Below are 57,671 nucleotides of genomic sequence, written 5' to 3'. Positions count from 1 at the left end.
ATTTCGTTACTCACCCCATCAAGCATTTCGTCAACTGACATGATGCCGTTCAACGGTGCTTTTCGCCATGCGCTATGCAGATGCGTTTCGTCAGAGATATCACCGAACGAGCGACCTTTGCAGTGGTTAATCGCCCAGTCGAGACACTTCAGATCGGTCTTGCTGAAGAAAGAAAGATCAGGCTTACGGTGAGGCGTGTATATTGGGTGCCCATATGCCCCTTCCGCAGGAGAGACAGCAGCAGAAATCAAATCTCGTTCTGGCTCTGGGACATTCTGTTTCAAGGCGTCATAGGCATAGGACGGCACAGGCCCATTTTCCATGGCTATGAAGCAATCGCCAACAATCGGCCGCCCGAATGAACGAAGATGCTCACGTTCAGCAAAGTAAAGAGTTTTTAGGGCATGGAAACGCCCAGCTTCTCCATATCTTGAGATGATATAGAGGAGTGCTTCAACTGCCTTTTCTTTGTCTACCGTAAACTTCATAGTCCTTAACCCTGCCGATTTGAATTTCAACACCGACTTGCGTGTGCGTAACACAACCTCACTGAGTCGTAAAATCACATTTATCCACAGGTAATCCACAAAAGAGGTAACACAATGGCACGACGCATCAACGCGGCGGGGCTTTCGCTCATCCAGCAACAGTAAGGGGCAAGTCCCTCAGTCTTTCGTGCTTTGGCACTCATTCTCAAGCCGTCCTTCGGGGCGGCTTTTTCTATTGGCGAAGGAAATATTATGGATAGAACCGTACCAGCCGGAGCAGCCCTCTTGCTTGACTTCATCGCACAGACGGAAGTTGGAAGCACAGGCCGCGCATCATATGACGTTATCTATGGTCACAATCAGGGGAAGTTGCCGAAGCCGATCACAAGCATGACGCTTGGCGAACTGATCGACGCACAAGCATCATTTGCCAAGCGCTTCAAATCGTCGGCTTCGGGGCGATACCAGTTCATGCGCGCAACGCTGCAAGGATTGGCTCAGGAGCTTGGCTTGCGCGGTACGCAGGTCTTTGACCCGGATTTGCAGGATCGTCTCGGTTATCATCTGCTCATTCGACGCGGGTATAATCAGTTTATCGCTGGAACAATCAGTCGGACAGAGTTCGGCAAGCATCTTGCGCAGGAGTGGGCTTCATTTCCGGTTCTTGCGGCCACCAAGGGCTCTCACCGGCAGTTGATACGCGGGCAGAGCTATTACACCGGCGATCCGCTCAACAAAGCACTGGTCACGCCTGCAAAGATTGAAGCCATTCTTGATCAAGTTAAGGCTTCACGCAGTTCACTGCCCCCACAAGGCGATACACTGTCAGGTGATATTAATTCGCCTCACCAAACAACCAGCTTTTGGGCTGATCTGATCAAAGCCATCGCAGCACTTTTCAATAGGAGCCGGTAATGGGGCCGTTTATTCGTATTATCCTGCGCTATGGCGTGGGTGCAATTATTGGATACGAGGTCGGCAATCAGCTTGCATCTGATCCTGATGTGGTTGTGGTTTCCACCGTTGCCGCAACTGCATTGGTCGGGCTTGTGACTGAGGGCTTTTATGTTCTCGCTAAACGCTTGGGCTGGCGCACATGATCTGGGCCTTAATCCCCAACTGGTTGAAGGTGGCCGTAGCCGCTGCTCTGGCGGCTTTTTTGTGTCTGGCTGCTGGATATGTGACCGGTCATCGTGAAGGTCGATCCAGCACCGAAATCAAAATCGAAAGACAGAACAATGAAGCGACTGAGAAAGCCCTTGGTGCTGTGCTCACTTATGATCAGTGCGTTGACGCTGGCGGCGTGTGGACATTCCGCACCGGCAAATGTTCAAGGCGTCCGTAGCGTACTTGGTTCTGATCTGATGGGCGCGCGCGGTGCAACTGATGCGGATCAGCGGAAGATTGACCGCACAATCGTGCGAGGCTGTGCCGGTGGTGTCTGGTCGAAAGACGAATGCGCAAAGCATGATGAGAAATAAGAGGGGCAGCGGGAAGTGAGTTCACAAATGCCCGATACAGAAGCGGACTTGAGAGCGCGCATGAACGCGATTGAGCATATCTTGACCGGGATTGTGCCTCGCATCACCACGCTTGAGCAGTGGCAGCGTCAGTCAGAGATTGCAGGCGCTCGTACCGATGAGAAATGGAAGAATGTGGACAGGAGATTTGATGACCTCGATAAGAAGATCGAGAAGGTAAGTGGCATCTTGTCGAAGATCATGTGGCTAGTTATCAGCGGATTGATAATGGCATTCGTAGCTTTTTTGATTGGGGGCGGATTAAAGTCTTTATAGAAAAACTGAGTATTGTGGAGATTAATCGGATTAATATGCGCGGCCCCGCCATTACGGAGCCCAAATTTCATGACATCTTATTTGGGCTTACCTAGATAATTGCACTAGGAGGGAAAAATACGCTTACCATGAAAATAAAAAATCCGACAAGGATTGAGATTACGATAAAGCTTACAACGCTATATTTATCTACAAGCCATGCTATTTGAGAAATTATACCTAAAATAGCACATGCCATGCCGATAACGGCGACCCAAAAGGGAAGTGGAAATCCAGCTAGAGTTGAAAACGCAAAAAATAAGCCCGCAATGCTAAAGATGCTCGAAGTTCTTTGTAACCATATTTCAGGTATGGGTTTATTCCAATTTATCTGATTTTTCTCATTCATATCTAAGCCCGCCCTATAATTGAACAAATGAATTATTCAGTAATATTATAAATTAAGATTAAACTATTGGTATTTGAGCGATTAGAAAACCATGGGTTGGTCGCTCGAGTTTAAAAATCTTCATATCTTAGTCCATCACCGTTCCACTTGCCTTGAAATGAATGATTGAAATAGATTTCTGTAGAACCGCTGCCCCGTAGCCTCGCATACTATTCGTCCGTGCCGCGCTCTCCGATGTGAATAGCTATTTAGCTTCAACAAGCGTCTCGATCAGGTGCTTGCGGTGTTGGCGCAGGATAAGAGGTGATTATTCGTTCGGGTCAGTTCCCTAAGGAATTGATTGGCTTTAGCGCCTTTGCCGTTCCTCTTTCTTTTTCCTCCGAACTTCTTCCCGAAGCGCCTTGAAATTAAGAGGCGCATATTGCTCAAACTTCTGACGCTTCGATGTTCGGACTGATACCGTCGCCTCGCGCGGGACCTCTGTGATCTTACGACCATCACTGAACGCTTGAATGTCTGTCGCATCATATCGGCGTATCATGCGGAGCCCGCGACCAACGTTAACAAAGGGGATTTCCCCGTCGCTCGTCAAATGAAGAAGGTGGCGCACCGATATCGATAGAACTTCAGCTGCTTGTTCTGGTGTGAGAAGTGGCGTCACTTACATATCCTTCGCCATTCGGCGTAGGTTCGCGAGCGTTGCCCGTTTCAGTGAATCAAGTCGCTCGACGTGCTTCTCGGCCTCAGGCGTTGGCAAGGCATCCACCATTGCTTCTGCCTCAAAGGCTTCCACTGCACTCTGCTTTATACGATACAATTTGCCTCCCAATCGAAAGGCATTCAACTGACCTGTTTTGATCAGATTTCGCACATGCTTCTCAGAGCATTCCCAACGCTTGGCTAGTGTGGCTGGCGTGAACAGGGGTTCCATGCTTTATCCTCGCGGTTACCATTTGGAAAAGCCGTGGATATTATAAACCGTTGTTTTCAAACGATCCACCCTTAGTAAGCGATAAGTTTTTGTCATGCCAAAACGAAATTATCTCGCGATTATCTGCGTTATGAGACGTGACATGGCAGTGAAGGTTACGTGACGTCACGTGAAGTGCAACGATTTGTAACGCATACGAAACGTTTCAGTATCTGAAAAGCGTCTTATTCAGACAGTTTAAGACGCTGCCTATGAACGAATTCTCCACGCGGTTCATGCCAAGGCGTGGAATATGACGAGCCTTTTTCAAAAGTAGTCCTTTCCCTTGTCCACATACGGTAGTTCGTCTGATACATCGTTCAGAAGCTCTAGCGGGATCAAACGGATATAGGCATTGCCGATTTTAATCTCAGCAATACACCCAGCCTTTTTAGCCCCTTCGCAAATCGCTGTTACCTGTCGGGCTGTTATATCAAGACGCTTTGTCATCTATCGACCTAATGCAAATTTGCACGAAGTTTTCAGAGGCGCGGCTCATGGTCAAGATATCGTCACGGGCCGTACGACAGATATGACAAGAAAATAGTCTTTCTCTGCCCGCCCTTCACTTTCAGAAATAACCTCCCAATTTTCCGGATCAGTTACATCGCCTTCTAAGGACCCATTGTCGTGGCCGTCGTAGAGGGTCCAAAACCTTGCGAGCATTCTTTTCCGGGTGCTGTCCGAATAAATTGTGGCCCAATACCTATTATCAGACATGCACTTTGTCCTGTTATAAATCCCCATGCCTTAAGGCAAGCTCGCAGAGGTCCAGCGGGTGGTCAATGGGCAAAGAAAAGCCCCGGAAGCGGGGGCTTGACCGGGGCTGCGCTCGAAAGTTTTTTGGAAGCCGACGAACGTCTCATCATCATCCCACAAAATCAGGAAATGACAATGCTAAATTCAGGCAACTAGGCAAGGCGTCGGTCAAGGACTGAGACATTCTGCGCTAAAATAAACGAAAGTTATATTGCGGTTTAGGCCTATAAAGAACTTTACTGCTGTGAGAGGGCAACGATGCCGTATACGAGCGCAGTTTATCGCAGCATATTAAGCCCGGACGAGTTATCGCTTGTTCAGGAAGCTTATTCTCGTTGTTGTGAATTACTGGGCAACAAGCCAAGCACACCTGAGAGCGAAGCTTTGCTATCGCAGTTTGTTCTACGAGCATTCACCAATTGCGATCAGGATCCAGAACTCGCAGCTCAAAGAGCATTTGAGGTCGTCACCATGTTAGAGTGATTTCAATGCGCCGGTTGGAGCAGGGGATGCTAGGCCAAGATTTGGGCTAAAGGTATTGGCGCAGTCTCAATGACCTGTTCTACAGCGGAGAACGTCCCCCAGTGGGGGTTGTGCGATTACACCGCATTAATGGATAGTCGGATCGTCTTCGCCTTGGAGTAGCAGAATTAAGCCAAGCTCTGCCAAGCCTTGTTCAAACTCTGCATAAGCAGCGGTGTCGGATGGGAACTTGTCATCCCAGATAGTTGATGACCATTCCTCGTCTATAAGCTCTAGGGTCCAGCTATCTTCTGTTTCAAGACGATAGATGTGCACATTTACGGTTAAGCCGTCACGAGAGACAACGCAGCTCAATGGAGAAAAAATAATATTCGGATCGTCGTTATTCATGCCGATGCCAATTCAATAATTTTAGTTTGGCCAATTATGGCCCATTGAGACCAAAAAGAAAATGGCGGATAGGAACCATACGATTTGAACATAAGGTTGGTGAGCGGAAATCATGGCCCTGTGAGTAGCCATTGCAGTTTGTGAGTATTTGGTGAGTAGGACTTATCAACAAGCGGTGCGGCGGAAGCCGATTTGCTTGTAACCTATTGATATGTTGGAGGGTCGAATGGTGGGCGTAACAGGGATTGAACCTGTGACCCCTACAATGTCAATGTAGTGCTCTCCCGCTGAGCTATACGCCCATTCGATGTGGCGCATACACCATATCGCGTTGCGCCCGTCAATGCCCTTTTCGAAGTTTTTTGTTCTTAATGTTGAAGAACTTATCAAATCCCGGAAAAGGCACTGATTGCCTAGGCGGCAATCAGCATTTTTTCGATTTCGTTCACCAAATCACGCAGGTGGAAGGGCTTGGAAAGCACTTTTGCATCGCGCGGCGCATCAGAATCGGGGTTCAGTGCAACGGCTGCAAAGCCGGTGATGAACATGATCTTGAGGTCGGGATCGATTTCGGTCGCCCTACGAGCAAGTTCGATCCCGTCCATTTCCGGCATGACAATGTCGGTTAGCAGCAGCGAGAACGGTTCTTCGCGTAATCTTTCATAGGCGCTTGCACCATTATCGAAGTGCGTAACGTGATAACCCGCCTTTTCCAGCGCTTTCACGAGGAAGCGACGCATATCGTTGTCGTCTTCAGCTAGCAGAATTCTCTTCATTGGTCCGTCCGAATGTCACGTCGTTCGTGCACAGCTTTCTGCATGGCCGACGACTCAGCGTTTCCTCTACAAAACGCTCTTTTGGTAAATATGAAATGAATGCTCTCGCAAATGTTAATTGTTATGGCCACTGTTTGGCAACAAGCTGTTTTGTGTTACAGCTTTTTGTCGTTTGACGCGGCTGCCATGTAGAGGGAGGGCGCACGTTCGGATGTCAAACATTTGATGACCCGGGGCTCGTTTAAGATACTGCTTTAAAAGCTAAATTATCTTATGACTTGTCGCCCGAAGGCAGCAGGACGGATTAAGACTATGAGTCTGGAGCGCGATTTTAATCAAATTCCTCCTTTTGAGATCTGTGTACCGGCGCAGCAGCGGATTCCGTTCGTTTTCAATTCGCCCCATAGCGGGCGCATGTATCCAGCGTCCTTTCTGGCAGAATCGCGTCTCGACTCGCTTGCTATCCGAAACTCGGAAGACTGCTATGTCGATGAGCTTTTTGCAGCGGTTACAAGGCTTGGTGCGCCATTGCTCAAAGCCCATTTTCCACGCGCATTCCTTGATGTGAATCGGGAGCCTTACGAGCTTGACCCGCGCATGTTTGCCGAACCTCTGCCGCCTTTCGTCAACACACAGTCTGCACGCGTCGCGGGCGGTTTGGGAACAGTGCCGCGTCTTGTGGGTGAGGGACAGTTGATCTATCCCGGTCGTATTGCACTGGAAGAGGCTTTCTACAGAATTGAGCACCTTTACAAGCCGTACCATCGCGCGCTGGATGCTTTGCTGAAGATAACACACCAGCAGTTCGGCTATTCGGTACTCATCGATTGCCACTCCATGCCGGGTGGCACGCGTTCAGGGGAAACTAGCGGGAGGCCAGATTTTATTATCGGCGATCGTTTTGGTCGGTCGTGCAGCGAGCAGCTCACACAGGCTGCGATGGAGCTCTTACAGGGGCTTGGTTACACGGTTGCGCATAACAAGCCTTATGCGGGTGGTTTTATCACGGAGCATTATGGGCGGCCCGCCGCAGCGTGCTATGCGTTGCAAATTGAGATCAATCGCAGTCTCTATATGAATGAACAGACATTGCAGAAACTTGTTGGCTTCGAGGCGCTGTGCGGAGATCTCTATCAGTTCCTGAGCGATCTCACGTCGCTACCGGACGAGCTTCTGGTCGTGCCGCCGCTGGCCGCGGAATAGTTCTGTATATTCATAAAAAGAGCCGCGCTGCAATGAAGAAGCGCGGCCAAAGACTAGGGAGGAAATGCCCCGAAAGGCATCGACAGGACAGCCTGTCTGGCCTTTAAGCTACGCGGCAAAGCCTTTCTGGTCAAGGATTTACGCATATTTTTTGAGCCTAAAAATAGTTAGCTCAAATTATAGGCAATAATAGCAAAGATTGCATATCAATGCATCAACTGATGAAAACGGGAGTTTGGGATTGCTGATCGATAAGGCATTTTTTTCCGAAATTGCGAGTGTTGCAGCGCAAGAAACGTTGCCGAGATTTCGCCAGTTCAATGAAATCGACAACAAATATACCACTGGCTTTGATCCGGTGACGGAAGCAGACCGTGCGGCTGAACGTGCGATTCGTGCAGTGATTGGCCGGGAGTTTCCGGACCACGGTATTCTTGGCGAAGAATATGGCCCAGAAAATATCGACCGCAGCCATGTTTGGGTGATTGATCCGGTGGACGGAACCCGCGCTTTCATTTCCGGCCTGCCCGTATGGGGAACGCTGGTCGGCCTGACGGTAGGCGGCGATGCAAAGGCTGGCATGATGTCTCAGCCATTCACGGGAGAACTTTTCTACAGTGATGGCAGCGGCTCATATCTGATACGCGAAGGCGCAGAACCACGTCGCCTTGCGGTGCGCGCGCAGGCAAAGCTTGATGATGCGACGATGTTCACCACCACGCCAGCGCTGTTTAAAGGCGATTTACGCAAAGGTTTTGACCGCTTGGAAAATACCGTTCGTCTATCGCGTTATGGCGTCGATTGTTATGCGTTCGCCATGCTTGCGAGCGGCTTTGCCGATCTTGTCGTCGAGGCCGGTCTACAACCTTATGACATCGTAGCACTTATCCCGATTATCGAGCAGGCGGGTGGCGTGGTCACACAGCGCGATGGTGGCCCGGCAGAAAAGGGCGGCGATATTGTTGCCGCCGCTTCACCGGAACTGCATCAGGCGGCGCTTGAGCTACTCAACAGCTGATAGTCACTGCTGATCGGGGTTGGCAGGCTCAAGGCTGTCTGGCAACGTTTCCACTTCCGATGTTCCGGGAATGAAGGCGTCAAAGGCAGCAAGGGTCTGCTCCCGGTAAAAATCGGCCTCCTGAAGCAGTTCGTGGCGAGCTCCGTCGATCACGACAAGCGAGATATTACGGGTGCAGGCTGCGAGCCGTTCGGTAGCAGCTGTTGAGACGACAGTATCGGCACCGGCGGCAATGATGAGGATTGGCACTGTCGGTCCTTCGTAAAAGCCGGGCTGATGAATCCGAGACGCCGCCCCCAATGCATTGCCGATCCAGTTGATGGTTGTACCACCGAGCGCCAGATCCGGATTGTTGCGAACAACTTCCATATTGCGTGCAAAGCGAACCGGATCGCTGGTCAGCGGGTTATTTTCAAATAGTCGCTCGCCGCGTATGCGCCCACCAGCGGCGTATCTGGTGCCCATACCAAGCCAGCGCAGGGCCGTTGCCATACGTCGCATTTTATCATCGCCGGATTGCAATGGCCGCAACCCCATCAGCGGCGCGCATAGCACAATGCGGCTGACGCGCGATGCGAGCTTATGCATTGCTGAATAGGTGATGAGTGCACCCGCTGAATGCGCCAGAACATAAAAGGGTGGTGGGCAGTCCGGAAGAACGATCTGCGTGAGAAACTGATCTAGGTCGTCGGTGTAATCGCTGAAATTGCGCACATAGCCGCGCATATGATCTTTGAGAAGCCGTTGCGAGCCACCTTGCCCGCGCCAGTCCATCGTGGCGACAGTAAACCCACGTGCAACAAGGTCTAACATTGTTTCAAAGTATTTTTCGATAAACTCGTTGCGGCCTTGCAGCAGAATAATCGTTCCGCGTGAGGGCTTAGCTTCTGACTTAAGAATTGCATAACGCAGATCAATGCCATCTTTGGCTTTAAACAGCCCGGACGTTGTTCCTGCGGGAATTGGGTTGGCCCCGGTTTCAAAAAGAAGATCTGGCATTCAGATTGCTGCCCCAGCTAAAATTCATGTGCCAGTATAATGAGATAAACAATTATAAAAAGTAACCGGAAGTTTGCAGGCAAACTTCCGGTTCAGGAAACAGCCTGTGCAAGGGACGTTACACAGACTGATCTTTCAAAATAAGAGTAAGCTACCAGCCGCGACCCGCGCGGCGTTCATCAATGATGCGGCCGCTGAAAGCGTCAACGACGACGATTACACGACGGCCATTCGGGCGGGTTGCCTTAACAAGATATGCTCCACGATCGCGGCGCATATCACCAACATCGTAGCCGCGCCGTTGAAGTGACCGCGAAATTTGGCGCGGGCCTAAGATTTCAGGGCGACCATAGCCGTCACCCCAGCCTGGTCCGCGACCGGGGCCATGGTTGGGACCACGATCAGGCCCCCAGTTTGGGCCTCTGTCATATCCGCGATCCGGACCATCCCAGCCGGGGCGTGGTCCGCCGCGTGGAGGAGGGGGCATGTCGTCATAATACTGAACTTGAACACGCAGACCATTGTCTGCGGCAAGGGTCGGAGTTGCGACAGCAGTTCCGACAGTGGCAAGTGCGGCAAAAGCAAGAAGAGCTTTTTTCATAACCGTAATCCTTTGATAAACCCGCCTCTCAGCAGGCATAGGGGAAGATTATTCCCAAGCACCTGAACGCTCGCCGAAGATGGTGTTCATTTTGGGTTCATTGCATGGCGGAAACCCCAATTTAAGGGTCGCAAACGATCAGGAGTTATTACGTTAAGTGATGTGCCGTGTAGCAATCAGGCACGCGGCGCTGCTTGCCTCCGCAATATTTTTCGACAAGCTAAAGTAAAATCATCCTTGAAAACAAAAAGCGGTACTCCCAATTAAGTTTTGCGGTTGCCGTAAACGGGGCCGCCGGCACCAGAGAATTCGCCAGAATGGGAGTTCTGCCGCCAGTTAAAGCATTATGTCGCTCTTAAGGAGGGCTTACACATGCGTCACGTTGATTTTTCTCCACTCTATCGTTCCACCGTTGGTTTCGACCGTCTCTTCTCCTCGATGCTCGATACACTTGCATCGCCAGAAGGCTCGCAGTCTTATCCGCCATATAATATCGAGCGGACGGGTGAGAACGCCTATCGCATCACCATGGCCGTTGCAGGCTTCTCGGAAGGTGAACTCGAAATCGAAGCGCATCGCAATCAGTTGACCGTGAAGGGCCAGAAGGCCGAAGACGATGCTTCTGAAACCGGTGAAGTGCTTTATCGTGGCATTGCTTCGCGTGCTTTCGAACGCCGCTTCCAGCTTGCTGACTTTGTTGAAGTCGCGGGCGCCAGCCTCAAAAATGGCTTGCTCCATATCGACCTTAAGCGCGAAATCCCTGAACAGATGAAGCCGCGCAAGATCGAAGTCAGCTCGGCATCGACTGATGATGGCCAGCAGATTGAGGCCAAAACCGCCCACTAACCTCTGCTTGACTATGCATTAGATAAAGAAAGCGGCGCATTGAGCGCCGCTTTTTGTTTTAGTGCGTCCACGAATGAAAGATATCAGGCGATAAGCGTGCCGAACTGATCGACTTCGTCTTCTGTATTGGCAAAGCTCGTAACGAAGCGCGCGAAAATTTCGCCTTCGCTGATGCGGTTGACTTCGGAGTGCGGCGGGTTCCAGTCGTAGAAGATCGCACCTGCATCACGCAGACGATCATAAACCGACTGCTTCATAATTGCGAAAACCTCATTGGCTTCCGGCTTCCATGCAAGCCGCATCTGGCTCGATGCATCAATGTGACGAGCAAGGCGTGCGGAAAGCGCATTCGAATGCTTCGCCAACTCGATCCAAAGATTACCTTCGAGATATGCATCGAACTGGGCTGCAATGAAACGCGTTTTTGAGAAAAGCTGTGCCGCACGTTTGCGGATGAACGGGAGATCCTTGGCGCGGGCAGGGTCCATGAAGACGAGCGCTTCTGCACACCAGCAGCCATTCTTGGTGCCGCCAAAAGAAACAATGTCGACGCCTTGCTTCCATGTCATTTCTGCGGGTGTCATATCAAGTGAAACAAGAGCGTTGGCAAAGCGTGCGCCATCCATATGAAGTGGCAGGCCTGCGCCGCGGCAGATTTCAGAAATGGTCGAGATATGCTCCAGCTGGTACAGCGTGCCGACTTCCGTTGCCTGCGTGATGCTGACAGCCATTGGCTGACCGGCATGAACGAAGGCCGGATTGAAACGCTTGAGTTCGCGCTTCAAAAGCTCAGGGTCGATGCGACCCATCGCACCATCAATTGGATGAAGACGTGCGCCACCGGTAAAATATTCAGGTGCGCCGCACTCATCCTCGATCACATGCGCTTCTCTATGCACCAGCGAGACGCCGCCGGGACGGTTCACACTCGCAAGTGCCAAGGAGTTGGCCGCTGTGCCAGTGCCGACAAAGAAAACCGCAACTTCGCGCTCGAACAATTCGTTGAAACGCTGCTCCACGCGCTTGTCGATTTCGCTCGCGCCATAGGCTGCAGCAAATCCGTTGGCGTGAAGGGAAAGGCTTTCAGCGATTTTTGGGTGGGCGCCTGCCCAGTTGTCTGAAGCAAAATGCACGGTGTTCTCCACTGGCGGTATGACCTTATGGAAACGTCTATAACCGGACTTGGTAACAGGTGTAAGGCCTGCAAGTGCTAAAAATCAGGCAGCGTCTGTCACTTTTTGGAGCTTTCAATGTGTGTCATTGGCCGCGCCAAACTGACGCAACAGGCGCTTTACGCAATTAAATAATGATTGAGCATCTTAGTGCGACACTTTGTTTCGCAATCAGCCCGGAAAAATCATGTTTCCATCTTGTGACCGAATTTGAATTCTGCCATACGTTATTAGGACAGCAATGCTGACTAATTCAGTCTTACTGTCCAATTCTTCACTGTAATTGTCAGGTTTTCTGTTCAGGACCTCCAGCGTTGCAGAAAGAGAGCGTCATGCGGATCGGAACAACCCGGCGGAATATGGTGCTCAAAACAGACAGGGGAGTTTGGTGCGCCGCCATGCGGGCCGAGGTCGCTTGTCGAGCCTGAAAGACGAAGGCGAGAAAGCAATATTCCTTTCGATGGCGATGCCATCGGCCACGGAACGTCGTCCAACGCCTTTTCGATAAGGCTTTCCATAGACATAAAACAAAGCGCATCCCGAAAAGTGCGAAGCGGTTTTCGGATGAGATGCGCGACTAAAACAGTTCGGAACGAATAGCCGTTTCGGTTCATTATCGTATCGCGCAGGGTTGCGCGCTTATTGGAGGGAATGACGATGCCGCATTTGACGCCATCTGTATCGCATGTGGATTTACACAACGGTCAGAACGGAACGGTCAAAGCTGCGACCAATTCCACCAATGCAACCCGAAAAACGCGAACTTCGGCGGGTACGCCCCCCGCCCAAGGCCTCTATGATCCACGCAACGAACGCGACGCCTGCGGCGTTGGCTTCATTGCGCATATGAAGGGTCAGAAGTCGCATCAGGTTGTCGAAAACGGCCTGAAGATGCTCGAAAACCTCACCCATCGTGGTGCGGTCGGCGCTGACCCTTTGATGGGTGATGGCGCGGGCATTCTGGTACAGATTCCAGATCGCTTTTTCCGCGAAGAAATGGCGCGCCAGGGCATCGATCTGCCAGAGCCGGGTCATTATGCCGTAGGCTATCTTTTTATGCCGCGCGATGCGGAATTGCGCGCGCATATTGAAGAAATTGTCAAGGAAGTCATTGCTGCTGAGGGCCAGACTTTCATCGGTTTCCGTCAGGTGCCGGTTGATAACGAGTCCTTGTCTAAGGCGCCCGAAATTGCTGCAACCGAACCGTTTCACGTTCAGGTTTTCATTGGTCGTAGTGCTGCCATTGAGAGCGACGATGATTTTGAACGTCGCCTGTTCGTGCTGCGCAAGGTCATTTCGAACCGCATTTATCAGGAAAACGACGGCGACGATAAGGGCTTCTATATTGTCTCCATGTCGGCGCGCACTGTTGTTTATAAGGGCATGTTTCTGGCCTATCAGGTTGGCGCTTATTACAACGATCTGAAAGACCTGCGCTTTGAAAGTGCTGTTGCGCTCGTTCACCAGCGCTTTTCGACCAACACTTTCCCATCTTGGCGACTGGCGCATCCATATCGCATGGTTGCGCATAACGGCGAAATCAACACGCTGCGCGGCAATGTCAACTGGATGGCGGCCCGTCAGGCGTCGGTGGATTCGGAACTGTTCGGGAACGATATTTCCAAGCTTTGGCCGATTTCTTACGAAGGCCAGTCGGACACAGCCTGCTTTGATAATGCGCTCGAATTTCTTCATCAGGGCGGCTACAGCCTAGCCCATGCGATGATGATGTTGATCCCCGAAGCATGGTCTGGCAACAAGCTGATGTCAGACGAACGCCGTGCGTTCTACGAATATCATGCGGCCCTGATGGAGCCGTGGGATGGCCCAGCAGCCGTTGCCTTCACCGATGGGCGTCAGATTGGCGCGACGCTTGATCGTAATGGTCTGCGCCCTGCACGTTATATCGTGACAGACGATGATTTTGTCATTCTGGCTTCTGAAGCCGGTGTTCTGCCGGTTGACGAAAAGAAAATCATCAAGAAGTGGCGGTTGCAGCCGGGACGTATGCTGCTCATCGATATGGAAGAAGGCCGCATCGTTTCGGATGAGGAAATCAAGTCGCAGATTGCGCAGAAGCATCCTTATAAGCAGTGGCTTTCCAACACGCAGCTTATTCTGGAAGACCTGAACCCGGTTGAGCCACGCGCGCTGCGTAAGGATGTAAGCCTCCTCGACCGTCAGCAGTCGTTTGGTTACAGTCAGGAAGACACCAAGCTTCTTATGTCGCCAATGGCTACGACTGGTCAGGAAGCCATTGGCTCGATGGGCACGGATACGCCGATTTCGGCGATGTCCGACAAGTCGAAGCTGCTCTACACCTATTTCAAGCAGAACTTCGCGCAGGTTACGAACCCGCCGATTGATCCGATCCGCGAAGAGCTGGTGATGAGCCTTGTCTCCTTCATCGGACCGCGTCCAAACATTTTTGACCTTGTTGGCACCTCGCGCCGCAAGCGCTTGGAAGTGCGTCAGCCAATTCTGACCAATGGCGATCTCGAAAAGATCCGCTCCATTGGTCATACGGAAGATCGTTTTGATACTAAGACGCTCGACATTACCTATAATGTCGGCGAGGGTGCAGCTGGTATGCATGGCGCGATTGAGCGTTTGTGCGACCGTGCGGAAGCTGCCGTGCATGGCGGTTATAACATTGTCATTCTATCGGATCGTCAGGTTGGTCCGGATCGCATTCCGATCCCGGCTTTGCTGGCAACGGCTGCCGTCCACCATCACCTGATCCGCAAGGGGCAGCGCACATCGGTCGGTCTGGTTGTTGAATCGGGTGAGCCGCGCGAAGTACATCACTTTGCTTGTCTAGCTGGTTATGGTGCGGAAGCAATCAACCCATATCTCGCCTTCGATACGCTGCTCGACATGCATCGCCGTCGTGAATTCCCGCCGGAAGTGGATGCTGACGAACTGGTCAAGCGTTACATCAAGTCGCTTGGCAAGGGCATTCTTAAGGTCATGTCCAAGATGGGCATTTCGACCTATCAGTCCTATTGCGGTGCGCAGATTTTTGATGCCGTCGGCTTGCAGACGCGTTTTGTTGATCAGTTCTTTTTTGGCACGGCAACGACCATTGAAGGCGTTGGTCTTGATGAAATCGCGGAAGAAACTGTGCGTCGTCACACCGATGCGTTTGGCAATGACCCGGTTCTCTTGACTTCACTCGAAGTCGGTGGCGAATATGCTTACCGTATGCGCGGCGAAGCCCATCTCTGGTCGCCGGATGCGATTGCGAAATTGCAGCACGCCGTTCGCACGTCGAACCCGGACACGTTCACCGAATATACAAACACGCTTGATGCAAAGTCGGCGCAGGCAAAGACTATTCGTGGCCTGTTTGATATTCGCTTTGCCGAAGCCAGTGGCCGCAAGCCGGTTGCAATCGATGAGGTTGAATCGGCGGTTGATATTGTCAAGCGCTTCTCGACGGGCGCCATGTCGTTTGGCTCGATCTCGCGTGAAGCGCATACCACGCTTGCGCGTGCGATGAACGCTATTGGCGGCAAGTCGAATACGGGTGAGGGCGGTGAAGAGCCGGATCGTTTTTATCCGCTGCCGGATGGCAAGCCAAACCCTGAACGTTCTGCGATCAAGCAGGTGGCATCGGGGCGCTTCGGTGTGACGACGGAATATCTGGTCAATGCTGATCTTATCCAGATCAAGGTTGCACAGGGTGCAAAGCCGGGTGAAGGCGGTCAGCTGCCGGGCCATAAAGTTGATGCGACCATCGCCAAGACACGTCACTCGACGCCGGGCGTTGGCCTCATTTCGCCTCCGCCGCATCACGACATTTACTCGATCGAAGATCTGGCACAGCTGATCTATGATTTGAAGAATGTTAATCCGGCTGCTGATATTTCGGTCAAGCTTGTGTCGGAAGTGGGTGTCGGTACGGTTGCGGCCGGTGTTGCCAAGGCACGCGCTGACCACATCACAGTGTCCGGCTATGATGGCGGCACGGGTGCGTCGCCGCTCACCTCGCTCAAGCATGCCGGTTCGCCGTGGGAAATCGGCCTTGCCGAAACCCACCAGACGCTGGTGTTGAATGGTCTTCGTTCGCGTATCGCATTGCAGGTCGATGGCGGTCTTCGGACCGGTCGTGACGTGATCATCGGTGCGCTTCTCGGTGCCGACGAGTTCGGTTTCTCGACGGCTCCGCTGATCGCTGCTGGCTGCATCATGATGCGCAAGTGCCATCTCAATACCTGCCCTGTTGGCGTTGCCACGCAGGACCCGGTTTTGCGCAAGCGCTTCAAGGGTACGCCTGAGCATGTCATCAACTTCTTCTTCTATCTGGCAGAAGAAGTGCGCGCATTGCTGGCAGCCATGGGCTTCACCAAGCTTGAGCAGATCATTGGTGAAACACAGCTGCTCGAAAAGCAGAGCATGATTGATCATTGGAAGTCGAAGGGTCTCGATTTCAGCCGTATCTTTTACAAGCCGGAAGCCGAGAAGCACGAAATCTTCTGGACCGAGCGTCAGCATCATCCGATTGAAGATGTTCTGGATCGCACGCTGATTGCTGAAGCCATGCCTGCGCTGGAAAACAAGACGCAGGTGAAGATCAATGTCGACATCAAGAACGTCGACCGCTCAGCAGGTGCGATGCTTTCGGGCGAAGTGGCCAAGCGTTTCCGCCACAAGGGTTTACCGGATGACACCATTGCCGTTACGCTACGCGGTACGGCTGGCCAGTCCTTTGGTGCGTTCCTTGCACGCGGTGTCTCGTTTGAGCTGATCGGCGATGGCAACGACTATATCGGCAAAGGTCTTTCGGGTGGCCGCATTGTCATACGTCCGCCAGAAGACACGCGTATTGTGGCTGAAAACTCGATCATCGCAGGCAATACCGTGCTTTACGGTGCGCTTGAAGGCGAGTGCTATTTCCGCGGTGTGGCAGGCGAGCGTTTCGCTGTGCGTAACTCTGGTGCTGTCACGGTTGTCGAAGGCGTGGGTGATCACGGCTGCGAATATATGACGGGTGGCGTGGTTGTCGTTATCGGTCAGACGGGCCGGAACTTTGCAGCCGGCATGTCGGGCGGTGTCGCTTACGTGCTGGATGAAGTCGGTGACTTCGCACAGCGCTGCAACATGGCGATGGTCGAGCTGGAACCGGTGCCGGAAGAGGATGACATCCTCGAAAAGCTGCACCATCACGGCGGCGATCTGATGCACAAGGGCCGTGTGGATGTATCGGCAAATATGACGCGTCACGACGAAGAACGTCTGGTTCAGCTGATTGCCAACCATCTGCATTACACCGGCTCTACGCGTGCCAAGGACATTCTCGACAATTGGGAAAGCTATCGCCCGAAATTCGTGAAGGTCATGCCGGTCGAATATCGCCGTGCTCTGGAAGAGATGGAGCGCATGCAGATCGGTGTCGCAGCTGAGTAAATAAATATCATTACACGGTGCTTGTGCGCCTGAAATGGCGCACGGCACGGTGATAGGAGCATAGAATAATGGGTAAGGTTACAGGTTTTCTCGAGATAGACCGGCAGGTAGCGAAGTACCAGCCAGCATCAGATCGCATTCGTCACTTCCGCGAATTCACTCTGCCGATGACGGATGGTGAAGTGCAGAAGCAGGCGGCACGCTGCATGGATTGCGGTATTCCGTTCTGTCACGGTGACACTGGTTGCCCGGTGAACAATCAGATCCCGGATTGGAATGATCTCGTTTATAACAACAACTGGGATCAGGCGATCCGCAACCTGCATCTGACTAATAACTTCCCGGAGTTTACGGGTCGGGTTTGCCCCGCGCCTTGTGAAGAAGCTTGTACGCTCAATCTTGAAGACACACCTGTCGCAATCAAGACCGTTGAACAGGCGCTGGGCGATAAGGCCTACGAGTTAGGTTATATTGTTCCGCAGCCTTCGGCACAGAAAACCGGCAAGTCGGTCGCGATTATTGGTTCGGGCCCAGCCGGTCTTGCTGCTGCACAGCAGCTGGCACGCGCTGGTCACATGGTCGATGTTTATGAACGCGAAAGCCGCCCCGGCGGTCTGCTGCGTTATGGTATTCCTGACTTCAAGATGGAAAAGCACCTGATCGACCGTCGCGTTACGCAGATGGAAGGCGAGGGCGTTCGTTTCCTGTGTGGTGTCAATATTGGTGTCGATAAGCCGCTGCGTGGTCTCCTCGATACCTACGATGCCGTACTTTATTCGGGTGGTTCGGAAAAGCCGCGTCCAGCTGGTATTCCGGGTGCAGACCTTGAAGGCGTGCATGATGCCATGCCTTATCTCGTGCAGCAGAACCGTCGTGTTGGCCGCGAAAACATTGAATCAGTTGCATGGCACGAAGCGCCGATCCTTGCCGGTGGCAAGCACATCGTCGTTGTCGGCGGTGGTGATACGGCTTCTGACTGCGTGGGCACGGCTTTCCGTCAGGGCGCGGTCAATGTCACGCAGCTCGATATTCGCCCGCAGCCGCCTGAAAGAGAAGACAAGCTCAGCGTCTGGCCTTATTGGGCAACCAAGATGCGGACGTCTTCCAGTCAGGCTGAAGGTGCCAACCGCGAATTTCAGGTGGCAACACTTGAGTTCATCGGCGAAGACGGCAAGCTCACCCATGTGAAGTGCTGTCAGGTTGATGATCAGCGCAAGCCGATTGCTGGCTCCGAGTTCTTCATCAAGGCTGATCTGGCTTTCATCGCGATTGGTTTCTTTGGCCCGTCAGAAAACTCTGTGCTCAAGGAAATGAGCGATAAGCTCGAAATCGCAACGGATCGTCGGGGCGGAACATCCGTGAAGGCCAATGAGCGCGATTACCGCACAACCGTCGATAAGCTCTATGCAGCAGGTGATGTGCGTCGCGGTCAGTCGCTGGTTGTTTGGGCCATTCGTGAAGGCCGTCAGGCAGCGCACGCCATTGACGCCGACTTGATGGGATCGTCGGTTTTGCCTCGATAATTAGTACTTTGTCTCAATATAAAGCCCGGCTATAAGCCGGGCTTTATTGCTTTTATGTTAGCCTTGCTGGCGCTTCTTGCGAATTACCAGATAGACAATGCCTAAGAAAACAAACCAGACGGGCGTTATCTTCAGAGCAACTGCTGTGTCTTGTTCTTGTGCCAGTGCCCAAAGAATGAAGGCAAAGAAGGCAAAGACCATGGCAACGGAAGCGCGACCACCAGGCAGCTTAAAGGTTGACTGCTCATGCAGGTCGGGACGTTTGCGGCGATACTGAATGTAAGAAGCAAGAATGATCGACCAGATGAAGATAAACAGAAGCGCCGATATCGTTGTAACGATGGTGAACACTTCAATGATGCTATCGCCTGCATACAACAGCACAACGCCTGCAAGCAGGAAGATGCAGGAGAAGAACAGCGCATTTACTGGCACCTTGCGGCTGTTTAGCTTGCCTAGTGTCTGCGGTGCGAGACGCGAAGTGGCAAGACCATAAATCATGCGCGAGGTCGAGTAGATGCCGGAGTTGGCGCTCGATGTTGCAGAGGTCAGCACAACGAAGTTAACCACATGGGCCGCAATACCAAGACCGGCCAGCGAGAACATGGCGACAAATGGGCTTGAACCCGGGTCAACCTGATCCCACGGGATAACCGTGATGATGACGAACAGTGCACCGACATAGAAAAGCACAACGCGGATCGGGATCGAGTTGATCGCCTTTGGCAGGTTGCGGGTCGGGTTTTCTGTTTCGGCAGCAGCCGTACCAACCAGCTCAATACCCACGAAAGCAAAAACTGCAATCTGGAAGCCAGCCACAAAGCCGAAGAAACCGTTCGGGAAGAACCCGCCATTGGCCCATAGGTGCGTAATCGAAGCTTGCGTGCCGTTTGGCAGAGCAAAGCCGGTAATCAGCATGTAAGCGCCAGCAAGAATGAGCGCGACAATTGCTATGATTTTGATGAGCGCAAACCAGAATTCTATTTCGCCGAAATTGCGAACATTCGGCAGGTTCAATAGGAGCAATACGCCGATCAGTCCGAGTGCAGGTATCCACAAAGCGAGGTCCGGATACCAGAACGAAATATAGCCGGAAACGGCGACAACGTCGGCAATGCCGGTCACAATCCAGCAGAGCCAATAGGTCCAGCCTGTAAAGAATTGCGCCCAAGGGCCGAGGTAGTCACCCGCGAAATCAGCGAAAGAGCGATATTCGAGATTGGACAGCAGAATTTCGCCCAGCGCGCGCATCACGAAGAACAGCATGAAGCCGATGATCGCATAGACCAGCAGAATGGATGGTCCGGCGAGTGAGATTGTCTTGCCCGAACCCATGAAAAGGCCCGTGCCAATCGCACCGCCAATGGCGATCAGCTGGAGATGTCGATTGGTGAGATTGCGTGCAAGATGGGGTTCCTCCTCCCGTTTTTTTTCAACGGGAGGCTTTGATGCGATGTTCATTCATATGCCTCTTATGCAATGCAGACGCGTGCGCGAAACGTCCTATTGGACTGCGCGACCTTCTGATAGACGAGGAAATATCAAATGTGAACCACAAGAAAATAAGCATTTAGGCGAAGAAATACCGCATATTTCACGGTAATATCGCCCAAGATGTGAAAGCATATTTGCAAATATTATTAATATTCAGGGATTTACGCTTTTCTGGGGCCATGAAAAATCATCAGCACGGCCAGATGAAACACCGTTGCCTTTGTTGTGCGTTCGATTGATTTTGCCCTTTGGCGCGATCACGCCACCCAGCAAAACACCGCTATTATCGCGATCAACGTCGCGCAGACTAACCGGCGCAATGCGATCTACGGGCCTTTCCGGGTCATTTGTCTGAGCGGTTGGCAGCAATTGCTCATTATCTTTGCTGCCACCAAACAGCGTCTTTAGCGGCTTTTCTGCATAGAATGCGAGTTTGCGTTTACCGGCTGTCGTCGTGTTGATGCCGTCATTACCGCGCAAACGTGCAGTCTGACCATTAATGTCGAAGCCTGTCTGGCTAAAATTGCCTTCTTCATCGACAAACCCATCCCAGACATCGACGAACTTTGCCCCAGCCTTCTCGGAGGTGGTGCGGAAAATTTCGTTCAGTGCCAGCATATCCTGCGACATGCCGCGAGGACGGAATGGGGGCTGACCGACCCAGATCAGCGGATAATTCTTATCGGTAATCTCTTTCGCGAATTTTGATACGCGACTCTGATATTCCGCCGTCCATTCAGGGGAGCGTGCCGCGAGGCTTTGTCCCTTGATCGTAATTGCTTGCCGGTCGTTTGAGCCAATCATGACGACGACAGCAGCTGGCTTTTCCTCTTCGAGAATCTTGCCGATGTTTGCAGGCCAATCAAAATGATCGTCACGGACGAAGCCGGAAGAGCCATTGATGCGGCTGACAATCCGTAGGTCCGTATCCGCGGCAAAGGCAACATCAAGCCCTTCCGCCAAGCCGTTGCCGATAAAATCACCGACGACGAGAATTTTTTTGGCGTCTGGCTTTTTCTCAACAAAGTTGATTTCAGGTTGTGGTGGCGTCGCCGGAACGGCACGAGCTGCGGGCGTTACAGCTTTCGGTGTGCGTTTTGGTTTTGCAGGGCGTGTGCGTTGAGGCTTTGGCTGTTCATATTGTGGCTGTGGTTGCGTTTGCTTTGGCCCAAACAGCATATCAAAAATTGTGCGTGGCCGGTTCTGTGCAGATGCTGAAGACAACGCAGCCAGCGTTATCGCACAGGCAATGAGCATGGTCACCACAACGCCGCCAATCGAACTTTTGAATGGTTCTGCCTGCATGGGTCTCACTCTCCTGCGCCTAGAATAGTAATGTCCTTTGCCAAAAAGAAAAAGGAGCGCACATGAAATGCGCGCTCCGGGTTTATTCTTATTGCTTTTAACGGCGACGGAGAACCGTCAGCACTTCTTTGCTTGGGTGCCCATCTTGCTGCAAGCCGTTGCGCTGTTGGAAAGCTTCAATCGCTTTGCGCGATGTCGAGCCGATTTTGCCGTCAATTTTGCCGTCATAATAGCCGAGCGCTTTAAGATGCGTCTGCAATTCTTCGCGTTCATTCATTGTGATCGGCGTAAACGGACGGTTCCAGTCCTGACGCAATCCTTGATAGCCGCCGATGCGATCTGCAAGCAATCCGACTGCGAGAGCGTATTTATCAGCATTGTTGTAGCGCTTGATCATGAAGAAGTTCTTGGCCATCAAGAATGCTGGACCTTCACGACCATCCATCACTTTAAGTGTGACTTTTTCATTGGCATCCGGGAATGGACGCCCGTTAGCGCGAACCACACCGAGCTTCTGCCATTCGGCGGCTGAAAGCGAGCCGGAAGGGAATTTACGGCCGGCCGGAAGCACGACCTCATAGCCCCATGTGCGGCCGGGCTGCCAGCCATTGCGATGCAGCAGGTTTGCAGCAGTTCCAAGCGCATCAGGAACCGAATTCCAGATGTCGCGCTTGCCGTTGCCATCCATATCAACCGCATAGGCCTGATAGCTGGTTGGAATGAACTGGGTATGCCCCATTGCACCCGCCCACGAACCAGTCAGATGTCCGCGATCAATGTCGCCGGTCTGGAGAATTTTCATCGCAGCAATCAACTGCGTGCGGCCAAATTTGGCGCGGCGCTGATCGGCATAGGCAAGGGTCGCAAGCGAGCGGATGGTGTCCATCATGACGTCTTCGCGCTTGAGAATCTCGCCGTAATTGCTTTCCATCGACCAGATTGCAAGCAGGATATTGCGATCAACCGAGAAACGCTGTTCGATGCGCTGGAGCCACGGGCCCCATTTTTTCGCCATGCTCTGGCCGATGGCCACGGAGTGCTCATTCACGCGGTTATCAATGTAGTTCCAGACAGGTTCGCTGAATTCGGGCTGAACACGTGCTTTGCGCAAAACTTCGGGGTCTGGAGAATCGACGCCGCGGAACGCGCGGTCGAATGTCGACGGTGATACGCCATTCTGAATGGCTGTCGTGCGGAAACTGGACACCCATTTTCTAAAATTGGCATCGGCAAAAGCGGCGCCGGTAGACAGGCCAGATGCGAGCATTGCCACCGCAACGGTCGCTGTAATCTTGGCGCGCATTCCTCGTCCCAGAGTGAATGGAAATCGCAGCATTCTGTGTTTCCCTTCTGCAATCATGTTTTGCCGCTTCAAACGGCGAGTTGCCTTTCATGCCGAGCCTAGTTCAGTTAGATTGCATCAAGTCTTTAATACTATCCAGTGTTGAATTTGGGGCCGACCCTTATGAAGCATTAAATTACAGGCTTCAGGTTAGCATTTGGTTTACCATGGCGAGATTGCCTGAAAAATTGCGAGAAATTTTACAGAATTTTTGAATCAAGTAAGATTAAGGTAAAGTCACCGAATGTGATGAAGAAAGCGATATAATTTCGTCTTTCCTTAATCAAAACGCCCTATTTGAAATGCAGTGGTTTCAATGCTTTAATAATACAGCAGCATTAGTGAAAAAGTCGAGGAGACGAATGAGTTCGATCCGTAAAATCCGCAAGGCAGTTTTTCCTGTCGCAGGTCTTGGTACCCGTTTTCTACCCGCGACCAAGTCGATCCCCAAGGAAATGCTTACCGTCGTTGACAAGCCAGTTATCCAGTATGTCGTGGATGAGGCTCGTGAAGCCGGCATCGAACATCTGATTTTCGTCACTGGACGCAACAAGGCTGTGATCGAAGATTATTTCGATGCACAGGTTGAGCTTTATGCGACGCTTGCTGAGCGCGGCAAAAAGGCTGAGCTTGAGCATTTGCAAGAATTGCAGCCGCAGCCCGGCACCACGAGCTTTACCCGTCAGCAGGTTCCGCTCGGCCTTGGCCATGCGGTCTGGTGCGCGCGCGAGCTGGTCGGCGATGAGCCTTTTGCACTGCTTCTGCCAGATATGGTGATGCAATCGAAGAAGGGCTGTCTCAAGGAAATGGTCGAGCTGTATGAGCAGACCGGCGGCAACGTGATTGCCGTGCAGGAATGCGATCCTGAAGAAGCCCATAAATATGGCATCGTGGGCAAGGGTACTGCTATCGGTAACGGCTTTGAGATCAACCAGATGGTTGAAAAGCCAGCCAAGGGCACTGCACCTTCCAACCTCTACATCAATGGCCGCTATATTCTTCAGCCAGATATCTTTGAACTACTAAGTAAGCAGGAAAAAGGCGCTGGCAACGAAATCCAGTTGACCGATGCGATGTTAAAACTCGCTGATCAACAGAAATTCTATGGCTTTGATTATCATGGTCGGACATTTGACTGCGGTTCGAAGTCAGGCTTTATCGAAGCCAACGTAGCTTTCGCTCTTTGGCGCAAAGATATCCGTCCAACAGTTGAAGTTTCAATTGCCGAATTGCTGAAGACGATCAAAACGGCATAAGTTAGCTTATCTAACAATCACAAGCCCGCTTTCAGCAATGAAGGTGGGCTTTTGTGTATTTGATTGAAAGCCTTTAGCGCTGGACCTTCATGCCAACATAAATGCTGTTGGCGTGGTACTCGCGATAAGAAATCTGGCTCGTCTGAAATTCATGACGTAGTCGCGCATCAATACCGACAAAGCGGTTGATCCAATACGTCGCGCCAATCTGTGCACCGATGGTGTAATCCGTACCAGTGCCGTCCTTGTTATCACGGACATTGAGGTCGAGCTTGCCGTTAAAACTTAGATCGGAGCGAACGCGCCGCGTAACTTCAAGGCTCGCAAAGTGCAGCAGCGCACCTGCGACACCCGGAGTTGTTGAGGTGTCCACCATAGTGCGTGCATAAAGCTGCACGTCAGTTCCGCGCAATGGCGACCAGTTGATGGCTGCCGCAAGCGAGGGTCCGCTGACATCTGCGAGGCGGGCATCGTCGCTGTTGGCGCGCATGAAGCCAGCCGAGAATTCGCCGTTAAATTTCTCGCCGCGATCAAACATCAAACCTGCACGCACAGCATATTGTGAGCCGCTGCGCTCATAACCGTTGCTGTCCACGCGTTCATCGAACATGCGTTTGCCCAATTCAGCTTCGACAAACGGCTTGAGTGCTGGTGAAATCGCAAAACCACCGCGCAAAGTTACGCTGGCATAAGTGTTATCACGATCTTTCTGGCTGACTGTTCCGCCGGAAGACAGTTCTGCATCGCCGTAGCTGTCATGCTCAATACGACCTGTGGCTCGACCAAATATAAGGCCTGTATCGCGTTCAATGCCAAGGCTACCATTAGCCGTATGAACGAGAGGTCGCTTCAAAGCATCCGTTACGCCGTTGGGGCTTGATGCGCTTTCGCGGCGCAGCTTATAGCCCGCGCCCGCATTCACGGTTGTCTGGCCGCTCAAATCAAAACGCAGATTGCCCTGAACATCGACGCGAGGTTCTGACACGTCCTGCCCGGAGATAGATTTGCTCAGTGTGCCGGATGCGTCAAGCGTTGCCTGATGGCGCGCCCAATCGGATTCTGCCTTAAGCCGCAGCGTCGTTTCAGACAGCACCGCGCTCGAACCAGTAGAACTGTTATCGCCGTTGGTCGTGGCGCTAATGCCCTGCTCAAGTGATGGGCGAAGGACGAAGTTGCCTGTGCGAATGCCAAGCGGCGCGAAAGGATCCGCCTCAGCTGTCAGGCGGCGGCCTTGTTCAGGGATAGCAGGTAAGTTTTCACGACGTGCACGGCCCGTTGTATCTTGCTCTTCGATTGTCACAGCACTCACCGGCATATTGTCGGTTGTAAGGAAGCGCCGCGGTTCTTCATCATTAATGGGTGCAACCTGTGTTGTCTCTGCAGGCTGTGTCTCGCTCGGGGGTGTGTAAGAATCGTCAACAAATTCGTTTGTAGCGGGCGCATTCGGATCGAATGCATCGGCATCGCGATTTGTGGGTTGGTCCGCAGATGATGAGGCGGGCAGCGTATCGTCATCAAGAGTGCCGCGCAGTGTCACTTCCTTCGAAAAGGCGGCAGAGCTAACAATTGCCAAAGCACAACTCGCCAGCAACAGGCATCGCAGCCTGAGGACAAAAGGCGACGATCCGCCAGAAGTGGATTTGGCAAAAAACATATTGTCTTCAAACCGTTGCAACGTGGTAGATGAACGGTAAACGGACATGGTTAATTCTTTATTTATTTTTAGCTTTTTGAGGTGTTGATTGTGCGGCAACAAATGCTTGGACAACATTGCTTTAAGGCGCTAACCCTTGCGGCATGACAAAGCTCGACACCACACATGAAGCGGCTTCAATTGCCTCGGCTCTACGCACCATCCGGACCGAAAATGCGGGGCTCTTAGCGCTCGAAGATGCGCTGAACAATGGCCTGTCTGCGCCTTTTGCGGAAGCAGTGAAGACGATAGTCGGTTCTAAAGGCCGTCTGGTTGTCACCGGCGTTGGTAAAAGCGGCCATATTGGTGCCAAGCTTGCTGCGACTTTTGCTTCCACTGGCACCTCGGCTTTCTTCGTGCATTCGGCGGAAGCCAATCATGGCGATCTTGGTATGATCGGCACAGATGATGTTATTCTCGCAATGTCATGGTCGGGTGAAACGGCGGAACTCAAAGGCATCGTCAATTATTCCCAGCGCTTCCGCATTCCGCTGATTGCGATTACTGCGGGTGAGGATTCAGCACTAGGACGTGCAGCCAATGTCGCGTTGCTGCTGCCAAAAGTGCAGGAAGCTTGTCCGCATGGCCTCGCACCAACAACATCAACAATGATGCAGTTGGCCATCGGCGATGCGCTGGCTATCGCACTTCTCGAAGCACGCGGTTTCAGCCCAACAGATTTTAAAACCTTTCATCCAGGCGGTTCGCTTGGTGCGAGCCTTGTTCATGTTCGCGAGATCATGCACAAGGGGGATCGACTGCCGCTGGTCACAGTTGGTACATTGATGCCGGAAGCCATGAAGGTGCAGGCACAGAAAAGTTTCGGCTGTGTGATTGTTGTGGAACAGGATGGGCAGCTGGCGGGTATTATCACTGACGGTGATATTTCACGGAATCTGGCCCGCAATCTCTCAGAGCTTGCGGTCGATGATATTATGACCCGAAAGCCCAAAACAGTTGAGCAGAATTTGCTGGCCAGTGCAGCGCTTAGCCTTATCAACGAGAAGCATATCGGCGCGTTGATTGTTGCTGAAAACAATCGCCCGATTGGTTTGGTTCACTTCCACGATCTGCTGCGAATTGGCGTCGCTTAATCTAGAGCGCATCCCGAAAAGTGTGAAGCGGTTTTCGGACAAAGATGCGCGTCTAAGGAAGGTGGCTGTTTACACAGCCACCTCCATCTCAAGCGTAATCGCGTCAAATGAAACAATATGCACTTCGGTACCAGCCGGTAGGTCCGGACCTTTAATGCGCCATGTCGTGTCGTTGATGCGGATACGTCCCCGGCCATTGACGATTGGTTCTGCGAGCGTCGCACGTTGACCAACAAGCTGATCGCCACGCCGATTGAGTAATGGTTCATCCTGACGATCGCTGGAGCCGAAAACACGACGGCCTGCCAGCACGAAGATTACGGAAAGCACTAGAAACAGAACAATTTGCAATTGCCAGCCAAAACCTGCAAGTGAGCCAAGCAGGAAGGAAATGCCGCCTGTCACAAGAGCAGCAAGTCCAAACCAGATTAAGAAAATGCCGGGTGCCATAATTTCCAAAATGAGCAGGACGAGGCCGAGAACGAACCAACCCCAGAGCCCAAGTTGTGACAGGAAATGAATAATCATGGCGTTAATCCTGTCTTAGCTGCGGGTCGTTGGAACACTGCGAGAGCGCGGTGCAGGTGCAGTTGGCGCCGGATCAACGGGGTGACTGCTATCTCCAAACACTTCTTTTGCAATCGCGCCAATGCCAGCCAGCGAGCCGATTAGCGAGCTTGCTTCAAGCGGCATTAGAACCACTTTCTGGTTCTTAGCGCTTGCGATATTGCCGAGTGCTTCAGTATATTTCTGTGCAATGAAGTAGTTCAGTGCCTGAACATTCCCGCTCGAAACAGCATCGGAAACCAGTGTCGTTGCCTTAGCTTCAGCTTCTGCAAGACGTTCACGTGCTTCAGCTTCACGTTTTGCGGCTTCGAGCTTGCCCTCAGCTTCGAGAATCTGTGACTGCTTCTGACCTTCAGCACGCAAAATTTGCGCGTTGCGGTCGCCTTCAGCTTCGAGAACCTGCGCACGCTTGTCACGTTCGGCCTTCATCTGACGGCCCATCGAGCTGATAATGTCGGCTGGTGGATTGATGTCTTTGATTTCCACGCGGGTCATCTTAAGACCCCACGGGTGAGCTGCTTCATCGACAACGCGCAGCAGGCGATCATTGATCGCATCGCGGTTGGAAAGCAGTTCGTCCAAATCCATTGAACCCATGACAGAACGGATATTTGTCATGGTGAGATTGAGGATTGCATATTGCAGGTTTGAAACCTGATAAGCGGCCTGTGCGGCGTTCAACACCTGATAAAAAGCGACGCCATCTACGCCGACAATCGCATTATCGCGGGTAATAACTTCCTGCGTCGGAACATCGAGCACCTGTTCCATCATATTGAGGCGTGCGCCGATTCGGTCGAAGAATGGCACAATGAGATTAAGGCCCGGCATCAGCGTGCGTGTGTAGCGGCCAAAACGCTCAACGGTATAATTGTAACCCTGCGGCACGGTCTTTATGCCTGCAAAAAGCGTAATAAGTACGAGTGCAGCTAAAATCAGCAGCGTGATGTCAAAACCAGTCATTATCCAAACCCTCTAAATTAAACCCAACCCTGCAACTCGCGACGGACGAGTGTCTCGATGACTTTCATGCCTTCTTCGCTATCGTTGAGGCACGGTATGTGGCTGAAGTTTACGCCGCCAGCCTCATGAAATTCTTCCGCCGCTTCGTGGCCGATTTCATCAACTGTTTCCAAGCAATCCACCACAAAGCCGGGATTGAGCACTGCAACGGATTTTACGCCCTGCTTGGCCAGTTCCACAAGGGTTTCGTCGGTGTAAGGCTGGAGCCACTCTTCCGGTCCGAAACGTGACTGGAAAGTTGAGCGGAACTGTTTTTCATCCATTCCAAGTCGAGCGCGCAAAAGCCGTGATGTTTCAAGGCATTGCGAACGATAAGGATCGCCTTTGTCGGAATAGCTTTTTGGAATTCCGTGATAGGAGGCAAGGATGACTTCCGGCTTGAAATCGAGCGTTGCCAGATGCTTCTCAATAGATTGAGCAAGCGCTTCAATATAGACCGGCTCGACTTCATAGGACGGGATCGTGCGCACCGCTGGCATGAAGCGCTTTTTCATCAGAACTTCAAAGAACTTATCGTTCACCGTCGCAGTCGTGGTGGCTGAATATTGCGGATAGAGCGGGAACATGACGATGCGTTCGCAGCCCTGTTTCAACAACCGATCCGTCACGTGTTCAATCGAAGGTTGTCCATAGCGCATGGCCCAATCAACGATGACGTTCGCCTCGTCTTTGAGGGCGACTGCAAGCTTTTCACCCTGAGCGCGGGTATAGGTGCGCAGAGGAGATTCGTTTTTCTCATGGTTCCAGATGCGGTCATAGAGCTTGCCTGAACGCTTTGGGCGTACAGTCAGCACGATACCATAAAGGATCGGATACCAGAAAAGACGCGACCATTCGATTACCCGACGGTCAGAAAGGAACTCAGCGAGATAGCGCCGCATCGGAGCATAGCTCGTGCCATCTGGCGTCCCGAGATTGACCAGCAACACACCAACTTTTGGCTGTTTGACAGCATGGCTGGCTGGCGTGGCGATCACTTTATCTGTCTCACTCATTTTCCGACTCCTGCTTTGCCGGAAAACTAGAGAAAAAAAGGCAAATTACAATCCTAACAATGCCAAAGGCCGTTGAATTGTCAGTTATTTGGGACAGGAACGCATGAAAAAACGGCACACGCAGAAAGCGTATGCCGTTAAACTATCATGCAGATAGATTTTAAGCGCGGCGCGTCAGCGAGAAGCGCGAGCCTGCCGATGATGTGCAGTTAAGCTGGTTCTGCGAAACGAGTGCGCAATTCACGCGCGAAGATGTTCCGCGCACGATTGAACGCATGTCGATCTCAACGAGCTGTGGCGACTGGTAACGATAGTTGCCTTCGGCCAACTTTTCATTGGTGTCGGTCGAGCGCGTTTCGAAGATGCCACCATTGAACGACGAGACGATGCCGTTTGGATCAGCCCAACGACCATCAATGCCAGAGGGTGCACGATTGACGACAGGGACATTGCCACCACCGCCGGGGCCGGTTGCCACACAACCTGCAAGCGCGAGCGATACGATTGCCGTAGAGCCGATGATGCGGAAGCGTTTCATGTCCATTTTCTCCGTAAGAGTGTTTAGCGTGTGATGTATGGAAATTTACACGAATACAAGCCCTGTTGAAGAGTATTATGAGATTGTTGCTCAAGTGCCGCAATGGTGATTGCCCGGCAAAGGCCGGGCAATCACGTGCAATTTAACGAACCAGAATGTTTCGGAACTGCCATGGGTCTTTGGTATCAATGTCTTCTTCAAACAACACGCCACGGCCTTCAAGCGGGCTCCAATCGGTATAATATCCTTTGACGGGGCCGAGATAAGGCAGCTGCACTTCGAGGCAGCGGCGATAATCCATTTCGTCGGTTTCAACGATGCCGCTTTGCGGGTTTTCAAGCGCCCACACCATGCCAGCAAGTACCGAGGAAGACACCTGCAAGCCCGTTGCGTTCTGATAAGGTGCCAGCTTGCGGGCTTCTTCGACGCTGAGCTGCGAGCCATACCAATAGGCGTTTTTTTCGTGACCATAGAGCAGAACGCCCAGCTCATCCGAGCCGTCGAGAATTTCGTCTTCTTCGAGAACATGCTGGACCGTCTGCGCACGTCCGCTACCGCCAAACATTTCATCAAGCGAGAGAATGGCGACATTACTTGGGTGATAGGCATAGTTACAAGTCGGGCGGTATTCCAGCTTACCCTTCTTGCTTCGCACAGTGAAGAAGTCGGCAATCGAAATTGCTTCATTGTGGGTTACAAGCAGGCCATATTGTGCGCCGTGGGTCGGGCACCATGTGCGAATGCGCGTGTTGCCGCCGGGCTGTTCAAGAAAGATCGCAGCCTTGTTGCCCTTTTTCTGTTTGCGGGCATTCTTCGGTTTCCAGTTTTCGTGGGTGCCCCAGCCAAGCTCGGCAGGCTGCAAGCCTTCAGAAATAAAACCTTCGACCGACCATGTGTTCCAGAACGTATCAAAGGGCTTTGGTTCTTTGGCGCGCTGTGTATCGCGTTCGGCGATGTGAACACCTTTCACGCCGACCTTCTTCATGAGCTTTGCCCAGCCCTGACGGTCATCGGTGACAGGCTCTTCAAATTCTAATTTGAGTTCGGTTGCGAGATCAATCAGCGCCTTTTTTACAAACCACGACACCATGCCGGGATTTGCGCCGCAGCAGGAAACAGCGGTAGGGCCGCCCGGATGTTTTTTCTTTTCAGCGCATACCGTTTCACGCAGTGCATAATTTGTGCGCGCGGCATTGTCTGCCTTTTCATCAAAATAGAAGCCCAGCCATGGCTCGACAACCGTATCGATATAGAGCGCGCCTTCTTCACGGCTGTAGCGCATCAGGTCGAGCGAACCAGTGTCGACGGACAGATTGACGATGAACGGTTGGCCTTCGCCTTCCTTGATCAGAGGCCCAAGAACCTTCTTGTAATTGTCTTTTGTGATCGCTTCCTTGATGAAGCGGATACCCTTGTCATCCAGTATCTTGCGGTTCTTCTCAGATGGATCGATGACGACCAGACGGGACTTGTCGAATTTGAAATGGCGTTCGATCAGTGGCAGGGTACCGCGCCCGATCGAGCCGAAGCCGATCATAATAACAGAGCCGGTAATTTCGCCATAGACTGGCCATTTCGCTTTCGCCATTTTCTTTCTCTCTCCTGCCGCAAGGATGCAGCGCTTGGTATTTCCGGGATGCGGAATTACTTATTTTGCTACGATAGCACAGGTTCATAGAAAGAAAGAAACGTCACAAGCCTATGACAGCAAACGTGTTTAACGAATTTATATGGTAACCAGCTGAGCCCGGATCATTCCGCGCAATGAATTGCCGACAAGAATGTTGCGTGCGCGGGTGAGATCGTCCACCGTCACAACGCCCTCCTGAACGACGTTATTGTTCAGAAGTTCGCGTCGTAGAACACCGTCGAGCAGACCACATGAGAGGGCAGGGGTGACACAGGTGCTGCCGCCAATATCGAGGAAAATCGATGTGATGGTGCCTTCGCAGATTTCTCCACGATCATTAAGGAGAATGACTTCGTCCACTTCCGCTGGCGAATATTCTTCACGGGCAGAAATATAGACTCGGCGTCGAGTCGTCTTGTGGCGGAGCAACGCATCGTCGTGGTTGAGACGCGTTTCAGCCAACGCGATGCGCCACACAGTTTGAGCCAATAGCGGTTCGTAGGGCGCGGCGGTTATTGTGATCAACCCATCAGGGGCTAAGGTTAGCCGGAGTTTGAGAGGGTTTTCACCTACACTAATTTCGGAAATTTTCTGATGGACTGTTTCCATATTGTAATGGAAACCGAGTTCGCGTGCTGAATTTTCCAGTCGCGCCATATGGAGATCAAAACGCAAAATGCCAGAAAGCGGCTCCCAGCGCATTGTCTCGATCAGCTGATAGTCTGGTTCCGCATCGCTGGTCGCTGTCCCGTTGCGAACCGTGCTTTCAGAAGACATTCCTCATACTCCGCTTGCGCTGTGGAATCGAAAACCACGCCGCCCCCGACATTGAAAATTGCACGATTTTGCTCAAGAAGCGAGAGCGTGCGAATGGCAACATTGAACCGCATGCGTCCGCTCGGTTCTATCCAGCCCAGTGAGCCGCAATAGATGTCGCGCGGGACGCTTTCCAGTTTGCGCAGAATTTCCATCGCGCTGATTTTCGGCGCGCCGGTGATGGAGCCGCAGGGAAAGAGCGCCTTAAAAAGAGAATGCAAGCTGAGGTTCGGCTTCAGTTTTGCGCGCACACGGCTGATCATTTGATGCACGGTTGGATAGGTTTCGACCCGGAAAATTTCAGGCACATCAAGCGATCCGACTTCGCTGATCAATGAAATATCATTACGTAACAGATCGACAATCATGCGGTTTTCCGCCTGATTCTTAGGGTCGTTCATCAGGAACTGGCGGTTCGCCTCATCCTCAAAAGGGGTGGCACCGCGCGGCATGGTGCCCTTCATTGGATGTGTTTCGATATAACCTTCGCTATCCACTTCAAAGAAAAGTTCCGGCGAACGCGACAAGATGATCGGGCCACCGAGATCGCAATAGGTCGCATAGCGGACAGGCTGACGCTTTGCGAGCGTGTTGAACAGCACGAGTGGATCGCCGTCCCATTCAGCATGAACCGGAAATGTCAGATTGCCCTGATAGCAATCGCCTTCGCGCAAATGCTGGTGAAGGCGTGCAAACTTCGGCTGGTAATCCTCAAGCGACCACTGGGCGATCGGTTCACGTAAGTACGTGATGTTGTCATCGCTGCGCGAGTGCAAGGCTTCATCTGATGGGCCATCGAAGACACCAAAGCATAAAAGCGGTGCTTTGCGACCTTCCGGTAGGAGCTCTTTCAGTTTGTGTTCAAGCAGATAGCCCGCTTCATACGAGAGATAGCCTGCAAGCCACTTGCCCGCTTCGTGGGCGCGTTGCATGGCCTCCCATGCCGCTTCGAACGTATCTGGCGTATCGGCACGGATAATCGAAGACGGAGCCGCGAATAAAACATCGCGGCCCGCCTTGTCATCCCGAAAAAGGATTTGCTGCCTATTCAAACCCCTATTCATCAAACCCTTGTGGGTCACGAATTTGCTCAGTCTTCCATGGCTTCGAGTTCGTCGATGATGCCTTCCACCACCGACAGGCCCTTGCTCCAGAAATCCGGATCGGTTGCATCAAGGCCAAATGGCGCCAGCAGTTCCTTGTGGTGCTTGGTGCCACCCGCTTTCAGCATGTCGAAATACTTCTGCTGGAAGCCTTTTTCCGAGTTCTGGTAGACGGCATAAAGCGAGTTTACCAGACAATCGCCGAAGGCATAGGCATAGACGTAGAACGGCGAATGGATGAAGTGCGGAATATAGGTCCAGAAGGTTTCGTAACCCGGATTGAGATTGACTGCATCGCCAAGGCTTTCGCGCTGCACATCCATCCAGATTTCGCCGATACGCTCTGATGTCAGTTCGCCTTCGCGGCGCTCGGTGTGAACACGACGCTCGAACTGGTAGAAAGCGATCTGGCGCACGACCGTATTGATCATGTCTTCGGCCTTTTGAGCCAGCATGGCCTTGCGCTCGCGCTTGTTGGTGGTGCGTTCAAGCAGCGAGCGGAACGTGAGCATCTCACCAAAAACGGAAGCCGTTTCAGCCAGTGTGAGTGGCGTCGATGCCATCAGCGCACCCTGTTCGCCAGCCAGCACCTGATGCACGCCATGGCCAAGCTCGTGGGCCAACGTCATTACATCGCGCGGCTTACCCATATAGTTGAGCAGCACATATGGATGGGCGGAAGGCACTGTTGGATGCGCAAAAGCACCCGGCGCCTTGCCCGGACGCACCGGCGCGTCAATCCAGTTCTTGTCAAAGAATTTCTTGGCGATTTCGGCCATTTCAGGCGCGAAGTTGCCATAGGCGGAAAGCACGGTTTCGCGTGCCTCATCCCACGAGATCAGCGCCTGCGGTGTTTCCGGCAGCGGCGCATTGCGATCCCAGTTCTCCAACTTTTCAAGGCCGAGCCACTTGGCTTTCAACGCATAATAGCGGTGTGAGAGGCGTGGATAGGCTGCTTCAACGGCACTGCTGAGCGCATCGACAACTTCACGTTCAACGCGATTGGCAAGATGGCGGCTGTCGGCAATATCCTGAAAACCACGCCAACGGTCGGAGATTTCCTTGTCCTTGGCCAGTGTATTGGTAATCAGCGTGAAGGTGCGAAGGTTTGCGCCAAAAGTCTTCGCAAGCGCTTCAGATGCCTTTTTGCGCACCGCACCATCTGCGTCCTGCAACATGTTGAGGGTCTGCTCGATAGCCAGTTCTTCACCGTCAATTTCAAAACGAAGGCTCGACATGGTTTCATCAAACAGGCGGTTCCATGCGCTATAGCCAGTGATCGATTTTTCATGGAAAAGCTGTTCCAGCTTGTCCTCAAGCTCATAAGGCTTGTCGAGACGAAGATCTTCCAGCCATGGACGATAATGAGCGATCGCCGGATTGGAGACGATAGCTTCTTCAAGTATCCCGTCATCAATACGGTTGATTTCGAGACTGAAGAAAATCAGCGGTGTGTTGGCGTCAGTCAGCTTCTGCTGCACATCACCAAACAGCTTCATACGCTTGGGGTCGGTGGTGTCGCCGTAGTAATAAAGGCCCGCAAAAGAAGCGATGCGGCCCATAAGTTCGCTTAAAGCTTCATATTCCTTGATCGCATCGGCAAAATTTCCGCCATTGGTCTTGGCTGCCTCTTCGCCAAGCTTACCCTTCCAGCGTGTCTCAAACGTTGCTGCATCCTTCGCCGCCTTTTCGAGATCAGCTTTTAGTTCAGCGCTCTCGGCAGAAGGGTAAAGGTCAGCCAGATTCCATTCCGGCAATTGTCCAAGTTTTGTCGCTTCGGTCATTGCATTCTCCTGTTGCCCTCTTCTCGCATGTCTTTTTCAACACGCCAAGGGGTTAGGGCGCGGTGTTGGTGTTTCAACAATTCTGAGGATGAAATGTGCTTCGACCTTATCAGGGGTTGCATTCAAAGGAAGCGCTACTCCAAATGCACGCCTGAAATAAGACACATACTGGATATTGGGATATAGAGACGTTTAAACCATCGGTAGATAGCAGTTCATGAGTACGCGTATTCTTATAGTTGATGATGATCCGATACAATGCAGAGGCCTTGAGGCAGCTGTTATGCGTATGGGTTATCGCACTATTCTTGCAGATGGCGGCATCAATGCTCTTAACATTATCGGAAGCCGCAAGGACGTCTCGCTTGTCCTTCTCGATCTAAGTCTGCCGGATTTGGACGGATATTCGGTTCTTGCGAAAATCCGTGAATCAGGCATTAGCATTCCGGTGATTGCGCTCGTTCTTGATACTGAGATTGAGAACGCAATGCACGCTATTCGGCTTGGTGCGATTGATTTCATCGTCAAACCCGCTGCTTTTGAGCGGGTCCAGGTGTCTATAGCGAATGCATTTAAGCTGGATTCGCTAACGCATGAAATAAAACGTACCCGCATTTCGCAAAAAAGTGACATTTCACTCTCGGAAATGTCATCCAAAAGTTCGGAAATGGAGAAAGTCGTTTCTTTAGCACGGCGTGCTGCGTCACTCGACACTCCTGTATTGATCGAAGGTGAAGTAGGTACAGGTAAAGAAACACTCGCGCGTGCAATTGTTAGCGGTGGTAGCCGATGGCAAGCGGCGTTTGTTGCAGTTGATTGTCGATCTCTGTCGAGAGAAAGTGCAGATGAAATCCTCTTTGGACAGTCTGCTGCTCGTGCTTTTTTAAAGCCTGATAATGTGCCTTTTCTGGTCGCGGGAAAAGTAGCAGAAGCAGAAGGCGGTAGCCTGTTTTTCGATCAGATCAGCGCGTTGCCCCCACGTACGCAGCAGCGCTTATTTGCTTTTATCAAGGCAAGTCAGTCTGTACTGTCTGATGCAAAAGGCTCGCTTTTCAGTGATGTTCGTTTGATTGCTTCCGACAGTCATTGTTTGGCTGAGTTGGTTCAGCTAGGACAGTTTCATCCAGGCTTGTATCACTTTTTCGCATCATTTTCGATAAAGATGCCTCATCTGCGTGATCGCTCAGTAGATATACCGGGTTTGGCACATCAGTTTTTAATGCGCTTTGCGAGTGAGGAGCGGCGCGGGCACATTGCGGGCATCACGCCTTATGCGTTGGAGTGTCTCAAATCGTATGATTGGCCTGGAAATGTGCGCGAATTAAAAAACGCAATTTATCAGGCAGTGATTCTAAGCAATGAATCGGCTCTCACGGCACGAGATTTTCGTCATATTGGGTTTGATGCGATCATGCCGGCCTCAAAATCGTCGCCTGAGAACATAATATCTCCACTTGCGGCGGTAGTTCCGCATAATAATGGGACGGCTATTAGCAGTATCGATTTTGAAGGACAGGTTCGAACATTGGCAGCAGCGGAAGAGCAAATGATCCGTATTGCAATCGCACATTATGACGGGCAAATCAGTGAGGTCGCTCGCCGATTGGGCATTGGGAGAACGACTCTTTATCGGAAATTGAAGGAATACGGCGTTGATGTGGCGACTATTTCCCACAAGGCGCAAGATGACGCTTTAGATGTCGATACTCATATTACTCGACATACTTCGCGTGGATAATGCCTGTTAAAGCCATATAAAATATCGACTTTTTGATTGTTCCTGTCTGTGTTGCCAGAATGTTAGCATCGATGAAGATTGTTAATAGTTTTTTTACTATGTTGAAAATAGATGCGTGACTGTGGCTTTTTTGCCATGGTGTTTCCTCATTTGTTGTTCACTAAGTGTCCATTAACCATTAAAACCGACAATCAGGGTTCACGCATATTCGTTTTTTGAACTCTGATACGGCCCCTAGGGCGGACAACACGGTAAGGCGATATAATTCGATGAGCAGCATATCGACTATCAAAGCACGGTTGGCGAAAGTCTGGACAGGATTGTTCAATTCGGCTTCTCAGGTTCGAGCGTCTGCTTCGACAGCTTTGGTTGCAGCGGCGATTGTAACGGCACTGGCGCCTTCGCAGGCATCTGCCGAAACACGTACGCTGAAGCTCTATTATGTTCATACGGGTGAAAAGGCAGAAATCACCTTCAAAAAGAACGGCAAGTTCCTGCCGGACGGCTTAAAGAAGCTGAATGTCTTTCTGCGCGATTGGCGTCGCAACGAACCAACCCGAATGGATCCGCGTCTGTTCGATCTCGTTTGGCAGGTTTATCGCTCGACCGGATCGAGCCAGTATATCACTGTCGTGTCCGCTTATCGTTCGCCTGCGACCAACAACATGCTGCGTTCCAAGACCAGCGGTGTTGCTAAAAAGAGCCAGCACACGCTTGGCCGCGCGATGGACTTTTTCATTCCGGGTGTACCGCTTGCGAAACTACGCGCCATTGGCATGCGCTATCAGGTCGGTGGCGTTGGCTACTATCCGCGCTCCGGTTCGCCCTTCACCCATATGGATGTGGGCAATGTTCGTTCGTGGCCACGCATGAGCCGTCGCGAACTGCTGGCACTGTTCCCAGATGGCAAAACTGCTCACCTTCCAGCTGACGGCAAGCCATTGCCGGGCTATGAGCAAGCATTAGCGATGATCGAACGACAAAAAGCCAGTGGCGGCAATGTCATGATGGCAAGCAATTCTGCGCCAAAAAAGAGCAAGACGCTGTTTGGTGCACTGTTTGGCGGCGGTGGCGCTGATGAAGAAGAAGATAATGGTGATGTAGCGCCAGCGGCTGCTCGTCCTGCCCGTGCCGCTCCTGTTCGTCAGGCTCCAACACCTGCTGCTCCAGTCCAGACGCCACAGCCTGAAGCAATGATCGCTGCTTTACCTGCACGTGATGCGCCAATTCCGATGCAGGCTCCGCGCCCTGAAGCAATTGTAGAAGTTCCGCAGCAAGCTGAAGAAGCACCTGCGGTTGCATTTAACGTTCCTATTCCTTCTAGCAAGCCTGCTAATGCAGCGCAGGACGCAATTGCTCTTGCAGCCGCCGCAGTACCGGAAGATGCTGCTGAGCAGCAAGTCGCTGATGCTGGGACAAACGCGATGCTGACCGGTTTTGTTCCCGTCCCATCAATGCGTCCGCAGCAGGAAACAGCACCACAATTGGCAGCGGCTGTTGTTCCCGCGATGCGTCCGCAGTTAGCGCAAGAAAATCCGCAGGATGCGATTGCGCAGATCGTTAATAATAATCCGCAGTCAGAGACAACGGTTGCCGATGCTGGCAATGTGATTGCCCAGGGTAATGCGGCGTCCTATCCGCTGCCTAAGGAAGCGCCACGTGCCAATACGCAATTGGCGCTGGTTTCTAAAAAGGACGAAATTGGTGAGCTGATTGCGCCACCAGAGGATGATTTTGAGACGCAGCAGGTTGCTTCCACAAAGCCACAGCCAGTGAAGATTGCGCCTGTTAAGACCGCATCTGTTGCAAAGACGGCCCCATCACGTTCACATGTTGCTGCCGTTGGTCATACTGCGAAAACTGGCGCTCGTTCAACGGGCAAGGGTGATCGTCGTATTGCCGCCGCAGCTTCACGCCCAGCGCCAATGGTCCAGCCAGCTGCAATTCCAGCTTCTGCGGTCGCTATGTCGACGGAGTCCGTCGCACAGACTGCACCGGCAACCAATGCGGTTCTGCGCAACGATGCGATGAGATCTGCGCCTGCTATGGTCTATACCGCGGGCTTCCAGCGTGGAGATTTGCCAAGCGAACGCTCCAGTCAGTTCAGCGGAAATGCTGTGACGTTCCTAACCGTAGCGAAGTTTACCAAAATCAACTGATCCTATTGCAAGTAAAGAAAAAAGGGGCCGTGAGGGCCCCTTTTTTTATTGCGCTATTTAAAAGCTCATTTCTTCAAACCTGCGGCTTCCACAGCGAGCTTTGTAATGCCATCCCAATCGCCTGCCTCCAGCAATTCTTTTGGTGCAACCCATGAGCCGCCAACGCAGACAACATTTGGCAACGAAAGATAAGTTTTGGCATTTGCAAGGCTTACGCCACCAGTTGGGCAGAAGGTTAATCCTGCCAACGGTGAGGAAAGCGCTTTCAGGAACGGCGCACCACCAGCCTGTTCTGCTGGGAAAAATTTGAGATGCGTGTAGCCTTCTTCGCGAAGGGCGAGCATTTCGCTTGGGGTGATTGCCGCAGGCAGGAGAGGCACGTCGCTATCATCGGCCGCCGCGAGAATATATTTCGTGGCGCCGGGGCTTACGATGAAGCGCGAACCAGCCTTGGCTGCTTCTTCATATTGCTTTGCATTGAGGATAGTGCCTGCGCCAACGATTGCCTCTGGTACTTCCGACGCTACTGCACGGATTGCATCGAGTGCTGCTGGCGTGCGCAGCGTGATCTCGATTGCAGGCAAACCACCTTTGGCAAGCGCGCGTGCCAAAGGAACCGCATGTTCGGCCTTATCAATCAGCAAGACGGGAATGACGGGCTGGCCTTGCAAGACGGGAACGAGAAGATCGGTTTTCTGCGGCATGGGCTTGCTCTTCTGATGGAGGTTGAATGGCTAAAACCGATTTAAAGTGCATAGACCTATTTGTCTACCGCATGCACAATAGTCTAAGCGGAAGTTCATTCTGAAACTTACGATATCTTTTTCCAGAATGAACTCTAAGCGGGAAAAGCCAGTGCGGCAATCAGATTGAACCGCTTTCCAAAGGCTCGAGATTGGCTTCGATACGATCACGATAGGCTTCATAGCGGTTTGGCAGTTTGAGTGCTTCGCCGAGATGCGCGGTGTCTTCATCGCGGTCAAAGCCAGGCTCGTTAGTTGCCACTTCAAACAACACACCACCCGGCGTGCGGAAGTAGATCGCCCAGAAATAATCGCGGTCGATCACTGGCGTAACGTGGTAGCCCGTGTCCATAAGTGCCTTGCGTACTTCAAGCTGTGCAGCACGATCTGGCACCGCAAAGGCGATGTGGTGGACAGAACCAGCACCCTGACGTGCAGCCTGAGCGGAAGGCAGGGCTTCAAGGTCAATCGTATCGGCACCATTGCCATTCGGCATGATGAAGCGGCTGACATTACCTTCAGTTTCAGCGCGTTCATAACCCATGAACTTCAGCAGTTCGGCACTGGCATCTATATCGTGAAGCCGCATACGTGCGCCGCTGAATCCACGAATAGCGACATCCTCAGACACACCTGCGCTCATCCACGGTGCACGCTTGTCATCGTCTATTTCGACGAGCGCGAAACCATCGCCATCCGGACCCTGAAAACGCAGGCGCTCGGAGCCGAATACACGGTCAGCTTCAAGGCCGGTTACGCCTCTAGCAACAAGGCGGTCTTTCCAGAAGCCGAGGGAACCCTTTGGCACTGAGAATTCGGTTTCACCGACTTCGCCAACGCCTGGACGGCCGCGAACAATGTTTGGGAAAGGAAAGTAGGTCATGACCGAGCCGGGCGTGCCGACTTCATCGCCGTAATAAAGGTGGTAAACACTTGGCTCGTCGAAGTTGACGGTCTTTTTTACACGACGCAGGCCGAGTGTGTCGGTAAAGAAGCTGTTGTTCTGGCGCGCATCAGCGGCCATTGAAGTGACGTGGTGAAGGCCCTTAATCTGGTTCAGCATGATATTTGCCTTTCTGCGGCATTACCGCTTTGCAATCTTGTTGAGCCGAATTTAAGAGACTTGATAGTTGATAACAATTGTCGCAGTAATTGCTAATCTATTACGCAGAGTGCAATAATCAAATGAATGAACTGAAAGCGCTGAAAACTTTCCTTCTGGCGGCAGAGAAGCGAAATTTTGCGCAAGTCGCACGCGAGCTGGATATGACGCCAGCCTCCGTTACCCGCACAATTGCAGCACTGGAGGAAGAACTGGGTGTGCAGCTTTTTGTCCGCACAACACGGCAGGTTTCATTGACAAGCGATGGCGCAGTCTTCGCAGCGCGTATTGAACCGGCAGTCGATGCACTGGAAGCAGCGCGGCATGAACTCATGAATGTGCATAAGGCCGATCAGGGGCGATTGCGTATTAATGCGCCGATGTCGCTCGGCCAGCAGGTGCTGCCGCAAATTCTTTCCGCATTTCGTGAGCTTTACCCAAAGATTGAGGTGGAGCTGTCGCTGACCGACCAGATGCTTGATATTGTTGAGCAGGATTTCGATCTGGCGATCCGTATTTCCGGCGCACCATCGGATAAATTCACCATCTGGCGCAAGATCATTGAGATCAAGCGGATTTTGGTCGCGGCTCCCGGTACGTCATATGTTGATGTGGCACATCCGAGCGAACTGACGTCCGATGGCTGTCTCGGTTATAGTTCCGAGAGCCGCCGTGAAAACTGGGCTTTGTCGGATGGAAGCTCAACCGTCAATGTCTCCGCGGGACGCATGATCAGCGCGAACAATGGTGAAGTTTTGGCCAATATGGCAGCTGGTGGGGCAGGGGTTGCAATGCTGCCGACCTTTATTGTGGCGGAACATCTGCGCACGGGTCGCCTGGTGCACATCTTGCCGGAATGGTCGCCGCCGCAGCTTTGGTTGACGCTCTATTACCCGCCATTTCAGAAGTTACCGCCACGTATTGCGACATTCTCAGACTTCTTTGAGCGTGAGATTAAGGCAATTATCACCAGAATAGTATAGTTTTTTGCTCAAAGGCGAAGAGTTGGAATCCCTATTTGAGCTAAACATTGATCGCTTTTCAGCGAAAATCATAGAAAGGAAAACAATGAATTCTTAGCGACGTATTTCGCAGTAAGAGATTTGCCAATATCGGCAAAGATGTTAAATCGGATTTATTGATATTTTTTCGCCGGTATTCCAATGATTTTGCTGTTCGTCTCGTTTGTATCAAGCGCCATTCTCTGTGGTGCTTCGCTGTATATTCTATCCGTTTTGTTGCCGAGATCTTTTCTCGCAGCAGGCTTCAATCCACGATCAAATCATAATGTACCCGCGCAGCAAATTGGTGGCCTTGCGCTTATTCCCGCAGCGCTCATCACTCTGTTTACATTCGGGCCGGACCTCGGAATCACGGTCGAGCTAGTCAGTTTTTTATCGGGTGCATCCATATTGTTATGGGCCGTTGGTGCGCTGGATGATCGGTTTGAATTGCCCGTCTATTTGCGTTTTGGATCGCAACTGCTCGCAAGCTGCTTGGTTCTTTATGGTTTGGGGCCGGAATATAGATTGTTGCCGGATTTGCTTCCGCATTGGTGTGAAGCAATTTTGATTGTCATTACACTTGTTGCGGCAATCAATATAACAAATTTTATGGATGGATTGGACTTAATGACGGTGGCGGGTTTGGGGATTCCGCTGCTAGGTATTGTTATTTTGACTGTACTGCATTTTGCCGGTGTTGAAAGTGGCGCGCTTGCAGCCATCCTCGCAGGAGGTCTATTAGGCTTCTCGTTTTTTAACCGCCCACCAGCACGTATTTTTTTAGGTGACTCCGGTAGTCTGCCTCTCGGGTTAATGACTGGTACAGCTTTATTGTTGTTGGCGCGTGAAACGCACATAACTGTAGCAGTCGTTCTTCCACTATACTATGTTTTTGATGCTGGAACGACAATTCTCCTGCGTTTGGCAGCAAGGGAAAATGTATTGAAAGCTCATTCCAAGCATGCGTATCAGATGGCAAAAAGATCAGGATGGAGTGTTATTAAAGTAGTTTCGCACGTTGGAGTTTTAAACGTTATTCTAATAATGTGCGCCGCTTCAATGCTGTATTTTAATCACTTACTCTCTCAGATAATATTCCTGATGGTCGCGATTGTTGCTGTTCTTTTATTATTGCTGGATTTTCGTGGTCGCTTTAAAAAGCTATGACATCAAAAAGTACTTTGCGAATGGCTGTGACATCATTTGTGTCCATAGCAGCACGTAGCTCATTTAAGCTTTGCATAACATCTACATCTGCTTTTTTACCCTTAGGAGCACGCATGATTTTTGGATGTCTTGTTGTTCGTGCCTGCGATGGGTCGTAAAAAAGCTCTTCATACATCTTCTCACCTTCGCGAATGCCGGTGACTTCAATTGCGATATCGCCTTGTGGGTTATCGCTGTTGCGAACTGTAAGTCCTGCAAGGAGAATCATGTTTTCTGCGAGATCTCTGACTTTTACGGGCTCACCCATTTCCAGTAAGACGGTATCTCCTGTTTCGGCAATCGCACCAGACTGCACGATCAGTTCGGCAGCCTCTTTGATCGACATAAAATATCGCGTCATATCTTCATGAGTCAGAGTTACTGGCCCGCCATTGGCGATTTGCTCGCGAAATAATGGAACAACTGAGCCATTTGACCCAAGAACGTTGCCGAAACGTACAGAATAAAAAGAGGTATTTTTACCTGCTTGTTCAGCTAGCATTCCGTAATAATACACGATGAGTTCAGCCCAGCGTTTCGTTGCACCCATGACATTTGTGGGGCGAACCGCTTTGTCAGATGAGATAAGCACCATGCGCTCAACATCGGTGGCAAAACATGCCGAAGCCACATTGAGCGTTCCAAAGACATTGTTACAGATGCCAATCAACACATTCTTCTCGACAAGAGGTACATGTTTGTAGGCTGCACAATGGTAAACGGTATCAACGTGATGTAAGCGGATGATGTTTTCTAGGATATCTTTATCTTGTACTGACCCCAAAACGGGTACGATTTCACACGATGCGGTTCGTTGGAGCTGACGTTCAATTTGGTAAAGTGCAAACTCACTAGATTCAAAGAGGACGATAGAATCTGGTTTCCATTGCGCAATAATTTGGCAAAGCTGACTACCTATGGAGCCGCCCGCGCCAGTGATCATAATACGGCGTCCTTCGACCACTTCGCGTAGCATAGTGGCATCAGGTGGAACCGGAGAGCGCCCGAGAAGATCATCAATTTCGACATTACGTAATGAACTGACGAGGTATTTTCCGGTTGTAAGGTCAGCAATGGGTGGAAGAATACGCGTGCTAACCGGTAACGGGCTAAGGACGCGTGCAAATTCTTGCCGCTGAGCCTGAGTTAACTCCGGTTCAGATATGATGACTTGTCTGATGCCGTAATTTTCAATCAGTTGCGGTATCTGTTTTGTGGAATAGACGCGAAGTCCGGTGATATCCATGCCGTTCAGCATGCCGCTTGGGTCAACAAATCCAATTATTTGTGTGTCGCTATGGCTTCTTAAAGCGGCAGCTAGCTGACGTCCCGGTTCACCAACGCCTACGATGATTGCCGAACTGGAATATGTTTTTCCACCTCCAGTATTGCGTAGAAGCCACTTTGCCCCAAATCGACTGGCTGAGATCAGCACCGTGCTGAGTAGCCAGTACAGCAGTGGTACAGAACGAGGTAGCCCCGAACTGCCATATAGTTCCATTAGAAATACGAGAGCGACCCAAAATAGCGCGGCGATTGCAGTCGCCTGGAAGATTGGCCAAATTGAGCGTTCTGCAAGATACCTGATTATTGCCCTGTAGAGCCCGAAACGAATGAAAACGGGAATTCCTAATAGGGGGGCAATTATTATAAGAAAGAACTGGGCGTGAGAGGGAACGAAAACGAAACCCAGTCTCATAACGAACGCGAGGTAGGCGCTGAGCAATAGAAGCAAGCAGTCGCTTATGAGCAAAATTATCTGTTTGCTCAACCGTGGCAGGCCAGCTAGCGTTTGCCATTGAGAGTTTAAATTCATATGAATTATACCCTATGTCTCTCTCCAAGAGAGAATAAAAGCAGATTTTAGCTAAGTCTTATACTGGCCAAAAACGTATTTTTCCCTGTTTGCTAAACGAAAAGCAACACACTCGAATCATTACTATCATGAGTCCCTAGTTGGGCCTATATCAATTGCTATTACAACAACTTAACAAAAAGTCTATACATTGTATCACTTGTAACAATTTGGCCCTAGCATTGTCAAAAAACTACCGCTGACCATGAATAAATTAGGAAAATTAGCCGTCCATTATCTGAATGCTGTGGCGGGATAAAAAGCAGTCAAATATTAATCAATCTCTTAAACTTCAGTGTTGAGCTGTTTGCAGTCGAAGCTCATTATATTTTTATTGTTTCCATCTCAAAATGTGAAGCAATGTGGACAGTTTAATATTACGATAATCCAAATTTCTAAAAGCAAAAATCCCGGACAAAGCCGGGATTTTGATGCCTAGCTAACCGGAAAAACTGGAGCGGGCGAAGGGATTCGAACCCTCGACCCCAACCTTGGCAAGGTTGTGCTCTACCCCTGAGCTACACCCGCTCGCGCCAGTCTTCTCTGCGGAGAGAGAAGTCGTTTCCGTTAGGCAGGCGCTATATCGCTGAACGCCTCGGGGAATGCAATAGGGAAAATCCGTATTCGTAAAATGAGTGTCAAAAAAATGTATAACTAATTGTAATTTATGAATAAAATAATTCAATGGTCGCTGTGGAAATCGTACTTCAAGCTTTTGAAGCGCCAATTCTTTCGAACCCGATGTGAATCAGTTCGTTCATAATTGCTAAATTATATCCACATTCCGATTCATCCGCATAACGCTGTAGCCATTCGGCAGAAATACGAATGCATTCGCGATACCCTACGAGCATAATTTGACTATTGCCTCTTTGGAGCGTGTGATTAAGTGTACGAAACGCTTTGATAAAGGGCTTTGAGTTGGCCTCATATTTGGGAAGTAATATCTTATGCCTATGACGTCGGCGGAACTTCACGACTATCTGAAAAATCTCGACATAGAGGTTAGTACGGTGGAGCATCCACCTTTATTCACTGTTGCCGATTCACAGGGTCTGCGTGGTGAAATACCCGGTGGACACACAAAGAACCTGTTTTTGAAAGACAAAAAAGACAATTTCTTTCTCGTGACTGTAGATGAAGACGCTGTCGTTGATCTCAAATCGATCCATCAGATTATTGGCGCTTCCAGCCGTGTTTCTTTTGGCAAGCCGGAGAAATTGATGGAGTACCTTGGCGTGGTGCCTGGTGGCGTGACCGTGTTTGGCGCAGTGAACGACACTGATCACAATGTTCAGATTGTCCTTGATGCGGCTCTTATGAAAAACGACATTATTAATGGCCATCCTTTGACGAATGAAGCCACAACATCGATCAAGCGCGATGATCTGATACGGTTTCTGACCTCCACTGGCCATGAAGCACGTATTCTCGCTGTTTCAGAAGATGCTAAGGTGTCTCTTTAGATCTAGAGTACGCGCGGGCAATTTAGTGGAATGCTGCTTGAAATTGATTGTTGCAAGTACAAACTGATATGTCGAAACAAAGTTGCTGCCGCCCTATATGCAGGTTGAAAGACGTAAGGAATATCCGATGACAAGCCAGAACAATCCCTATTCGAATACGAGCGCGCAGATGGGTGGGCAAATGACCGGGAATGTGTCTTTTGGAACATCAACTCCTAATGTTGGCGGCAATGATCTCATCAAGGATACAACGACTGCTACTTTTCAGGCTGATGTGATTGCAGAATCGCGCAATCAGCCAGTTCTCGTTGATTTCTGGGCGCCATGGTGCGGCCCTTGCAAGCAACTTACACCAATCATTGAAAATGCCGTTCGTGAGGCAGCAGGCGCGGTCAAGCTCGTCAAAATGAACATCGACGACCATCCGTCCATTGCCGGTCAACTTGGCATTCAATCAATCCCCGCCGTCATTGCATTTGTGAATGGGCAGCCTGCCGATGGCTTTATGGGCGCGTTACCAGACTCCAAAGTCAAAGAGTTTATTGCGAAAATCAGCGGCCCAAGTGATCAGGAAGCAGCAATAACTGAAGCCGTTACGGCTGCGAAAGAACTGGTTGACGCTGGTGACTTTGTGCAGGCGGCGCAGATTTTCTCGTCAATCCTACAAGTAGCACCTGATAATGTGGATGCAATTGTCGGCTTGGCGACGTGCTTGCTTGAATCCGGCGATGCTGAGAAAGCCCGCGAAATATTGGCGAGCCTGCCAGCGGATACGCAAGATGCTGCGCCAGTCCGTGCGCTCGAAACAAAACTGGCTCTTGCTGATCAGGTAAAACTGATCGGTGATCCGATAGAGCTGGAGCGTCGCATTCAGGCCGATCCCAACGATTTTCAGGCTCGTTATGATTTAGCGCAGGTGCGAAATGCGCAGGGGCGACGCGTGGAGGCCGCTGATGAATTGCTGGCAGTCATGAAGGCGGACCGTAGCTGGAATGATGATGGTGCGCGCAAGCAGCTTCTACAATTCTTTGAGGCGTGGGGCAATGCGGACCCGGCGACGTTGGGTGCGCGTCGCAAACTTTCGTCGCTTCTGTTTTCTTAAAGGAGATAGTTATGCAAGTGGGCAATGCCCGTTATCGGATAGCTTCGGATATTCCGGAGCTTGTTCCGGTATTTCCGCTTAAAGGCGCACTTTTGCTGCCGGGTGGCCAACTGCCGTTAAATATATTCGAACCTCGCTATCTTGAGATGATCGAAGACGCATTGTCCGGCAAACGGATTATCGCGATGATCCAGCCTCGCATTAATGATGTCGAGGATGAAGACGACAGTGATGATTTCGATGAGACCGTGAAACCTGAATTGAGCCAGGTCGGTTGTCTTGGCCGGATCACCGCATATTCAGAGACAGGCGACGGCCGTGTGTTGATCACATTGCAAGGTATTTGCCGGTTTCGTGTTCTGGAGGAAGTGCATTCCCGCAGGCCCTATCGCCAATGCAGGATTGCGCCATTTCTCGCTGATCTTGAGGCTGCGGATGATGTTGGAGAGATTGACCGCGAAGCGCTCTTGCGTGCGTTCAAGGATTATCTGGAAGTGCATAATCTGGAGGCGGATTGGGATAGTATCTCTCGCGCAGCCAACGACACACTGGTGAATGCACTTTCAATAATGTCGCCGTTTGGTCCTGCTGAAAAGCAGGCGCTGTTGGAAGCTGCGGATTTAAAAACGCGCGCTGCGACGTTGATTGCGATTACAGAAATGGTGCTGGCGAAAGCCAAGGATGACTATGGTTCGCGACTGCAATGAGCATGTAGTGAAAATATGAAGCGCCGAGGAAATACCAATGACGACAAATGAAAATACTGGCAATCTTGATGTCAAGCTGCTCGAATTGCTTGTTTGCCCACTCACCAAAGGGGCACTTCAATATGATGCGGAAAACAGCGAATTGATTTCGCAAAAAGCCAAGCTTGCGTATCCAGTTCGTGGTGGTATTCCGATCATGCTTCCTTCGGAAGCGCGCCCCATTGAATAGATAATCCCCGCATTTTTAGAGCCGCCTTTTTCAAATGGGAGGTGCTAGGCCGCGATGTTATATAATTTCCATATATTCTCTGTTCTTTTCCATAAATTTCGCACGGCAATTGTTGCCTGATGCGCAAGGGGGTTCTATAACCCTCGCGGAACTTTAAATTATGATGGCGGAGTTTGATTTTTCTGCCGCTATTATGTGATAAAAAACAGAGGCTTGGCATTATGGCATCCAGAAAACTCCTCCTCCTGCCCGGTGACGGTATCGGACCTGAAGCAATGGCTGAAGTCCGCAAGATTATCGCTTTCCTCAATTCGGGTCTGAATCTCGGTTTTGAAACCGACGAAGGCCTCGTTGGTGGTTCGGCGTATGATGCGCATGGTCAGGCGATTTCCGATGCGGACATGGAAAAGGCGCTTGCTGCCGATGCTGTGCTTTTCGGCGCTGTTGGTGGCCCTAAGTGGGACAGCGTTCCTTATGAAGTGCGCCCGGAAGCTGGCCTTCTGCGTCTTCGCAAGGATTTGGCACTTTATGCCAATTTGCGTCCGGCCATCTGCTATCCAGCGCTTGCACATTCATCGTCGTTGAAGCCAGAAGTGATCGAAGGTCTCGACATTCTGATCCTGCGCGAACTGACCGGCGGTGTTTATTTCGGCGAACCGAAGGAAATTATTGATCTGGGCAATGGCCAGAAACGCGGTATCGATACGCAGGTCTATGACACCTACGAAATCGAACGTATTTCCGATGTGGCTTTTGAACTGGCACGCACCCGTCGCAACAAAGTTACGTCGATGGAAAAGCGCAATGTGATGAAGTCGGGCGTCTTGTGGAATCAGGTCGTCACCGCTCGCCATAAGGAAAAGCATTCGGATGTCGAGCTTGAGCATATGCTGGCGGATGCTGGCGGTATGCAGCTCGTTCGCTGGCCGAAGCAGTTCGACGTGATCGTCACCGACAATCTGTTTGGTGACATGCTTTCTGATGTTGCAGCGATGTTGACCGGCTCGCTCGGTATGCTTCCATCGGCTTCGCTCGGTGCAGCTGATGGTGTGACTGGCAAGCGTAAGGCGCTTTATGAGCCAGTTCATGGTTCGGCGCCGGATATTGCTGGTCAGGGCGTTGCCAATCCGATTGCAATGATTGCGTCGCTTGCCATGTGCCTGCGCTATTCGTTCAACCTGATCGATGAAGCTGATCGTCTGGAAGCGGCAATTGCTGGCGTTCTGGATGATGGTCTGCGCACTGCCGACATTTGGTCAGAAGGTACCAATAAGGTCGGAACGACTGAGATGGGCGATGCAATCCTTGCAAAGTTCAAGGCGCTTTCCGCCTAAATTCCGATTGTATATTCATTAAAGAAGCCGCTGTGTGAAGATCGCGCAGCGGCTTTTTTAAATTCAGTCGAGTTGAATCGTGAAATCTGCGAACACCGCCGCTATAAGCAATACGATAAAGAAATACTGAAAACCTGTTTTCTTGATCTTCATAGCCAGCAATATCACTGCAGTTTCAATCGCAAAGAAAACGAAATCCCCCAGGGGAGATTCCTCGTTATTGATAGAAATGCTGGGGCCTGCACTGCGTAAAAGCTCAATAAGATTGAGCAGTATTAAAAGCGATAACAGCCATGTTTTTCGTGAAAGGAAATATCTTTCATAATCTCCATACTCTTTGATATCGTCCGGAGTTAGAGTGACGCACATGAAAAAGAGGCCAAAGACGTAAAGCAAATCCAAAACATAGGTATAAACATTGTAAGTCTTTGTGCTGCTCTCAAACAGATAGTCCCACCAGAATTGAATTATCCAAAGAAAAACGACAAAAACCCAACCAATATGCATGTAGGATATTTTATGCTTATTGGGATGTTGAACGAACTTTGATGCAAAAATAAGCAGCCGTGACAGACACAGGCTTATGCCCATGCCGTTGATAATGCGCATATGAGAGAAAGCATCAGCAGCGCTGATTGCGGTGTCGACTCCTGAAGGCAACTTTCACCCGTATCCATGTTTGCAAACAGTTTTTGATCAATATTTATATTATAGATATGTCGAGTTTCTCCACCGTGTCAAAGTAATAAATCTTGCCTCGAAATTGGTTGCGACCAAAAAATAGACGCCCGATTTCCGGCTGCAATTTCGCGCCAAGACGTTAAGAGTTGCTTCTATGTTGAATACGCTCCCAGATTTGAACACTTTGTATGATGCTCTGCTTGCCCGCGATGCGGCTTATGACGGCAAGGCCTATGTTGGCGTGCTGTCGACCGGAATTTTTTGTCGTCTTACCTGTCCGGCAAGGAAGCCGCTTAAAGAGAACTGCCGATTTTTTGCATCTATTCCAGAATGTATTGCGGATGGGTTTCGCGCTTGCAAACGATGTCATCCATTGCAGCCTGCAGCTGAAGCGGATGCCTCGATTGAACTTTTGTTGAAAGCGCTTGAAGCTCAGCCGCAACGTCGCTGGAGCGAAGATGATGTTGCGAGAATGGGATTTGACCCGTCAACGGTGCGGCGTAGTTTCAGACGCCACTTTGGAATTACGTTTCTCGAAATGGCTCGGCAGGAACGATTGCGGTACGGCTTTCAGACCCTGGCGCAGGGTGAACGCGTTATCGATGCGCAAGTCGATGCGGGTTTTGAATCGCCCGATGCATTTCGCAATGCCTTCGCACGTATTCTTGGAATGCCACCAGCACAATTGCGAAAAGATGGCTTGTTGCGCGCTGATTGGATCAAGACGCCGCTCGGCACGATGATTGCAGTCTGCGATCAGTCGGCTCTGCATTTGCTGGAGTTTACGGATCGAAAAGCTCTGCCGCAGGAGTTGAAGAAGCTTTACAAAGCCTGTCATGGATCAATCGGCATTGGGCGGTATCCTTCACATGATGTGCTCGAACAACAGCTTGATGCCTTCTTTGCCGGTAGCTCTGCAAGGTTCGATATGCCGCTTGTGTTGCACGGAAGTGAATTTACGCGTGATGTCTGGCGCGAATTGCAAAACATTAGGGCAGGGCAGACGCGAAACTATAGTGAGATTGCAAGAGCTGTCGAAAAGCCGCTCGCAGTGCGCGCTGTTGCGCGTGCGAATGGAGCCAATCAAATTGCTATTATCATTCCGTGTCATCGGGTCATTGGCGCTGATGGTTCGCTGACTGGCTATGGCGGCGGGCTTTGGCGTAAGCAAAAACTGATCGAAATTGAAGCGCAATATCGCTGAATGTTCTAACAAATGAAAACGCCGCCCGAAGGAGCGGCGTTTCTGTTTCAATCGTGATGCTGACTACTCGACCTTGTTGAGATCGACATCCTTTGTTTCTTTGACGAACAGGATACCAATGACGAGCGTGACAGTTGCAATGATGATTGGATACCAGAGACCATAGTAAATATCGCCTTTGGCAGCACTCATTGCAAACACGGTCGCTGGCAGAAGTCCACCGAACCAGCCGTTACCAATGTGGTATGGCAGTGACATACCGGTATAACGGATGCGGGTTGGGAACATTTCAACTAGGATAGCGGCAATCGGACCATAAACCATTGTCACGTAAATCACGAGAACGGTTAGGATTGCGATTGTCATGGTCCAGTTGATCTGTGCCGGATCGGCAACCATCTTGAACGCGCCTGCATTCGGGATGGTGTAAACAGCCTGACTTGGCTCACCTGCTGCATCTGCTTCGATCTGCGTAACGATGTTTGCCTTGACCAATTCCGCATTGGTCATTGTGGCACTTTCACCCGCACGAACGGCACCGGCATCAAGAGCGAGTTCTGGGTTTGCAGCAACGAAAGCATCAAGCTTTGAATCTGCAACCTTTGCAGGGCTGCGTACCAGCGGCCAACCGGCCTTTTGCAGAGAAAGATTGATGTCGTGGGTCAGCTTGGCCTGAGCGGCTTTCGCGTCCACACCGGCGGCAGTAGCATCATAAGATGTGACTGTTGAATCGCCGATCTTAACAGTCGCAGGCTGCCCAGCAGGGCCGGTCACAACATCATAAGGCACGGCACTGCGCGACAGGAAGCTGGTTGCGATATCGCAAGAGCTGGTGAACTTGGCCGTACCTGTTGCATTGAACTGGAAGTTACAATCGCCTGGTGCTGCCGTTACTGTTGCACGGATTGTCTGCTCAGCATGTGCAAGTGCCGGGTTGGCTGCTTGTGTGAGTGCCTTGAACAGTGGGAAGTAGGTGACTGCTGCAAGAGCCAAGCCAGCCATAATAATTGGCTTACGGCCAATCTTATCCGACAACCAGCCGAACACGACGAAGAAACCCGTGCCGAGAATAAGGGCTGTCGCAACCATGATATTGGCGGATTGGTTTTCGACCTTGAGCACGTTCTGCAAGAAGAACAGAGCGTAGAACTGACCGCTATACCAGACAACAGCCTGACCCATTGTGAGGCCGAATAGAGCGATAAGGGCGATCTTTGCATTTTTCCACTGGCCGAATGCTTCGGTAAGCGGTGCTTTGGATGTCTTTCCTTCTTCCTTCATTTTCTTAAATGCTGGGGATTCGCTCATCTGCAGACGAATCCACACAGAGATACCCAGAAGAACGATGGAAACGAGGAATGGAATACGCCAGCCCCATGCCGCGAAGGATTCTGTGGTCATGACATTCTGAATGCTCAGAATAACCATCAGAGAAAGGAACAGACCAAGCGTTGCGGTTGTTTGAATCCACGATGTGTAGAAACCACGACGACCGTTTGGTGCGTGTTCCGCAACATAGGTTGCAGCGCCGCCGTATTCGCCACCCAGTGCCAGACCCTGCAACATGCGCAGGATGATCAGGATTGCAGGTGCTAGGATACCAAGCGTTGCCGATCCGGGCAGAATACCGACGAGGAATGTCGATGCGCCCATGATGACGATAGTCACAAGAAACGTATATTTACGGCCGACGAGATCGCCGATACGCCCGAAGACGAGCGCGCCAAACGGGCGCACAAGAAAGCCTGCTGCGAAAGCGAGCAGAACGAAGATATTACGGGTTGTTTCTGGATATTCATTGAAGAACGCGGCGCCAATAAAGGCAGCAAGTGTTCCGTAAAGATAAAAATCATACCATTCAAATACGGTACCGAGTGAAGAGGCGAAAATAACCTTCTTTTCTTCACGCGTCATTTTAGGTGCGCCGGCCTTGGCGCTTGATTGCACTGACATAGGGTTCCTCCCAACAGCATTTTTGCTGATATGTGCGGACGTTCTCCTCCAACTTCCGCACACTTCTCCACACAGTCATGATGAACTGAATCGTTTCAAACGGTTATTATCTTTTAGTATGATAAAAGCCGTTGATCTGGTCGCGGAGGAAGGCAGGCATGAAAAAATTTACAGGTGGTTGCTTGTGTGGTTGCGTCAGATTTGAAGCTTCTGGCGATCCTTACCGTGTTGGCGTATGTCACTGCCTTGATTGCCGTAAGCATCATGGTGCATTGTTTCATGCGTCTGCGATTTTCCCGGAGAGCGCTGTGGTGATAGAGGGAGAAACGAGCAGTTATGAAGGGCGATATTTCTGCCCGAGTTGCGGATCGTCCGTATTTTCAAAGTCAGGCGATGAAGTTGAAATCAATCTGGGATCGCTGGATGCGCCCGATCAGTTCAAGCCCACTTATGAGCTTTGGACGATACGACGAGAGGCTTGGATACCGGAGTTTCCGGTCGAAAATCGATACGAGCGTAATCGCACCAGAATTGATCGGTTTGAGAAGTAAACCATACTTTTTTGGCGGGCCAGTCATCCCGCGAATGAAAGCCTTGGACTCGAATGCATTGGTCCTTCGTTATTCATCAAGCTATCGTTCGTTGTGAAGTAACATTGATCTAAAATCGCACTCTGTTTTCTTTTTTGTTCCGACCATACGATTATCAATTTAAGTTGGATTTGCTGCTTGCAGGCATATTGACGTTCCCGTAACTATGAAGCGAGAAGTAAGAATCTGCCACACGCGGGGTGTGCGCAGCCTACTTAGCGGAGACTTTTAGTCGGTGTCAGGTCCGTCATTTTCTTTGTTAGGCGCATATTTCCCATCATGGATGCTGTGCCTTTTCATTGCGATAATTATCACTCTTCTCGTGCGGGTTGTTCTGATCCGCATTGGTCTTGATGATATTCTTCCGTTTCGCCTGACAGCTTATACCGCAATGGTTATCGCGATTGCCTGCGGCCTCGCGCTTTTTGTGTATGGTCGATGAGTATGGAAAAGAACGCCTATAGTAAAAGAGAGTTCAGCATCATCGGTGTTTTGCTCACCGGCATATTGATCGTCGTCGCTTTCGTTATGGCGTGGCTTTATTTGCGTGAAGCCGACAAAAGCCCGCTTTCTGATGATGCTGTCATCGGAGCTAATATTGTTAATATTGCTGCGACAGTTCCCGGCAAAATCATTTCCATTAATGTCGAAGAAAATCAGGCAGTCAAAAAAGGCGATGTGCTTTTTTCAATTGACCCTGTGCCTCTCCAAATACTGGTTGACCAAACCGCTGCAGACCTCGCAATAGCTGAAGCAGCACTTGATACTCAAAGGCGTGCGGTAAAGGCTGAATCGCAAAATGCAATCATTGCCGACCAGCAGGTAGTGCGTGCCAGAACGAATCTTGATCTGGCTGAAGCAACGCTAAAACGCTTAGAGGCGCTTAGTCCGAAGGGCTATGTCACGCGTCAGCAGGTTGATGATGCAAAGACGTTGCGCAATGATGCTCAAATCAGTTTGACGCAGGCAGTGAAACAAGCTGAAGCCGCCACAACGCTCGTGGGAACGCTGGACAGCGCACAGGCATTGGTGCGTGCACGCCAAGCTGCTCTCGCACTGGCACAGCATAATCTCGACAACGCAGTCGTCATGGCACCCCATGATGGCAGGGTCGTAGGATCCAACCATGGCACCGGACAGATCATAGCTCCCGGCCAGTCTGTATTTACATTGATTGATACGTCGAGCTGGTATGCATCGGCGACCTTTCCTGAAACAGAGCTTCGCGGTATCAAGGTAGGCAGTTGTGCCGCTGTAAGAATTCTGGCCGATAGCTCCATCGTGGTAAAAGGCCGCGTCGAGGGTATTGGCTGGGGCGTTTCTTCCGAAGATCTCATCAATATACCGCGTAGTTTGCCCTATGTGCCTAAAAACTTAAATTGGGTACGCATAGCACAGCGCTTTCCGGTGCGTGTAAAGCTCATTGACCCTCCGGCAGAGTTGACGCGCTCTGGCGCATCAGCCGTTGTGACAGTGCATAATGGCAACGATTGCTAAATACGGACTTTGGGATGCAGTCCGCGAAACCCTAGCGGACCTGGCACCCTTTCCGGGCCGCATGGCAACGTCATGGCGTGTGGCAGCAGTCTGCGCGCTTGTTGCTGGCGTTGCGATGCTATTCAAAATCCCGGAATCCGCAATTAGCTGTTACCTGGTCATCTTTCTGATGAAGGCGGACGGCGCGGAAAATACGATTGTTGCGACTGCCGCGGTTATTGCGATCACCATTCTGGTGGCGCTGATGGTTCCTGTACTGCAGTGGACTATAGAATCTGCGTTGTTGCGTATTCTCGTTATGATCCTCGTTTCATTCGTTTTTATTTTCCTCGGTGCTGCCAGCAAACTCGGCGAGGGCGGCAGTATCGTCGCATTGATTATTGCCTTTATTTTGAGCCTTGTTAGTCAGGTTCCGATCAATGGCGTTATTTCTGTTGCTTTGCGCTATGCATGGGAAATGGCCATTCTTCCCATGTTTGTCATTGCGGGTTTCAGCCTGTTTTTCGGTCGCTGGAGTCTTACGCTGTTGCGTGATGAACTGCGCGAGCGCCTTTTGGTGGCCCGTAATGCACTTTCAAGTATCAATCCCTTGACGGATCCGTGGCTGCGGGAAAAGCTAGCTGCAGCCAATGACGACGAGAACAAACGTTCGATGCTTGTTAAAATACTGCATCAGACAACTCAAAAAAGACTAGCTCGAATACAAACGGATATTCCTGCATCGTATCAGTTGCTTTTTGCCGCTGCTGCTCTTCCCGCGGATACGCCGGATGAGAACCGGAAACATTATATTCGGCAAATCGACAGAGTCGTTGAGGCGTTGGATAGGGATGCACCGCTTCCTCCGCCTGAAATGTCGCCGGAGCCTTCGGTCCACAGGCAGGAGACAGGTATTTTGCAGGCGCTCAACAATATATCGGGGCGTGAGAAGACAGACTATAAAAAGGGTGCGGGTGACAGCTTTTTTGCCGCTGATGCTTTTACCAATCCTATTTATCAACGCTTTGCTCTCAAAACCACTTTGGCGGCAATTGCATGTTATGTATTTTACGCAGCAATTGATTGGCAGGGCATTCATACGGCGATGGTGACCTGCTATGTCGCCTCTCTTGGCACCGCAGGCGATACAATTCACAAATTGGCATTGCGTATCACCGGTTGTCTGATTGGGGCTGCGATTGGAATTGCGTCAATTATTTACCTCATGCCGCAGCTGGAAACTATTGGCGGACTGATGGTTCTAGTCTTTGCTGTCGCTCTTCTCGCCGCATGGGTATCTGCAGGCAGTGAAAAAGTTTCTTACGGCGGCGTTCAGATCGGCCTCGCATTTGCGTTGACCGTGTTGCAAGGCTTTGGTCCGACAACCGATATGGATTCGGCGCGCGACCGTATCGTCGGTGTACTGGTCGGAAACTTCGCCGTTTATCTTGTTTCTACACTGATATGGCCAGCGCCTGTTGTGACCGTTATCCGCCAGCGCCTTTCGGATGCAGCCAAAAAATTGGCTGAAATTGCATCTGCTACACCGGATGAACGACCCAAGATGATTGCCACAGTTGCTGAAACAGAACGTCTTTTGAGCGATGTTCGTTACTGTTTTTATCTGTTGCCGTTCGAACCTGCGTCTCTTCGTCCTTCAG

53 protein-coding genes and 2 tRNA genes (2 of these 55 running past the window's edge) are annotated in these 57,671 nt (G+C 51.1%); 26 read left to right on the top strand and 29 right to left on the bottom strand.

Features of this window, described 5'->3' with window-relative positions:
* On the bottom strand, positions 1-518 hold the 5' portion of the coding sequence (locus WH356_RS09125) for a Panacea domain-containing protein (protein ID WP_339509989.1). The gene continues 43 nt to the left of window position 1, outside the view; the window shows 518 of its 561 coding nt (coding positions 1-518); the start codon lies at positions 516-518; the stop codon falls past the left edge of the window.
* Between the two features lie 222 nt (positions 519-740).
* On the opposite strand from WH356_RS09125, the gene WH356_RS09120 reads away from it, so the two are divergent.
* The 4 genes from WH356_RS09120 (at position 741) to WH356_RS09105 (ending at position 2,284) form a co-directional block, all read left to right on the top strand.
* The gene (locus WH356_RS09120; protein ID WP_339509988.1) at positions 741-1,403 is read left to right on the top strand and encodes a hypothetical protein; all 663 of its coding nucleotides are present in this window, start codon (positions 741-743) and stop codon (positions 1,401-1,403) included.
* Positions 1,403-1,588 carry a hypothetical protein gene (locus tag WH356_RS09115; protein ID WP_339509987.1) on the top strand — a complete coding sequence of 62 codons (186 nt, stop codon included), beginning with the start codon at positions 1,403-1,405 and terminating at the stop codon, positions 1,586-1,588. Before WH356_RS09120 ends, WH356_RS09115 begins: the two co-directional genes overlap by 1 nt.
* A 138-nt stretch (positions 1,589-1,726) precedes the next feature.
* On the top strand, positions 1,727-1,969 hold the full coding sequence (locus tag WH356_RS09110) for a hypothetical protein (RefSeq protein ID WP_339509986.1): 243 nt from the start codon (positions 1,727-1,729) through the stop codon (positions 1,967-1,969).
* Between the two features lie 27 nt (positions 1,970-1,996).
* Positions 1,997-2,284 carry a hypothetical protein gene (locus WH356_RS09105; protein ID WP_339509985.1) on the top strand — a complete coding sequence of 96 codons (288 nt, stop codon included), beginning with the start codon at positions 1,997-1,999 and terminating at the stop codon, positions 2,282-2,284.
* A 91-nt stretch (positions 2,285-2,375) separates the two neighbouring features.
* Here WH356_RS09105 and WH356_RS09100 read toward each other — a convergent pair whose 3' ends face one another.
* The 3 genes from WH356_RS09100 to WH356_RS09095 all read right to left on the bottom strand — a co-directional run bounded on the left by WH356_RS09100 (position 2,376) and on the right by WH356_RS09095 (position 3,603).
* The gene (locus WH356_RS09100) at positions 2,376-2,672 is read right to left on the bottom strand and encodes a hypothetical protein (protein ID WP_339509984.1); all 297 of its coding nucleotides are present in this window, start codon (positions 2,670-2,672) and stop codon (positions 2,376-2,378) included.
* 346 nt (positions 2,673-3,018) lie between these two features.
* Positions 3,019-3,333 carry a helix-turn-helix domain-containing protein gene (locus tag WH356_RS24040; RefSeq protein WP_445253647.1) on the bottom strand — a complete coding sequence of 105 codons (315 nt, stop codon included), beginning with the start codon at positions 3,331-3,333 and terminating at the stop codon, positions 3,019-3,021.
* Positions 3,334-3,603 (bottom strand): helix-turn-helix domain-containing protein, encoded by a 270-nt coding sequence (locus WH356_RS09095; RefSeq protein ID WP_339509983.1) that lies wholly within the window; start codon positions 3,601-3,603, stop codon positions 3,334-3,336.
* A gap of 1,056 nt (positions 3,604-4,659) precedes the next feature.
* Between WH356_RS09095 and WH356_RS09090 the strand changes: the two genes are divergently transcribed.
* Positions 4,660-4,884 (top strand): hypothetical protein, encoded by a 225-nt coding sequence (locus WH356_RS09090; RefSeq protein ID WP_339509982.1) that lies wholly within the window; start codon positions 4,660-4,662, stop codon positions 4,882-4,884.
* 126 nt (positions 4,885-5,010) lie between these two features.
* Here WH356_RS09090 and WH356_RS09085 read toward each other — a convergent pair whose 3' ends face one another.
* The 3 genes from WH356_RS09085 to cpdR form a co-directional block, all read right to left on the bottom strand.
* Positions 5,011-5,274, bottom strand: a complete 264-nt coding sequence (locus WH356_RS09085; RefSeq protein WP_339509981.1) for a hypothetical protein — start codon at positions 5,272-5,274, stop codon at positions 5,011-5,013.
* Positions 5,275-5,501: 227 nt separating this feature from the next.
* A tRNA-Val gene (locus WH356_RS09080) sits at positions 5,502-5,576 on the bottom strand.
* Positions 5,577-5,687: 111 nt separating this feature from the next.
* Complete coding sequence (gene cpdR, locus WH356_RS09075; protein WP_007877205.1) at positions 5,688-6,050, bottom strand: cell cycle two-component system response regulator CpdR; 363 nt, start codon at positions 6,048-6,050, stop codon at positions 5,688-5,690.
* A gap of 312 nt (positions 6,051-6,362) precedes the next feature.
* On the opposite strand from cpdR, the gene WH356_RS09070 reads away from it, so the two are divergent.
* The gene (locus WH356_RS09070; RefSeq protein ID WP_339509980.1) at positions 6,363-7,253 is read left to right on the top strand and encodes an N-formylglutamate amidohydrolase; all 891 of its coding nucleotides are present in this window, start codon (positions 6,363-6,365) and stop codon (positions 7,251-7,253) included.
* A 241-nt stretch (positions 7,254-7,494) separates the two neighbouring features.
* Positions 7,495-8,271, top strand: coding sequence for a histidinol-phosphatase (gene hisN, locus WH356_RS09065; protein WP_339509979.1), 777 nt, complete (start codon positions 7,495-7,497; stop codon positions 8,269-8,271).
* A gap of 3 nt (positions 8,272-8,274) precedes the next feature.
* Here hisN and WH356_RS09060 read toward each other — a convergent pair whose 3' ends face one another.
* Together WH356_RS09060 and WH356_RS09055 are read right to left on the bottom strand one after the other, a co-directional pair.
* Positions 8,275-9,270, bottom strand: coding sequence for an alpha/beta hydrolase (locus WH356_RS09060; RefSeq protein ID WP_339509978.1), 996 nt, complete (start codon positions 9,268-9,270; stop codon positions 8,275-8,277).
* Between the two features lie 151 nt (positions 9,271-9,421).
* Positions 9,422-9,871, bottom strand: coding sequence for a PepSY domain-containing protein (locus WH356_RS09055; protein ID WP_339509977.1), 450 nt, complete (start codon positions 9,869-9,871; stop codon positions 9,422-9,424).
* Positions 9,872-10,243: 372 nt separating this feature from the next.
* Here WH356_RS09055 and WH356_RS09050 point away from each other — a divergent pair, with 372 nt between their 5' ends.
* Positions 10,244-10,717 (top strand): Hsp20 family protein, encoded by a 474-nt coding sequence (locus WH356_RS09050; protein WP_339509976.1) that lies wholly within the window; start codon positions 10,244-10,246, stop codon positions 10,715-10,717.
* A gap of 83 nt (positions 10,718-10,800) precedes the next feature.
* Here WH356_RS09050 and WH356_RS09045 read toward each other — a convergent pair whose 3' ends face one another.
* Positions 10,801-11,850 carry a threonine aldolase family protein gene (locus tag WH356_RS09045; protein ID WP_339509975.1) on the bottom strand — a complete coding sequence of 350 codons (1,050 nt, stop codon included), beginning with the start codon at positions 11,848-11,850 and terminating at the stop codon, positions 10,801-10,803.
* 338 nt (positions 11,851-12,188) lie between these two features.
* The gene (locus tag WH356_RS09040; RefSeq protein ID WP_339509974.1) at positions 12,189-12,413 is read right to left on the bottom strand and encodes a hypothetical protein; all 225 of its coding nucleotides are present in this window, start codon (positions 12,411-12,413) and stop codon (positions 12,189-12,191) included.
* Positions 12,414-12,546: 133 nt separating this feature from the next.
* On the opposite strand from WH356_RS09040, the gene gltB reads away from it, so the two are divergent.
* Both gltB and WH356_RS09030 read left to right on the top strand, forming a co-directional pair.
* Positions 12,547-17,298 carry a glutamate synthase large subunit gene (gene gltB / locus WH356_RS09035; RefSeq protein WP_339509973.1) on the top strand — a complete coding sequence of 1,584 codons (4,752 nt, stop codon included), beginning with the start codon at positions 12,547-12,549 and terminating at the stop codon, positions 17,296-17,298.
* A 68-nt stretch (positions 17,299-17,366) separates the two neighbouring features.
* A complete protein-coding gene (locus WH356_RS09030) occupies positions 17,367-18,821 on the top strand; it encodes a glutamate synthase subunit beta (protein ID WP_339509972.1) in 1,455 nt (484 codons plus the stop codon).
* A 57-nt stretch (positions 18,822-18,878) separates the two neighbouring features.
* On the opposite strand, the gene WH356_RS09025 is transcribed toward WH356_RS09030, so the two are convergent.
* The 3 genes from WH356_RS09025 to WH356_RS09015 all read right to left on the bottom strand — a co-directional run bounded on the left by WH356_RS09025 (position 18,879) and on the right by WH356_RS09015 (position 22,956).
* Positions 18,879-20,282, bottom strand: coding sequence for an amino acid permease (locus WH356_RS09025; protein ID WP_339509971.1), 1,404 nt, complete (start codon positions 20,280-20,282; stop codon positions 18,879-18,881).
* Positions 20,283-20,468: 186 nt separating this feature from the next.
* On the bottom strand, positions 20,469-21,620 hold the full coding sequence (locus WH356_RS09020; protein WP_339509970.1) for a DUF459 domain-containing protein: 1,152 nt from the start codon (positions 21,618-21,620) through the stop codon (positions 20,469-20,471).
* Between the two features lie 97 nt (positions 21,621-21,717).
* Positions 21,718-22,956 carry a lytic murein transglycosylase gene (locus WH356_RS09015; protein ID WP_339509969.1) on the bottom strand — a complete coding sequence of 413 codons (1,239 nt, stop codon included), beginning with the start codon at positions 22,954-22,956 and terminating at the stop codon, positions 21,718-21,720.
* 368 nt (positions 22,957-23,324) lie between these two features.
* Between WH356_RS09015 and galU the strand changes: the two genes are divergently transcribed.
* Positions 23,325-24,218: a UTP--glucose-1-phosphate uridylyltransferase GalU gene (galU, locus tag WH356_RS09010; protein WP_339509968.1), complete on the top strand. Its 894-nt coding sequence runs from the start codon at positions 23,325-23,327 to the stop codon at positions 24,216-24,218.
* A gap of 73 nt (positions 24,219-24,291) precedes the next feature.
* Here the strand turns inward: galU and WH356_RS09005 are convergent, their stop codons facing one another.
* Positions 24,292-25,872 (bottom strand): outer membrane beta-barrel protein, encoded by a 1,581-nt coding sequence (locus WH356_RS09005; RefSeq protein ID WP_339510333.1) that lies wholly within the window; start codon positions 25,870-25,872, stop codon positions 24,292-24,294.
* A gap of 143 nt (positions 25,873-26,015) precedes the next feature.
* Between WH356_RS09005 and WH356_RS09000 the strand changes: the two genes are divergently transcribed.
* The gene (locus WH356_RS09000; protein WP_339509967.1) at positions 26,016-27,005 is read left to right on the top strand and encodes a KpsF/GutQ family sugar-phosphate isomerase; all 990 of its coding nucleotides are present in this window, start codon (positions 26,016-26,018) and stop codon (positions 27,003-27,005) included.
* Between the two features lie 69 nt (positions 27,006-27,074).
* Here WH356_RS09000 and WH356_RS08995 read toward each other — a convergent pair whose 3' ends face one another.
* From WH356_RS08995 to WH356_RS08960, 8 genes are all read right to left on the bottom strand, one after another.
* Positions 27,075-27,533, bottom strand: a complete 459-nt coding sequence (locus tag WH356_RS08995) for an NfeD family protein (protein WP_250042188.1) — start codon at positions 27,531-27,533, stop codon at positions 27,075-27,077.
* 15 nt (positions 27,534-27,548) lie between these two features.
* A complete protein-coding gene (locus WH356_RS08990) occupies positions 27,549-28,535 on the bottom strand; it encodes an SPFH domain-containing protein (protein WP_339509965.1) in 987 nt (328 codons plus the stop codon).
* Between the two features lie 17 nt (positions 28,536-28,552).
* Positions 28,553-29,590: a ferrochelatase gene (gene hemH, locus WH356_RS08985; RefSeq protein ID WP_339509964.1), complete on the bottom strand. Its 1,038-nt coding sequence runs from the start codon at positions 29,588-29,590 to the stop codon at positions 28,553-28,555.
* 160 nt (positions 29,591-29,750) lie between these two features.
* Positions 29,751-30,128, bottom strand: a complete 378-nt coding sequence (gene omp10, locus WH356_RS08980) for an outer membrane lipoprotein Omp10 (protein ID WP_339509963.1) — start codon at positions 30,126-30,128, stop codon at positions 29,751-29,753.
* Positions 30,129-30,270: 142 nt separating this feature from the next.
* Positions 30,271-31,716 (bottom strand): homospermidine synthase, encoded by a 1,446-nt coding sequence (locus tag WH356_RS08975; protein ID WP_339509962.1) that lies wholly within the window; start codon positions 31,714-31,716, stop codon positions 30,271-30,273.
* Between the two features lie 138 nt (positions 31,717-31,854).
* A complete protein-coding gene (locus tag WH356_RS08970) occupies positions 31,855-32,535 on the bottom strand; it encodes an aminotransferase class IV family protein (RefSeq protein WP_339509961.1) in 681 nt (226 codons plus the stop codon).
* Positions 32,469-33,638 carry an aminodeoxychorismate synthase component I gene (locus WH356_RS08965; RefSeq protein ID WP_339509959.1) on the bottom strand — a complete coding sequence of 390 codons (1,170 nt, stop codon included), beginning with the start codon at positions 33,636-33,638 and terminating at the stop codon, positions 32,469-32,471. The genes WH356_RS08970 and WH356_RS08965 overlap by 67 nt, the downstream gene beginning before the upstream one ends.
* A 26-nt stretch (positions 33,639-33,664) precedes the next feature.
* The gene (locus WH356_RS08960) at positions 33,665-35,461 is read right to left on the bottom strand and encodes a M3 family oligoendopeptidase (protein WP_339509958.1); all 1,797 of its coding nucleotides are present in this window, start codon (positions 35,459-35,461) and stop codon (positions 33,665-33,667) included.
* Positions 35,462-35,678: 217 nt separating this feature from the next.
* Here WH356_RS08960 and WH356_RS08955 point away from each other — a divergent pair, with 217 nt between their 5' ends.
* Complete coding sequence (locus tag WH356_RS08955) at positions 35,679-37,199, top strand: sigma-54-dependent transcriptional regulator (protein ID WP_339509957.1); 1,521 nt, start codon at positions 35,679-35,681, stop codon at positions 37,197-37,199.
* A gap of 269 nt (positions 37,200-37,468) precedes the next feature.
* Positions 37,469-39,358: a DUF882 domain-containing protein gene (locus tag WH356_RS08950; protein WP_339509955.1), complete on the top strand. Its 1,890-nt coding sequence runs from the start codon at positions 37,469-37,471 to the stop codon at positions 39,356-39,358.
* 65 nt (positions 39,359-39,423) lie between these two features.
* Here WH356_RS08950 and WH356_RS08945 read toward each other — a convergent pair whose 3' ends face one another.
* Together WH356_RS08945 and WH356_RS08940 are read right to left on the bottom strand one after the other, a co-directional pair.
* A complete protein-coding gene (locus WH356_RS08945; protein WP_339509954.1) occupies positions 39,424-40,062 on the bottom strand; it encodes a 2-dehydro-3-deoxy-phosphogluconate aldolase in 639 nt (212 codons plus the stop codon).
* Positions 40,063-40,222: 160 nt separating this feature from the next.
* Positions 40,223-41,164 (bottom strand): VOC family protein, encoded by a 942-nt coding sequence (locus WH356_RS08940; RefSeq protein ID WP_339509953.1) that lies wholly within the window; start codon positions 41,162-41,164, stop codon positions 40,223-40,225.
* A gap of 122 nt (positions 41,165-41,286) precedes the next feature.
* Here WH356_RS08940 and WH356_RS08935 point away from each other — a divergent pair, with 122 nt between their 5' ends.
* Positions 41,287-42,186, top strand: a complete 900-nt coding sequence (locus tag WH356_RS08935) for a LysR family transcriptional regulator (protein WP_339509952.1) — start codon at positions 41,287-41,289, stop codon at positions 42,184-42,186.
* A 180-nt stretch (positions 42,187-42,366) separates the two neighbouring features.
* Positions 42,367-43,374, top strand: a complete 1,008-nt coding sequence (locus tag WH356_RS08930; protein WP_339509951.1) for an MraY family glycosyltransferase — start codon at positions 42,367-42,369, stop codon at positions 43,372-43,374.
* On the opposite strand, the gene WH356_RS08925 is transcribed toward WH356_RS08930, so the two are convergent.
* Both WH356_RS08925 and WH356_RS08920 read right to left on the bottom strand, forming a co-directional pair.
* Complete coding sequence (locus tag WH356_RS08925) at positions 43,361-45,229, bottom strand: polysaccharide biosynthesis protein (protein ID WP_339509950.1); 1,869 nt, start codon at positions 45,227-45,229, stop codon at positions 43,361-43,363. The two genes, WH356_RS08930 and WH356_RS08925, sit on opposite strands and share 14 nt — an antisense overlap.
* A gap of 492 nt (positions 45,230-45,721) precedes the next feature.
* Positions 45,722-45,796: transfer RNA gene (locus WH356_RS08920), tRNA-Gly, on the bottom strand.
* 422 nt (positions 45,797-46,218) lie between these two features.
* Here WH356_RS08920 and WH356_RS08915 point away from each other — a divergent pair.
* The 5 genes from WH356_RS08915 to leuB all read left to right on the top strand — a co-directional run bounded on the left by WH356_RS08915 (position 46,219) and on the right by leuB (position 50,106).
* Positions 46,219-46,734 (top strand): prolyl-tRNA synthetase associated domain-containing protein, encoded by a 516-nt coding sequence (locus WH356_RS08915; RefSeq protein WP_339509948.1) that lies wholly within the window; start codon positions 46,219-46,221, stop codon positions 46,732-46,734.
* Between the two features lie 127 nt (positions 46,735-46,861).
* Positions 46,862-47,836: a thioredoxin gene (gene trxA, locus WH356_RS08910; protein WP_339509947.1), complete on the top strand. Its 975-nt coding sequence runs from the start codon at positions 46,862-46,864 to the stop codon at positions 47,834-47,836.
* Positions 47,837-47,847: 11 nt separating this feature from the next.
* The gene (locus WH356_RS08905; RefSeq protein ID WP_339509946.1) at positions 47,848-48,543 is read left to right on the top strand and encodes an LON peptidase substrate-binding domain-containing protein; all 696 of its coding nucleotides are present in this window, start codon (positions 47,848-47,850) and stop codon (positions 48,541-48,543) included.
* A 37-nt stretch (positions 48,544-48,580) separates the two neighbouring features.
* Complete coding sequence (locus WH356_RS08900) at positions 48,581-48,772, top strand: Trm112 family protein (protein WP_339509945.1); 192 nt, start codon at positions 48,581-48,583, stop codon at positions 48,770-48,772.
* A gap of 221 nt (positions 48,773-48,993) precedes the next feature.
* Positions 48,994-50,106, top strand: a complete 1,113-nt coding sequence (gene leuB, locus WH356_RS08895; RefSeq protein ID WP_339509944.1) for a 3-isopropylmalate dehydrogenase — start codon at positions 48,994-48,996, stop codon at positions 50,104-50,106.
* Between the two features lie 63 nt (positions 50,107-50,169).
* On the opposite strand, the gene WH356_RS08890 is transcribed toward leuB, so the two are convergent.
* Positions 50,170-50,766 carry a hypothetical protein gene (locus WH356_RS08890; protein WP_339509943.1) on the bottom strand — a complete coding sequence of 199 codons (597 nt, stop codon included), beginning with the start codon at positions 50,764-50,766 and terminating at the stop codon, positions 50,170-50,172.
* 175 nt (positions 50,767-50,941) lie between these two features.
* Between WH356_RS08890 and WH356_RS08885 the strand changes: the two genes are divergently transcribed.
* Positions 50,942-51,991 (top strand): bifunctional transcriptional activator/DNA repair enzyme AdaA, encoded by a 1,050-nt coding sequence (locus WH356_RS08885; protein WP_339509942.1) that lies wholly within the window; start codon positions 50,942-50,944, stop codon positions 51,989-51,991.
* Positions 51,992-52,054: 63 nt separating this feature from the next.
* Here WH356_RS08885 and WH356_RS08880 read toward each other — a convergent pair whose 3' ends face one another.
* Positions 52,055-53,944, bottom strand: a complete 1,890-nt coding sequence (locus tag WH356_RS08880; protein ID WP_339509941.1) for an MFS transporter — start codon at positions 53,942-53,944, stop codon at positions 52,055-52,057.
* Positions 53,945-54,102: 158 nt separating this feature from the next.
* Here WH356_RS08880 and WH356_RS08875 point away from each other — a divergent pair, with 158 nt between their 5' ends.
* The 4 genes from WH356_RS08875 to WH356_RS08860 all read left to right on the top strand — a co-directional run.
* Positions 54,103-54,495, top strand: a complete 393-nt coding sequence (locus tag WH356_RS08875; protein WP_339509940.1) for a GFA family protein — start codon at positions 54,103-54,105, stop codon at positions 54,493-54,495.
* A 274-nt stretch (positions 54,496-54,769) separates the two neighbouring features.
* Positions 54,770-54,976 (top strand): YtcA family lipoprotein, encoded by a 207-nt coding sequence (locus WH356_RS08870; RefSeq protein ID WP_310014795.1) that lies wholly within the window; start codon positions 54,770-54,772, stop codon positions 54,974-54,976.
* Entirely contained in the window at positions 54,973-56,031 is a 1,059-nt protein-coding gene (mdtN, locus tag WH356_RS08865) for a multidrug transporter subunit MdtN (protein ID WP_339509939.1), read from the top strand. Before WH356_RS08870 ends, mdtN begins: the two co-directional genes overlap by 4 nt.
* Positions 56,015-57,671, top strand: the 5' portion of a protein-coding gene (locus WH356_RS08860) for an FUSC family protein (RefSeq protein ID WP_339509938.1). The gene runs 263 nt beyond the window's last position; the window shows 1,657 of its 1,920 coding nt (coding positions 1-1,657); the start codon lies at positions 56,015-56,017; its stop codon lies beyond the right edge, outside the window. The genes mdtN and WH356_RS08860 overlap by 17 nt, the downstream gene beginning before the upstream one ends.

It is taken from the genome of Ochrobactrum sp. MYb379 (assembly GCF_037479515.1).
Taxonomy (GTDB): domain Bacteria; phylum Pseudomonadota; class Alphaproteobacteria; order Rhizobiales; family Rhizobiaceae; genus Brucella.
The sequence above is the reverse complement of the archived record's forward strand: the minus strand, read 5'-3'. Positions and strand labels throughout refer to the sequence as shown.

Coding starts and splice junctions, on each gene's coding strand:
- WH356_RS09120 (WP_339509988.1), top strand. CDS start 741: ATGGATAGAACCGTACCAGCCGGAGCAGCCCTCTTGCTTGACTTCATC.
- WH356_RS09115 (WP_339509987.1), top strand. CDS start 1,403: ATGGGGCCGTTTATTCGTATTATCCTGCGCTATGGCGTGGGTGCAATT.
- WH356_RS09110 (WP_339509986.1), top strand. CDS start 1,727: ATGAAGCGACTGAGAAAGCCCTTGGTGCTGTGCTCACTTATGATCAGT.
- WH356_RS09105 (WP_339509985.1), top strand. CDS start 1,997: ATGCCCGATACAGAAGCGGACTTGAGAGCGCGCATGAACGCGATTGAG.
- WH356_RS09100 (WP_339509984.1), bottom strand. CDS start 2,672: ATGAATGAGAAAAATCAGATAAATTGGAATAAACCCATACCTGAAATA.
- WH356_RS09095 (WP_339509983.1), bottom strand. CDS start 3,603: ATGGAACCCCTGTTCACGCCAGCCACACTAGCCAAGCGTTGGGAATGC.
- WH356_RS09090 (WP_339509982.1), top strand. CDS start 4,660: ATGCCGTATACGAGCGCAGTTTATCGCAGCATATTAAGCCCGGACGAG.
- WH356_RS09085 (WP_339509981.1), bottom strand. CDS start 5,274: ATGAATAACGACGATCCGAATATTATTTTTTCTCCATTGAGCTGCGTT.
- cpdR (WP_007877205.1), bottom strand. CDS start 6,050: ATGAAGAGAATTCTGCTAGCTGAAGACGACAACGATATGCGTCGCTTC.
- WH356_RS09070 (WP_339509980.1), top strand. CDS start 6,363: ATGAGTCTGGAGCGCGATTTTAATCAAATTCCTCCTTTTGAGATCTGT.
- WH356_RS09060 (WP_339509978.1), bottom strand. CDS start 9,270: ATGCCAGATCTTCTTTTTGAAACCGGGGCCAACCCAATTCCCGCAGGA.
- WH356_RS09055 (WP_339509977.1), bottom strand. CDS start 9,871: ATGAAAAAAGCTCTTCTTGCTTTTGCCGCACTTGCCACTGTCGGAACT.
- WH356_RS09050 (WP_339509976.1), top strand. CDS start 10,244: ATGCGTCACGTTGATTTTTCTCCACTCTATCGTTCCACCGTTGGTTTC.
- WH356_RS09040 (WP_339509974.1), bottom strand. CDS start 12,413: ATGTCTATGGAAAGCCTTATCGAAAAGGCGTTGGACGACGTTCCGTGG.
- gltB (WP_339509973.1), top strand. CDS start 12,547: ATGCCGCATTTGACGCCATCTGTATCGCATGTGGATTTACACAACGGT.
- WH356_RS09030 (WP_339509972.1), top strand. CDS start 17,367: ATGGGTAAGGTTACAGGTTTTCTCGAGATAGACCGGCAGGTAGCGAAG.
- WH356_RS09025 (WP_339509971.1), bottom strand. CDS start 20,282: ATGAACATCGCATCAAAGCCTCCCGTTGAAAAAAAACGGGAGGAGGAA.
- WH356_RS09020 (WP_339509970.1), bottom strand. CDS start 21,620: ATGCAGGCAGAACCATTCAAAAGTTCGATTGGCGGCGTTGTGGTGACC.
- WH356_RS09015 (WP_339509969.1), bottom strand. CDS start 22,956: ATGCTGCGATTTCCATTCACTCTGGGACGAGGAATGCGCGCCAAGATT.
- galU (WP_339509968.1), top strand. CDS start 23,325: ATGAGTTCGATCCGTAAAATCCGCAAGGCAGTTTTTCCTGTCGCAGGT.
- WH356_RS09005 (WP_339510333.1), bottom strand. CDS start 25,872: ATGTTTTTTGCCAAATCCACTTCTGGCGGATCGTCGCCTTTTGTCCTC.
- WH356_RS09000 (WP_339509967.1), top strand. CDS start 26,016: ATGACAAAGCTCGACACCACACATGAAGCGGCTTCAATTGCCTCGGCT.
- WH356_RS08995 (WP_250042188.1), bottom strand. CDS start 27,533: ATGATTATTCATTTCCTGTCACAACTTGGGCTCTGGGGTTGGTTCGTT.
- WH356_RS08990 (WP_339509965.1), bottom strand. CDS start 28,535: ATGACTGGTTTTGACATCACGCTGCTGATTTTAGCTGCACTCGTACTT.
- hemH (WP_339509964.1), bottom strand. CDS start 29,590: ATGAGTGAGACAGATAAAGTGATCGCCACGCCAGCCAGCCATGCTGTC.
- omp10 (WP_339509963.1), bottom strand. CDS start 30,128: ATGAAACGCTTCCGCATCATCGGCTCTACGGCAATCGTATCGCTCGCG.
- WH356_RS08975 (WP_339509962.1), bottom strand. CDS start 31,716: ATGGCGAAAGCGAAATGGCCAGTCTATGGCGAAATTACCGGCTCTGTT.
- WH356_RS08970 (WP_339509961.1), bottom strand. CDS start 32,535: ATGTCTTCTGAAAGCACGGTTCGCAACGGGACAGCGACCAGCGATGCG.
- WH356_RS08965 (WP_339509959.1), bottom strand. CDS start 33,638: ATGAATAGGGGTTTGAATAGGCAGCAAATCCTTTTTCGGGATGACAAG.
- WH356_RS08960 (WP_339509958.1), bottom strand. CDS start 35,461: ATGACCGAAGCGACAAAACTTGGACAATTGCCGGAATGGAATCTGGCT.
- WH356_RS08955 (WP_339509957.1), top strand. CDS start 35,679: ATGAGTACGCGTATTCTTATAGTTGATGATGATCCGATACAATGCAGA.
- WH356_RS08950 (WP_339509955.1), top strand. CDS start 37,469: ATGAGCAGCATATCGACTATCAAAGCACGGTTGGCGAAAGTCTGGACA.
- WH356_RS08945 (WP_339509954.1), bottom strand. CDS start 40,062: ATGCCGCAGAAAACCGATCTTCTCGTTCCCGTCTTGCAAGGCCAGCCC.
- WH356_RS08940 (WP_339509953.1), bottom strand. CDS start 41,164: ATGCTGAACCAGATTAAGGGCCTTCACCACGTCACTTCAATGGCCGCT.
- WH356_RS08935 (WP_339509952.1), top strand. CDS start 41,287: ATGAATGAACTGAAAGCGCTGAAAACTTTCCTTCTGGCGGCAGAGAAG.
- WH356_RS08930 (WP_339509951.1), top strand. CDS start 42,367: ATGATTTTGCTGTTCGTCTCGTTTGTATCAAGCGCCATTCTCTGTGGT.
- WH356_RS08925 (WP_339509950.1), bottom strand. CDS start 45,229: ATGAATTTAAACTCTCAATGGCAAACGCTAGCTGGCCTGCCACGGTTG.
- WH356_RS08915 (WP_339509948.1), top strand. CDS start 46,219: ATGCCTATGACGTCGGCGGAACTTCACGACTATCTGAAAAATCTCGAC.
- trxA (WP_339509947.1), top strand. CDS start 46,862: ATGACAAGCCAGAACAATCCCTATTCGAATACGAGCGCGCAGATGGGT.
- WH356_RS08905 (WP_339509946.1), top strand. CDS start 47,848: ATGCAAGTGGGCAATGCCCGTTATCGGATAGCTTCGGATATTCCGGAG.
- WH356_RS08900 (WP_339509945.1), top strand. CDS start 48,581: ATGACGACAAATGAAAATACTGGCAATCTTGATGTCAAGCTGCTCGAA.
- leuB (WP_339509944.1), top strand. CDS start 48,994: ATGGCATCCAGAAAACTCCTCCTCCTGCCCGGTGACGGTATCGGACCT.
- WH356_RS08885 (WP_339509942.1), top strand. CDS start 50,942: ATGTTGAATACGCTCCCAGATTTGAACACTTTGTATGATGCTCTGCTT.
- WH356_RS08880 (WP_339509941.1), bottom strand. CDS start 53,944: ATGTCAGTGCAATCAAGCGCCAAGGCCGGCGCACCTAAAATGACGCGT.
- WH356_RS08875 (WP_339509940.1), top strand. CDS start 54,103: ATGAAAAAATTTACAGGTGGTTGCTTGTGTGGTTGCGTCAGATTTGAA.
- mdtN (WP_339509939.1), top strand. CDS start 54,973: ATGAGTATGGAAAAGAACGCCTATAGTAAAAGAGAGTTCAGCATCATC.